A 57,671-nucleotide genomic window follows, 5' to 3' on the forward strand; every position below is an offset into this window, starting at 1 on the left:
TCGTATTCACGAGCTTTAATTGCTTTATTGACAGGTCCAACGATATCAATTTTGTCATATGGTACATTGAATTGTTTAAACCATTCGTAAGTGACATCTGTTGAATTGTCCTCGCGGGCTGTAATGTAATAAAGCTCAACATCTTTTTGCCAAGCAGATAAAATTGCTTGTGCATCTTGTTGAATAGGTGAAGCCATATAAATTTCTGGCTCATTTTCTCTAAACCACTTGAAAAACTCAACACTATCAACAGGGAACGCAGCCGTTAAGTCATATTGCGTTATATCAGTTAAGGCTAAATTGACATTAAAGGCTTTGTTGATATGAGGCAGAAGTGATTCTGGAGTCGTAACAGTACCGTCAATATCGATACCAAAACGGTAGTTTTTCTTCATTTCATTGCCCCCTGTATACTATGCTTTTGCGTTTTCAGCTTTTTCAGCATCTCTTTTTTTATAATATTCTTCAGCTAGTTTATCGATTTCGATTTTCAGCTCTTCAACCATCGTTTCTTCAGGTACTTTACGAACAGTTTTACCTTTCATAAATAGTAAACCTTCTCCGCGAGCACCAGCGATACCGATATCGGCTTCACGAGCTTCACCAGGGCCATTTACAGCGCAGCCTAGAACAGAAACTTTAAGTGGTGCTTTAATTGTTTGAAGATATTCTTCTACTTCGTTAGCAATTGAAATTAAGTCTATTTCAATACGACCACAAGTTGGGCATGAAATAAGTGTCGGAATGTCAGAAGCTAAACCGAATGTTTTTAATAGTTCACGTGCTACTTTTATTTCTTCAACAGGATCAGCGCTTAATGAAATACGCATTGTATTCCCGATACCCATGCTTAATATTGCGCCTAAACCAGCTGCTGATTTAATCGTACCAGAGAATAGTGTACCTGATTCAGTAATACCTAAGTGAAGTGGATAGTCAAATGCACGGGATGCTTTTTCATATGCTTCAATTGCTAGGTTTACATCAGATGCTTTCATAGAAACGATAATATCATGGAAATCTAAGTCTTCTAAGATTTTAATATGGTGTAAGGCACTTTCAACCATACCATCTGCAGTAGGGTAGCCATATTTTTCAAGGATTTTACGCTCTAATGAACCAGCGTTTACACCGATACGAATTGGTACGCCTTTTGCTTTAGCTGCATTTACAACAGCTTCTACTTTTTCTTTACGTCCAATGTTACCCGGGTTAATACGAATTTTATCAACACCAGCGTCGATTGCTTTTAAGGCTAATTTGTAGTCAAAGTGAATATCCGCTACTAATGGGATATGGATACGTTTCTTGATTTCAGCTAATGCATCAGCTGCTCGTTCATCTGGGCAAGCGACACGAACGATTTGACATCCAGCTTCTTCTAAACGAAGAATTTCTGCCACAGTTGCTTCTACATCATGTGTTTTAGTTGTTGTCATACTTTGTATAATTACTTCATTGCTTCCGCCAATTGTTAAGTCACCTACGCGAACTTTACGCGTTTTCGAACGGTGAACGATTTCATTCATGAAAACTCTCTCCTTCATAGGCTCAAAAATAAAGCCTTCACTGTACACTATTTTAGCAGTGTTCCAAAGAAAATGACAAGGAAGAAACATTAATTGTTTAATTTGTACATGAATGAGCGTTTTTTGTGCTGAATGGTAGTTGAATCAACTCACCAGGCTTAAAGGATTGTTTTAGTAAATGTGGATTTAGTTCATAAAAAAGTTCCAAGCGTTCTGAGAAGCTCATCGAACTTTCAGATGGATAAAGCGCAAACAGTGATTGTAGGTTATCACCGGGTATTGTACGAACCGTGATTGTTTTAATATCTGGAACATCAACACATGTTTCTTCAACAACTGGTTCTTTATAAAAAGCTGCTAGTGGAATTGTACCCTCTAGAAGATCGATTTTCAGGATAAAAGCAATAAATAGAATACCAAGTGCAGAAAAGAATATCTTCAAAAAAATCTCCCCCTTCGTTCAATATATGAACAAGAGAGAGATTCATTCGTATCAATTCTATTATTTTTTTATTTTTGGGTATTTCGTTATCGCACTTGCGATATAGGCTACGGTAATCACCAAAGAGATGATGGTCATAAATGTGCCATTTAAAGAAGTGAAAGATAGTATACTTGTTAGTATAGTAGAAAGAGTAGTAGCGAGTGCAGTTGTACGCCAAATATGGCGATATTCACCTCGATGTCCCATCATTTTCAATAATATAAATCCTATAAAGCCATAAATACTTATTCGTAGAAAAGTTAAAAAAGTAGTAATGGTGAATAAGAAGACGAAAGCAAACGGATATATTAACCATTTAATATCATCTAGGTATTCTTTTAGACCTTCAAGCTGCGATGTGTCAACGCTTGAACCCACACCCGTTAGGAACTGGATAAAAGAAATTACAGTGATAAAAGTGATTAATATAAAGACGTATTGAATCAATTTACCAATAGGTAGCATTCGGTATGCAGCTAGTTTTTTGGGATGTAAAATACTGTCTAGAAATAATTGATAATGTTTAATTTTCATAATATGATATGCTCCTTCTATGTTATATTACCATGAGTTAGTAACACTTAGTAATTGTCGGCATTGTGAACAATTACACTTTATTGAAAGTGGCTATATTAAACGATTGTAAATTTTTTATAGAATAACTTACAATTTGATTACATTTTCTTCATAATAAAGCTGAGCTTAATAGTAATGCAGGGAGTTGACAGCAGTTGAGTCTGAATTGGCAAGATATGCTCTTCCAGTTCTTTGGGGGATTAGGACTATTTTTATTTTCTATTAAATATATGGGTGATGGCTTACAAAAATTAACAGGAGATCGCCTTCGTGATATATTAGATCGCTATACAACAAATCCAATGATGGGCGTACTAGTCGGCATATTAGTAACTGTACTTATTCAATCAAGCTCTGGTACAACTGTCATTACAGTTGGACTTGTTAGCGCAGGCTTTATGACGCTACGTCAAGCAATAGGCGTTATTATGGGTGCCAACATAGGAACGACATTTACTGCATTTATCATTGGCTTTGATATTGGTCAATTTGCATATCCAGTCTTAGCTATTGGCGCATTTCTATTATTTTTCTTTAAGAAAAATAGTATTCAAAATATCGGACAAATTGTCTTTGGTCTGGGAGGATTATTTGTTGGCTTGGAACTTATGAGTAAGGGGATGAAACCTTTACAAGAGCTACCATCATTTATCGATATGGCTTTACGTATTAGCGAACATTCTTTACTAGGGGTCATTTTAGGTGCATTGGTAACATTAATCATTCAGAGCTCTAGTGCCACAGTTGGTATTTTGCAAGGGTTGTACGGAGAAGGATTGATGCCGCTTCACGGGGCGTTACCGATTTTGTTTGGTGATAATATCGGAACGACAATAACGGCTGTATTAGCATCTATTGGTGCATCAGTAGCCGCACGTCGAGCAGCAGCGATGCATGTATTATTCAATGTCGTTGGAACGATTATTTTCCTATTAATTTTACCTCAATTTACGCTTTATATAGAATGGTTAGCAGGTGTCGCAGGATTAGAACCAAAAATGCAGATTGCATTTGCACACGGCTCATTTAATGTAGTGAATACAATGATTCAATTACCGTTAATTGGTTTGTGGGCATATGTTGTGACGAAGCTCATACCTGGTGAGGATTCTCCTATTGAATATAAACCAAGAAGTTTAGATCCGCATTTTATTGAAGCATCACCTGCTATTGCTATTGGACAAGCGAAAGAAGAAGTTTTACGCATGGGTGAATATAGTATTCGAGGGTTAGAAGAGACATTCGAATATTTGAAAACAAATGATAAAAAGAATGCTACAAAGGTTTTACATTATGAAGAAGCAATCAATAGCTTAGATCAGAAAATCACTGATTATTTAGTGAAAGTTTCTGTACAACCATTGTCAGATACAGATTCTACTAGACACCATATTTTACTAGAAAATGTCCGCGATATTGAGAGAATTGGAGATCATTTTGAGAATATCGTGGAGTTAATAGACTACAAAGCCGTGAATGGGGTACAGTTGAGTGAACCTGCTATAAACGATTTAAGTGAAATGTTTACATTAACAATTGAAACAGTTCAAAAGGCTATTCTGACATTGGATACAACTGACCATGGAATGGCAATTGAAGTGACAAAAAAGGAAGAGCTTATTGATCAAATGGAGCGAACTTTTAGGAAAAAACATATTCATCGATTAAATCTTGGCCAATGTTCAGCACATTCGGGTATAGTCTTTACAGATATCGTTAGTAACTTAGAACGTATAGGTGATCACGCTGTTAATATCGCAGAAGCTATTTTACAAAAACATTAAGGAGGGATTCTATGGATGTAATCGCATGGATACTAATAATTTTAAGTTTTATTATTGCGTTTGTTGGGCTTGTATATCCTATTATTCCGTCAGTACTATTTATATTGCTAGGGTTTATCCTATATGGAGCATTTTATAGCTTTGGAGATTTACCTTGGTGGTTCTGGGTAATTCAAATTTTATTTGTTGCATTATTATTCGGAGCAGATACATTAGCAAATGCTTTTGGCGTGAAAAAATTTGGTGGTTCAAATGCAGGGATGTGGGGAAGTACAATAGGTTTATTAATCGGACCATTTGTCATTCCTATTGCTGGCATACTGCTCGGACCTTTTTTGGGAGCAGTGCTAGCAGAGTTAATAGTTAATAGAAGTAGTGTAAAACAAGCGATTCGAACTGGAATCGGTTCACTCGTCGGGTTCTTAACTTCTATTATTACGAAGGGAATTATCCAAATAATAATGATTGTTATATTTGTTATTGTGATATAAATTGCTTGATAAATTAATAGATTTTCAGTCAAAAGGCTGAAATCCAGTGATTTAGTTAATAATGTTTGAATGAATGCTGTTATTTTGATAACCTAAGAATGTAATTAATACTTATTAATCCTGAGGAGGAAAATTAATCATGGCTTTTGAATTACCAAAATTACCTTATGCATATGATGCACTAGAACCACATATCGACGCAACTACAATGGAAATTCACCACACTAAACATCACAATACTTATGTTCAAGGCATAAATGCTGCTCTAGAAGGCAAATCAGAATTCGAAGGGAAATCAGTTGAAGAAATTATTGCTAATTTAGATGCTGTTCCTGAAGAAATTCGTACTGCTGTACGCAACCACGGTGGCGGTCACTCTAACCACTCATTATTCTGGGAATCTTTAGCTGCAAATGCAGGTGGAGCTCCAACTGGCGAATTAGCAGCTGCAATTGATGCTAAATTCGGTAGCTTTGACGCTTTCAAAGAACAATTCGATAATGCTGCTAAAACTCGCTTCGGTTCAGGCTGGGCTTGGTTATCAGTTGCTAACGGCGAATTAGAAATCTCTTCAACTCCAAACCAAGATTCACCGATCATGGAAGGTAAAACTCCATTATTAGGTCTAGATGTTTGGGAGCATGCTTACTACTTAAACTACCAAAACCGTCGTCCTGACTACATCGGCGCTTTCTGGAATGTAGTAAACTGGGATAAAGTTGCAGAACGTTTTGCAGCTGCAAAATAATCTATTTTAAATGCAACAAAGCACGTACCTTTGACGTCAAAAAGGTACGTGCTTTTTTTATGGTAAAAGAATACATAAGTTGACCTGTAAAGTTTGTAATTTGTACTTTTATTCTCTTTTTCCAAAAATAGAGCACTTCATTATTTTCGTATAAAATAGAAATCAATTAGACTATTTTTCGACATGACTACGGTGTGTTTTTGTGCTGAAAATGATATACTACTAATTGTGAATAAAGCGGAAGGGGGGACATTGCATGCGCAAAAAAAATCCATCTAAAAAGAAACGTGCAGCTAGTGTCAAAGCAAAACAGCGTGCAAATCTTTCGTTTCGAATGAATATACTTTTCTTTTCAATTTTCCTTTTGTTTTCTCTTTTGATTTTGCGTTTAGGGTATATGCAAATCGTTAAAGGTGAAGAATATGTGAGAGAATTAGCGCGAACTGACGAAGTAACGGTAAATTCTAGCGTTCCTCGTGGCCGTATTTATGATAGACAGGGCCGTGTTTTAGTTGATAATGAACCAAAGAATGCGATTACTTATACAAAACTACAATCGACAACAACGAAAGAGATGTTGGAAACTGCAAATAAACTCGCAAAACTCATTAAAATGGATACGAAACCTATCACGGATCGAGATAAAAGAGACTTTTGGATAACGCTCAACAAAGAAAAGGCTTATGCAAAAGTAAGTGAAAAAGAACAGAAAGACATTAACAATGATTCAGAACTAGAACAGAAAGAAAAGCAGGCAGAGCTAGATAAATTAGTGCGTGACCGAATTACTAATGATGAATTAAGAGAATTAACAAAGAAAGATTTACAAGTGTTAGCTATTTATCGATTAATGGCTGCAGGTTATTATTTATCACCACAAATTATTAAAAGTGATAATGTAACGAATAAAGAATTTGCAATCGTATCAGAGAATTTAACAGAGCTACCTGGTGTAAATACTACTACAGATTGGGCTCGTGTGAAAAAATCTGCATTAAGTATTTTAGGTTCAACGACAACACCAAGGGAAGGAATTCCAAAAAATTTGGTGGACTATTATTTGGCACGTGATTATTCTCGAAATGATCGTGTCGGTAAAAGTTATATTGAACAACAGTATGAAGAGATATTACAAGGCCAAAAAGCCGTTGTCAAAAATGCTACAAACGGCAAAGGGCAAGTTGTAGATACAGTAACTACATCTGAAGGTTCTCCTGGAAAAGAATTAATTCTTACGATTGACAGTGAATTACAAGAAAGCCTTGATAAGATTGTGGAAGAACAATTGCTATTTGCTAAATCACAAGCAGGTTCTTCGTTACTAGATCGAGCTTTTCTTGTTATGATGAATCCAAACACAGGTGAAATTTTATCGATGGTTGGTAAAAAACTCGACACAGATGATAATGGGAAAATGACAATTAATGACTACGCTATTGGTTCATTTACATCTGCTTATGAAGCAGGTTCTGTTATTAAACCAGCAACACTTTTAACGGGTTATTCGTTAAATGCAATTACTCCAAATGAAGTTCTAATAGACGAACCAATCAAAATTTTAGGTACTGAACCCAAAAAATCCATTTTTAATCCAGGTGGTAGAATTTCAATGGATGGTTTAACTGCTTTAGAGAGATCTTCCAACGTATATATGTTTAAAACAGCGATGAAAATTGCAGGTGTAAACTATGTGCCAAATGCGGGATTACGAGTGACATTAGAGGATTTTACAAAAATTCGTAATTCATATGCACAGTTTGGCTTAGGAGTAAAAACAGGTATAGATTTACCTGGAGAATTTGAAGGATTTAAAGGAAATGAAACAATTTCAGGTAAATTACTTGACTTAGTAATTGGTCAGTATGATACTTTTACTCCCCTTCAATTAGCTCAATATGTCTCAACTATTGCTAATGGAGGTAAACGAATTCAACCACATTTGGCGAAAGAAATTCGAGAGCCATCTGTTGATGGTAAAACATTAGGGCCAATCGTAACAGAACTTGGACCTACAATTTTAAATACGATTGACAATACTAAATCAGAAATAGATTATGTTAAGAGCGGAATGCATCGTGTTTATTTTGGAAATCAAGGGACAGGAGCTTCTTACTTCCGGGATGCGAAGTTTAATGCGGCAGGTAAAACAGGTACGGCAGAGGCTGTCTATTATGGGCCAAAGAAAAGTGCATACGGAACACAAACGTTAAGTATCACTCATGTTGGCTTTGCTCCTTATGATAATCCTGAAATTGCATATGCAGTAGTTGTACCGTGGGTTACAACAGGTACAAACTATACAGCTATCAATAACATCATTGCTCGCCAGGCTGTTGACAAATACTTTGAAATCCAAAAGAAAAATACGAAAAAGGCAAAACAAAAAGTAGGAGAAAAAATTAAAAAGCCTATTACAAAAGAGCAGATCGATGAAGAAGATGCGCAAAAAATGGGTACTCAATAAAATGACTTTCTTCTATTAAAATAGTTAAACGCCTCACATTGTACAAAATACAATGTGAGGCGTTTTTTGTATACATTATTACAGAAAACGACAGCGATTTACAAAGCATTTACAATACCTTTATATAACCTTACATTACATTTATATGTCCTCAACATGTCTACTTTATAGTTAACAGTGTAGTAAACAAACACAAAAACCTTAGGGGGAACAAACAGATGAAAAACTGGAAGTACTTCATGATGACATCAATCGTAGGCTCGGCACTTTTGTTAGGAGCATGTGGCAGTGACACAGAAGAAGGTAGCAAAACGTCAAGCAGCGGTGCATCTAGCCAAGAAACAAATGCTGGTGCAAGTGAGCAACTAGAAGGAAAAATCGCAGGAGATGGTTCTTCAACTGTAGCACCAATCATGGAAGCAATTGTAGAGGAATATACAGCTGTTCAACCTAAAGTACAAGTTTCAGTAGGAGTCTCTGGAACTGGTGGCGGATTTGAGAAATTCATAGCAGGTGAGACGGCATTTGCAAACGCATCTCGTGAAATTAAAGAAGAAGAGGCTGCTAAGTTAAAAGAAGCAGGCATTGACTATACAGAAATGAAAATTGGTTATGATGGTTTATCTATCGTAGTAAATAAAGAGAATGATTGGATAGAAGATTTAACAGTAGATCAATTAAAACAAATTTGGACTGAAGATGGTAAAGAAAAGAAATGGTCTGATATCGACCCATCTTGGCCAAAAGAAAAAATTACCTATTACTCTCCTGGTACTGACTCAGGAACATATGACTACTTCGATGAAGTTATTTTAGACGGTAAAGATTTAGCGAAAAAAGCAACTCTATCAGAAGATGATAACGTACTAGTACAAGGTGTTGAAGGCGATAAAAACGCTATCGGATACTTCGGTTACGCATACTACGTAGCAAATAAAGATAATCTTAAAATTGTTAAAGTCGGCGGAATTGAGCCAACAAATGAAACAATTAAATCAGGTGAATATTCACCGCTCTCTAGACCACTATTCATCTACGTGAAGAATAGCGAAGTAAAAGAAAATGCAGCATTCTATAACTTTATGAAATATGCTCTTGAAAATGCAGGCGATATGGCAGAAGCTGTAGGCTATGTTAGAACACCAGATGAAGATTACAAAAAAGACTTAGATGCTTTAGAAGGCTTGAAATAATCACTGGCTAGGGGAGCGAGTAGCAAAACGCTACCTGCTCCCTTTTTACTGAAGGGGGACTTCAACTTGGCTGTAAAAGAATCGACGGATAAGCTGTCTGTTCAAGATTTAATTGCACAATCACGTGGTAAGGGATCTAAAAAGGTAGTAGAAAAAGTAATGCCAATCTTATTGTTTACCACTGCTTTAATCTCGGTATTAACAACGTTTGGAATAGTTTTCACACTTATTTTTGAAACATTTGAATTCTTTAAGGAAGTACCTTTCATTGATTTCTTATTTGGTACCGAATGGCTTCCATTCTCAAGTAAGGAGCCAATGTACGGAATTTTACCACTAATCTTAGGAACGTTAAAGGTAACAGTTATTGCAGTTTTAGTAGCAGTTCCACTCGGTATTGCTGCAGCAATTTACCTTAGTGAATATGCAAGTGATCGTACACGACGTTTGATCAAACCAGTTCTAGAAGTATTAGCAGGTATTCCGACAATTGTTTATGGATTCTTTGCACTGACTTTTGTCACTCCGATGTTACAAGAATTGATTCCAGGGTTGAAAATCTTTAATGCATTGAGTCCGGGGATTGTCGTAGGGATCATGATATTACCGATGATTGCCTCGCTTTCTGAGGATGCAATGACTTCAGTACCAAATGCAATGCGAGAAGGTGCTTTGGCACTTGGTTCAACAAAACTGGAAGTAGCAATCAAAATTGTGTTACCAGCAGCTTTATCAGGGATATTGGCTTCGGTAGTACTTGCGGTGTCTCGTGCAATTGGTGAAACCATGATCGTATCTCTTGCTGGAGGAGCGACACCAACATTTGACTTTAGCGTGACGGATTCAATCCAAACGATGACGGCATATATTGTTCAAGTTTCAACAGGTGATGCAGGCTATGGAACAACCATTTACTACTCAATTTACTCAGTTGGATTTACACTATTCATCTTCACATTGCTGATGAATTTACTTGCACATTTCATTTCAAAACGCTTTAGGGAGGAATATTGATGGTGAAATATGTTGATCATACGCAAGTTGTGAAGCGCATGAATGGACGACTAGTTGTAAATAAGCTGTTGAAAACAGTCTTCCTATTAGTAACACTTTTTGCCTTAGCAATGCTTGGTATATTAGTTTACCGCATGTTTGATCAAGGTTGGGGTTATTTATCGGTAGACTTTTTATCAAACTTTGCTTCTAGGTTCCCAGAAAAAGCAGGGATTAAAGCTGCACTCGTTGGTTCCGTCTTTCTAATGTTAGTTGTGGCACCAGTATCCCTATTTCTGGGGGTAGGAACGGCTATTTATTTAGAAGAGTATGCGAAGCAAAATAAAATAAATGCTTTTATCCGCATGAATATCTCGAATTTAGCAGGTGTTCCTTCTATAGTATTTGGATTACTTGGTTTAACGATATTCGTTCGTTCGCTAGCATTAGGGAAAAGTGTACTAGCAGCAGGACTTACAATGAGTTTGCTGATCTTACCCGTTATTATAGTGGCTGCACAAGAAGCGATTCGTTCTGTACCAAAGGAATTAAGGGAAGCATCATACGGTATGGGTGCGACAAAATGGCAAACTATATTAAAAGTTGTCTTGCCATCAGCGGTACCAGGAATTTTAACAGGAAGTATTTTAGCGCTGTCGCGAGCTATAGGTGAGACTGCACCGCTTGTTGTATTAGGGATTCCGGTGATTGTACATTTCTTACCAGATGGCATTTTGAGCGAATTCACAGCTTTACCAATGCAAATCTTTGACTGGGCAAAACGCCCGCAAGAGGAATTTCAATATGTTGCAGCGGCCGGAATTCTAGTCTTGATGACATTCTTAGTTATCTTAAACTCCATTGCCGTCATAATTCGAAATAAATTTCAGCGTCGTTATTAAAAACTAGGGGGCTTCAATGATGGTTAAACTTCCAGTAAATGAAGTATATGAAACAAAGGGACAAAACTTAAAAGTAATTTCAAACGAAGACAAACGAACAGTGTATCATTCGAAAAACTTGAATTTATGGTACGGGGAACATCATGCCTTAAAAGATATAAATCTAGAAATGAAAGAAAACGAAGTAACGGCAATTATTGGTCCATCTGGTTGTGGTAAATCGACGTATATCAAAACATTAAATCGAATGGTCGAGCTAATACCATCTGTTCGTACAGAAGGTGAAATTTTATACCGTGAGCGTAATATTCTAGATAACAAATACCAAGTTGAAGAATTGCGCACTAAAGTAGGTATGGTATTTCAAAAACCAAATCCATTCCCAAAATCTATTTACGATAACATCGCTTATGGTCCGCGTATACATGGTATTAAAAATAAGAAAATTCTCGATGAAATCGTGGAAAAAAGTTTACGCGGAGCAGCGATATGGGATGAAGTTAAAGATCGACTAAACCAAAATGCATATGGATTATCAGGTGGACAGCAACAACGTATCTGTATTGCTAGATGCCTTGCCATTGAACCAGATGTCATATTAATGGATGAGCCAACTTCAGCATTAGATCCAATTTCTACATTAAAAGTTGAAGAGTTAGTCCAAGAATTAAAAGAAAACTATTCAATTATTATTGTGACACATAATATGCAACAAGCAGCGCGTATTTCTGATAAAACGGCATTCTTCCTAAATGGAGAAGTGATAGAGTATGCGGCAACGAACCATATTTTCTCTACACCAACGGATAAAAGAACAGAAGATTATATTTCCGGTCGATTCGGTTAAGGAGGAATATAGAGATGACGGTTCGTGAAAAATTTGAAAATGATTTAAAGCGAGTGCAAGGGCTAATGTTAGATTTATGTCATATGTCTATTCAGGCATTAGAGAAATCAGTTGAGGCACTTTTCGATCAAGATATTGATGCGGCACTATTATTAATAGATCAAGATCGTTTTATCAACAGGTTAGAAGAGCATTTAAATGATGAGGTCATTTTATTGATCGCCAAACAACAACCTGTTGCGACTGATTTACGTCGCTTAATCGTCATGATTAAAGCTGCCTCAGATATGGAGAGAATTGGGGATTATGCTGTAAACATCGCCAAAGAGACGATTCGTCTTGGTGAAACGAAAGTGGTCTATCCTACGGAGAAAATTGCACAAATGCGAGATCAAGCAATCGCAATGTTAAAAAATATGGTACAGGCATTTATCGAAGAAGATATGAATAAAGCGAAGGAAATTGCGCTCTTAGATGATCAAATTGATACTTTATATGGAGAAGCAATTGTTGAAATATTAAATACACCGACAGAAAATATGAAAGATATTGGCCAAGTGGCGCAATTATCTTTTGTTTGTCGGTATTTAGAGCGTTCGGCGGATCATGCCACAAATTTGGCTGAGCTGTTATTTTACTTAGTGAAGGGTAAGCATTATGAGTTGAATCAATAGCCTTTCTATAGAAGAAAGAAAGCTGACTAATGAGCCAGCTTTCTTTTTGTTGTTCAAATTGGAGAACAGATTTAATAACAGTGATGTGCTTTCAACTTAGCTGAGTTTAACTGAAAAACGTCCAATGAGTATATTAAATACTCATTGGACGTTTAAGTTTTTCAGAACTAAATGCTCTAAATGCATTTCAATTATTTACTACGCGTAATTTTCTTAACAATTTCAGCGGTAGTCATTTTGATATTTAAATCGTATGTGCCAATTTGAAGACTAGAAGCTTTGTCATTTTTGATGACGTAAAGCTCGAAGTCACCAGCATCTTTAATTATACCGGCTTTCTCTAGAGCTAAACTTACTTCTGAAGTACCCATACCCTTTTTAATAACAAGTGTATACGACTTTACAGTTTTTCTAGCTGAGGAATTTACCGATACTGTGTTATTTTTTAATGCGCTGTAGTCTGTTTGAATTTTAGCAAGCTGCTCTTTTGCTTCAGCTGCTTCCGCGTTAATTGCTTCTAGTTCAGTCTTTTTGATAAGGACTGTACCTTTAGGCACATTAATATTTGCTGCTTCAATGTCAGCGTCACTTGTTATGAAATCCACGAATGTGAAGCTAGCACCCGCAAGAAAAAGAGCGATGCCAAATGCTCGGATGGATGATTTTCTCATACGCGGCTGCCTCCACTTTGAAGGACTTCTTGCACCTGCTCTACTGATAGAGAAGATCGCTTACTAATTTCAGGGATAGTATAGCCCTGCTTATGTAGCGTTTGCACTTGACTGATAATAATTTGGTGAACACCTTTAGTGGATGCAGTTACAGGAGAGGCTGCTTTTTTAGGTTTTCCTATCAATTTGGGCTCTAATAATAATTCTTCCTCAATTACTTTTAAGCGACGCTTTAGTTGATGCGTTTCTTGGTAAAAATTAAGAGAAAGTTCTTCAACATCTCCCTCGATTTGTGTCGAATGATCTTTGATGAAAAACGAAGTAATTATTACGATAATCCCAACAATCATTAATATAGATGATAATTCCAAATTCTTTCACCTCAATAGGTTTAAATAGTTGTGATACCATTTTATCATAAAGTAGGACATAATACTCCTGCTCATCAAACAGTATCCCACGTTTAGCCACGTATTAGACGAAATTTCCAGAAGAAATGACAGTAGATTTTTTTCGAAGTTATGATATAATGAGTTAGTCGTATAAATCATGCTCACTAAAGACATTTTATTCTTGATATAGAGTGGGAGGGGTAAAGATGCGCGTTAATATTACATTAGCTTGCACTGAATGTGGCGAACGTAACTACATTTCTAAGAAAAACAAGCGTAACAATCCAGAACGTCTTGAATTGAAAAAATATTGCTCTCGTGATAAGAAGAACACTCTTCACCGTGAAACGAAGTAATAACTGTTGCCAAAACCACGAGTGGTTTTGGCTTTTTCCGTTCTTTGGACTAAAAGGAGTGAACCCCTTGGATAAAAAAACACTACGTCAAGATATGAGAGTAAAGCTTGCTCAAATGTCAGAGGCGCAATATGATGCATACTCATTGCAAATTCATGAACAACTATTAAGAGAATCTTCTATTAAAAAAGCGAATATAATTGGTTTAACCATATCAGCCTTTCCAGAAGTGAATACAATCACTTTAATTGAAAAACTCTGGTCACAAGGCAAACGAGTAGCTGTTCCTAAATGCGAACCTAAAACACGTGCTATGATATTTTATGAAATTACATCATTCGATCAATTAGAAACGGTCTATATGCAACTGAAAGAACCTATTCCTGCATTAACAAAAGAAGTGCCAAAGAAAGAAATCGATTGTTTGATTGTTCCAGGTGTTGTATTTGATCAGTTTGGTTTTCGCGTAGGCTTTGGGGGCGGCTACTATGATCGGTATTTAGCCAGTTACAACGGAGAACGAATCACCTTAGCTTTTGGAGTACAGCTCATACATAAAGTACCGACAGATCAATATGATTTACCGGTTCATAAAATAATTACAGAGACAAGCGTGATTAATTGTCTTGAAAATCGAAAGGAGTCACAATCAGTCGATGAAAACAGTATATGATGTAATGCAATTTTTGAAACGCTTTGGTACATTTATTTATACAAAAGATCGAGTTGCGGATTTAGAACTGATGGAGGATGAGATCCGAGAACTCTACTCTTCACATTTAATAGACATACAAGATTATCAAATGGCTTTGATGATCTTACGCCAAGAAATTTCGAAAGAGAAAAGGAATAGACAACAAATGTAAAGAAGTGGTAGAATTTATTTTCTACTACTTTTTTTAAAGATTAATGAAACTTTTACATGACTCATCCGTCTAATAAAGAGTCTGTAATAAAAACGGAAGATTGAATATATAATATGTGATGTAACATTTTTGTTGCGTTGTTGTAAAAAAAGGATTATGATATATTTTGTTTCTTTCATATATGAAACTAAAATTGTAAAGAACGAAGGAAAGTAGGAGGATGTTAGGAATGAATTTTAAAAAAGCACCTAAACATTCAATTTTGGCTTTAGCAATAATAGCCACTTGGATCAAGACTTATATAACATATCAAACAGCCTTTGATATGAAAATTGAAAATACAATGCAACAATTGATTCTGTTTATCAACCCACTTAGCTTCTTGCTATTTATTTTTGGGTTGTCGTTATTCTTTAAAACTGCAAAAGCGCGTAATCGTTATATAATTATCACAAGTAGTATTCTAGCAATTGTTTTATATGCTAACGTTGCTGTGTATCGCTTCTTCGATGATTTTATAACATTACCGATGTTGTTCCAAACAAGTAACTTCGGTGACCTTGGAAACTCTGCATTATCTTCGATGTACTTTACAGATGTTTTCTACTTTACAGACGTTATTTTGTTAATACTAGCAGTTAAGTTTTTACCTGTTGCAAAAGAAATTTTCGTAGTTAAACCGAAAATGCGTCGTACGTATTTTGTGTTATCATGTGCAATGTTATTCTTGAATCTTGGTTTAGCTGAAACAGAACGTCCACAGTTATTAACTCGTAGCTTTGACCGTGAAATTTTAGTGAAGAACATTGGTACTTACAATTACCATCTATATGATATTTACATTCAATCAAAATCGCATGCTCAGCGTGCATTAGCTGATGGTAGTGCGTTAACAGAGGTTACAAACTACGTAAAATCTAATCCAGCTAAAGCTGATGATAAAATGTTTGGTGTTGCTAAAGACCGCAACGTTATTATTATCTCCCTTGAATCAACTCAAGACTTTGTCATTAATAATGAAGTGAATGGTCAAGAAATCACACCATTCTTAAATTCTTTAACAAAAGATAAAGATACATTCTACTTCGATAATTTCTATCACCAAACTGGTCTTGGAAAAACATCGGATGCTGAATTTATTGTTGAAAACTCATTATTCGGAACAGGACGAGGAGCTGTCTTCTTCACTAACAGTGGGAACACATACAATTCGATGGCTGAACGTTTAAATGGTGAAGGCTACTATACTTCAGTACTACACTCAAATAATAAGAGTTTCTGGAACCGTGATATGATGTATCATGCATTTGATATTAAGAAGTTCTATGATATTGATTCATTTGATGTAAATGAAGAAAACTCAGTTAACTGGGGATTAAAAGATATTCCGTTTATGGAACAATCAGTGGATATTATGAAAACAATGCCACAACCTTTTTACACACGTATGTTATCTTTAACAAACCACTATCCATTCACTTCTGATGAAGAGGATCAATTCATTGAACCTTATACATCTGAAGATGGTACAGTGAACCGTTATTTCCAAACTGTCCGTTATACAGACGAAGCAATTAAAAAACTGTTTGCTGATTTAAAAGAAAAAGGTTTATATGATAATTCGATTATTGTAATGTATGGTGACCACTATGGTATTTCAGAAAACCATAACAAAGCAATGGAACAATATTTGGGTAAAGAAATCACATCACTTGAAACAGCTCAGCTACAACAAGTGCCGTTCTTCGTGCATATTCCTAACTCAGGCGTAGGTAAAGAAATGCATGAAGTATCGGGTCAAATGGATATTCGCCCAACAGTATTGCACTTATTAGGTGTTGATACATCTAATGACTTACAATTAGGTGCAGATTTATTCTCTAAAGACCATGAAGACTTCGTTACATTCCGTGATGGTCGTTTTGTAACTGATAAACTAGTTTATGCTGGTGAAGTTTGTTACGATAAAGAAACAGGTGAGAAAACGGATCAAGCGAAGTGTGAACCGTTTATTGAAAGAGCCAATAAAAAACTAGAATACTCTGACCGTATTATTAACGGTGATTTACTCCGCTTTTATGATGAAAAAACTGGAGCTGTAAAATCAAATTCAGAAGAAACTAAATAAATTCTTTTTGAAAACCTACATGAATCTATTCATGTAGGTTTTTTTATGAAAATCCATAATTTTCTACTTATAACGAAACCTTTTTAGTTTATAATCGTATAATAGATGTAGGTGAAGAGGAGGCACAATATGAAAAAATTTATGATGTATCTAGTCCTCACTTGTGCCATTTTCTTAGTTGGGTGTAATAAAGAATCTTCACAACCAAATTTAGATGCGGATTCAAATAACCCTGAAGCGATTGAACAAAAAAGGGTTGCAACAGAAGTTCTTGATTATTCTATGAAGACAGAAGATTTACATAGTATTGTTGGGTTTCTATCTGAAACAACAATTTTGTATGTTGCTTATGAATCAGACCGCTTCCACCTATTAACTTATAATTTAATTACAGGTGAAAAAGAGACGATTTTTTCAGAAAAGGACCAAATTATTCAAGTGATGATCCATCCTTCTAAAAAGCAAATTATCGTTCAATCTTCCGCAAACTCCTCATCTGCAACGGTTAAGATTATTTCGCTAAAAGGGGAAATTCTTCATAGTGTCGATATTCTATCATCGGAATTATCAATTATGTGGAATCCTAAAAACCCTCAATTAGTTGCCTTCACAGCATTTCAAGGAGATTTTTCATACCAATGTTATGTCTTTGATGGTGAACAAGAAAAATTGCATGAGATTAATCCTAGTAATCCATTTTTAGTTTGGCAATCCGAAGATATTTTACTGTATAACCGTTGGACAGCTCGTCAGCTTAATGGTGGCAAAATAGTAGAATTGAATTGGAAGACTGGTCAGGAACAACTAACTGATTTAAAAAAGGTTGTATATTTGGATACAGAGAAGGATGCTAGATTAACAGTTCAAATTGATTTCGAAACAGAACAGTTTTCTTATTTATTAAAGAACAAAAATAAGGAAATCACTTGGCAAGCACCTGCATTAAGTAATTATTCTCAATGGTTTGTTCCGGATTTAGTTTGGTTAGAGGATCAATCAGTGATCGCTATTGTACCAACTGAAGGTGGTTTGTTGGATGATTATTCAGGTAAATTTAAATTGATGAAAATTTCAGATGAAAAAGTAGAAGAGTTAGTAACGCTAGATGAGTATACAATGATTACTTGCTCTCCAAAAGGCTCACTTTGTTTATATGGCAATGATTTGGAGCAAGTTATGTCATTTGAACCTTACAAAAAGAAAAAATGGTTAACCCTTGAATAGAAGACAAAAAAAAGCTGTGGTATAAAAACCACAGCTTTTATTGTCCCACTTTGTATTAGTGAAGAGATGGTGGGAATCCTTGATTTAAGATAGTCATAAATACGAACCATCCAAACACTGCAAATGTAACAAAGTTAAAAGCCATTCCTAGAATGCTTTTTTCTTTGAGAGACTGTACAGTGCCAATTAGACCTAGAATTGCGACTAGGCCAAAAATAACCATTAATAAGTTCAATATAGACACTCCTTTCGACATCCGAAAATGAATGCCGCAAACGATATTCCTCTTCTATTGTAAAGCTAATTAGTACGTTTGTCGAGATTAAAAAGTGACGGATATTTGAACGAGGGATGTTATCATAGATATATCATTTCTTGACGGAATCTGTATAATATAGTGGAGGTGAAAAGAATGTTAAATATTCGAACATATACATTAGGACCAGTTCAAACAAATTGCTATATTATTTCAAATAAAAAGAAAGAATGTCTTGTAATTGATCCAGGTAGTGAAGGAGAGAGACTTGTACAGCAATTAAGAGCCTTAAATTTGCGTCCGTTAGCTATTTTGTTAACACATGCTCATTTCGATCATATTGGAGCAGTAGATGAAGTGAGAGATGCTTTTAAAGTACCTGTTTATTTACATAAGGCGGAAACGGATTGGTTAATTGATCCAATGAAAAATGGTTCAGGTAAATATGCGGAATTACCAAATATAACAACACAACCAGCAGATCATGTGATTGATCAACCACAAGAATTGACTATAGGACCTTTTGAATTTGAAATTGTACACACTCCAGGTCATTCTCCTGGTAGTATTTCATTTATATTCGAAGATGAAGGATTTGCTGTGGTTGGTGATACTCTATTTCAAGGTAGTGTAGGCCGCACAGATTTAGTAGGTGGCAATGAAAAACTGTTATTAAAATCTATCCATGATAAGCTCTTATCGTTAGATGAGAACCTAATTGTTTACCCAGGTCATGGAGATGCAACTACTATTGGGACGGAAATGGAGCAAAATCCTTTTTTGAACGGATTTTTGTAAGATTTAAGGATAAAAATGAAGAAAAAACCGATAAGTGAGTGAAATCTTACTAGTCGGTTTTTTTTATGTAATTTAACAGAACATATTAACTTAAACCATGTTTCTTTTTATATTTTCTGGAATCATTACAACTTCGGTAGATAGATTAACGGGTTTAAAAGTTGGGTCAATGCATTCATCCCAATAGTCTAAATGCTTTTTATCAATCCAATGTGTTGAGTCCTCTACAGCAATTCCACCTTTTCCTTGTACAGAGTACCAATACAAATACTCCTCATTATTCCAAACTTCACGGAAGATTGTTTCAACGTACATCTTGTCTCCTTCTAATGTAACAAGAACATCCTGCATGTAATCATTTAAAAACTTTAACCATTCCGTAACTTTTTCTGATTTTCCTTGTTGAACTCGAAATCTCGTGCATTCAATTTCTAGCATTTACTATTCCTCCAGCCGGTAATATGACGCCTCGTTGATAAGAGAGAATTCTGATGTTTTTTGAATATAATAAATTGGAAATATAATATTTATTTTAAATATTCAAACAAAAGTAAGATATGTTTTAATATAGATAAACGAAATGGGAATTACAACCATTTATTATTTAGGGTTTTGTAGCGATAGCTTATCTGGATTTAAATTATTGGAAATGGATAGATAGTTGGAAAACACTTTTAGATATAGAGTGTTTTGAAGACAAAGGTAAGGAGGGTGATAGCGTGAATGATACATGACTTTTTAATCCTGATTGGAATGAAGCGGTGAATACTGCAAAAATTATTTTGTAGCATAAAGATCATGTAGGGTCAAAGAAAAAGGTTATTGAAGGCAGGGCTATTTGATTTACGAGTAAGGATTACAAGCCGTGGTTTTTACGAACTATCGCTAGAACGAGTTGAGGATGTAATTTCGAGACTATTTTTATTAATCGAGGGAAATATCGAATATAAAGACGTGAAAATTCTTCTAAATAACAATGGAGCGAGTTAGCGCAACAAACAACCGAATTAGCGCAACAAACAAATTATTACGCAAAAAAAAGAGGCTATGGAGGCCTCTTAAATAGAAGATATTAATCTTCTTCATCTAGGGGATGTTTCTCACCATATAGAATGGAGAGGGTTAAAGTTAAGCTACAATTACAATTATAACAATCATTAATAAGGTGTCAATAGTGGAAAATACACAAAATAAAAAAGACAGCTTTGGACTGTCTTTTTTATTTACTATTAATGTCCTGCGCCTGCAACGTGAATGAATGTAGTATAGTACGTGAAGCCTGCGAAGAAAACTGTTAAGTAAGCACCGAAGATGTACATATACATACGTTCCGTTAGGTTTAAGTATCCTAATAGAAGGAAAAACCCTGTATTAGCTAAGAATAATAGCGAAACTTCTGTCATATCACCTAAATAAAACATAACTGCGAAAATCCCTGTCCAGAAGCCCATTACTTTATACATATTATCCATATATGATTCCCTCCTTTTGCGACGACACAATAATCTCTTATCCATTATAAATGATTTGAAACCAACATGTAAACCGCTACTTAGGTTAACTTTGTGACAAAGCAGTGTAAAAAATTAAATATCAATTCGATAAGTGCAGTATTTACAGCTTTCAACCATGCTATCAATTTGAACAAATTCTTGTACATCAAATAAGTATTCAAATTGGCCTTTTAAGAAAGATTCATGCAAGTCACAAACGAGTGATGCGTGTTTCTCGATTTGACTATGGAAAGGACAATTATAAACAGCAAAGCGGATTGTTTTTCCTTCTGGCTTATCGAGAATTACAGGAACATAACCAATTAATGAGGCTGCTTCTGTAATGATTTCTACACGTTCATCAAATGAAATGAGCGCTTTATCCTTTTGACGTTTAGATAAGATTGATTGAATTTGTGCAACACCTTTTTTGTAACAAATCTTTTTACCGATAGTATTAGCATCTTCACCAAGTTCTATAATGATTTCTAGAACCCAACTTAATAATTCCTCATAATTTCGTTGAGGGAATGTTAGAGCAATGCCATTTGCAACCGCTTTATATTTTCTTCCAGGTCGGCCGCCTTTTCCTGTTTTTTCATATTCAGACGTAATTACATCAATTTCGTTTAATTTAGTTAAATGAAGACGTGCAACGTTTGGATGAATTTGAAACTTATCGGCAATGTTTTGGACTGAGAAAGAATCTTTTTCTTGTAACATATATTGATAAATTGAAAATCTTGTTTCATCTGCTAGAGTACTTGTGATTTTTAATGGATGTAACATGAAAAGGTTCCACCTCCTGTATATTTATCTTTATTATAAAACAATATAAAATATCTATCAGTATAAAAACTGATATATTCAAAAAAAATAAGTAGAATAATGTAAAAAAGTGAAAGATTACTAGTCTTTTTTCGTTGAAAATCTATTTTTACATAGTAGAAAAGCTTTAAAATTATATTATATTCCTTTTCTAAAGCGTATAACATTAATTTGCATTATTGTATGTATTTTCTTGTTTTTGCAGTGTATAATTTCGCTAACGGATAAGGAGCGGTCGTTATTCGTCGTGGTAGAAAGGGGGCAATATGACATTTACTGAGACAGTTGTGGAGCAAAAAAGTGAGCATCTATTGTTGAAGGCAATACATTTTGGCGCATCTGACTTACATTTAATGCCTAGTGAAAACGACTATTTACTATACTTTCGAAAATATGGGCAGCTCGTGTCTGCTGGTCAACTTCCCCTAGAGTTGGGTGATCGTATGATTTCCTACTTTAAATTTCTCTCCTCTTTAGATATTAGTGATAAGCGTAGACCTCAAAGTGGTTCGTTTCAGCAAGTTTTAAATGAACAGCCAATTGCTTTTCGCGTATCCACCTTACCTTCGATTTTCTTAAAGGAAAGCTTGGTCATTCGTATAATGTTGCAGGATCATGCTATGCCAATTTCTTCCCTATGTTTATTCACTGAATCAGCTAAGCATTTATTGCAATTAGTGAAAAAGAGACAAGGCATTTTATTTTTAACCGGTCCAACTGGATGCGGCAAATCTACATCATTATACTCCCTTATACATTATTGCTCTAATGAACTAAAAAAGCACGTCATATCCTTAGAGGATCCAGTGGAAAATAGTCAATCGAATTTATTGCAAATTCAAGTAAATGAAAGAGCCGGTGTTTCATACGCAACCGGATTAAAAGCTATTTTAAGACATTCTCCGGATATTATTATGATTGGAGAAATTCGTGATCAAGAAACGGCTAAGATTGCAATAGAGGCTGCATTAACAGGGCATCTCGTTTTAACTACGATTCATTCAATGGATACAATTGGCTGTTTATTCCGTTTACTAGATTTGGGCGTCTCCTTAGAAGAGTTAAGGCAAACAGTAATTGGAGTGGTTGCACAGCGATTAGTAAAGAAAGTAAATTATCAAGATGAAGAAAGATTATCGGCCATTTATGAGATTTTAGCAGATAGATATCTAGCAGAAGCTATAGAACACGTGAAGAGTGATGAAAAATTCATACTGCCATTAGACCTCTCATTAGAAGGACAGATAGAAAAAGGGGTGAGTTTGGGTGCAATTAAAGCTCAACCTTCACCGATTTAGTAAAAAGATTAAAACTTTACCTAAGATGAGAGATAAGGCGAGCTTTTTGAAAAAGATGAGTGTACTGCTAGAGGAAGGCTATACATTTAGAGATTCATTATCAATGTTACTACCCCATCATGTTGAAGAATTATCAGAAGTGGAATCTTTGGTAGAAGAAAAATTTCGAAGTGGATCTAATATGAGCGAAATTCTGCAATTGCTTGGCTTTCAAAAAAGCTATTTAATGACTATTCATGTGGCAGAGCAACATGGAAGAGTTGTAAGAGCCCTTGATTCTATAGCAAGTCAAATGATAACGAAGGAAGAAACGCAAAAAAGACTACAAAAGCTAATGGCCTATCCTGCGATTTTGTTTGTCTTTTTAGTGCTGCTCTTTTTTGGATTTCGGACCTACTTTTTACCCAATATGTCTTCAATGATGCTTTCTAGAGAAGGTGATGCAAGTGTATCTAAATTAACACTATCCTCTTTTTTCTTGCATATTCCAGATGCCTTGATCATTGCAGCCTGTGGGAGTATCTTATTTGCTTTTGTGGCTTGGAGGATAATAAGCAAGAAAGAGATTGCTCACCAAATGATAGTGTATTTGAAAATTCCAGTTCTCTGTCGATTTTTTCGTCTTCAATTGACACGCCAATTTGCTTATGAGTTAGGTGGGCTTTTAGAAAGTGGTCTTTCAATGCAAGAAAGTTTGATTATTTTACAGCGACAAGAGTTACAACCATTTATGGCGAAAATAGCAGGTGAATTACGTAATCGAGTTATTTTTGGTGATTCACTTTCTACTGCGGTAAATCATATGAAGTTTTTTCAGAAAGGATTTAATGCACATATACTACATGGCGAGGAAGGTGGAAATCTAGGTAGAGAACTTCAAATCTATAGTGATTTTTTGACAGATAAAACAGAAGCGAATATGACTAGAGTGCTAGCTATAATTCAACCATTACTTTTTTGTATTATCGCGGTTTGCATACTCGGAGCCTATTTAGCTATTTTATTACCCATGTACGAAATGATAGAAATGGTTTAAGAAAGGAGAACTAACATGCAATTATTAAAACAACAGAAGGGCTTTACTTTAATTGAAATGCTCATTGTTTTGTTTATCATTACAGTGTTGATTTTGATTGCAATACCAAATGTAACAAAGCACTTTAGTACAGTGGATGATAAAGGATGTAAAGCATATGTCAGCATGGTACAAGGTAATTACAACCAAGCTTAAAATTTTGTATGGGTGGTAAAATTAGTTAAATGTCAGCGATAAGCCTAAATAGTTAACCTAATTTTCTATTTCTTTAAAATTAATCGGCCAAGTTGTCGAAATTTATTTATTTTAACGAAGTAATTCATAATATATAAGTGTATCGATAGGGGTTCATCAAGTTATTTTTGCTAGAACCAATAATCTGAAATTAAATGTTTAGAAAGAAAACTGTATAAAAAGATAAACTCATGTAAAATAGAATATAGATATAATATAAAGTTGAAATGATAAATTATTAATTGAGATGTCCTGAAAGAATAAAAATTATCAGCAGTTGTTTTAGAAAAGAGATTTAATTATTAAGGTAAAAAAACAATGATCCAGGGGAATAGGCTATGAAAAAAAGTATTAAAGAAATTTACGAGAGTTTAAATGATATAGAACTTGTCAATGCATATGGAGTATGGCTCGATGAGCTTAAAAAGAGAGGACTCATACGAACAAATAATGTTGTCGGCGAGCTAGGTGAATCAATTGCAATAAAATATTACTGTGACACGCCTAGATTGCCTCGATTACAAGCTGCTCCAATAGGTACACAAAACATTGATGCGATATCAACAGAAGGAAATAGATATTCTATAAAATCGACCACAGGGAAAGTGACAGGTGTTTTTTATGGATTAAATGAACCTAATGATGAGAGAGAAGAACAAGTTAAGTTCGAGTTCGTGATTCTTGTTGTTTTTAGTAAACAGTATGAATTACAAGCCATATATGAAATAGATTGGAACATGTTCTTAAAACATCGAAAATGGCATAGTCGAATGAGAGCCTGGAATTTATCAATTAATAAACATTTAATAGGAGATGCCAAAGTTGTTTTCATGAAAGTAGATAATGATGATGCATTAGAAATTCCAATTTAAAAAATAATTTTATGACAAATAAGAAATTCGGTTTTTATGGTATGGAGGTTTACATATGGAAGTTAAAACGTACTCATACAGATTTGCGGAAGAAATATTGCAACACCCTCATTTTGTGAAGGCTTATAAAGAGTTATTATTGGTCTGTAGTGATTGCCCTGTACCAATATATAAAGGAAAATCGAAGAATCAGCCAAAACTTGATGTTGTTCAACAAATGATGAACACTTACTTTTTATTACGATTCAAAAGTCTTGATTGGGAATCTGAGCCTTTGGCAACTCCTGACACTTCAACAGACGCACTACGCTCTGATTTTCGAAAATCTTTTTTGGACGATGAAACTGGAGAAATAGTTCTTACAATACAAATTGAGGTTGAATTTGGTAATGTAGCTTCAAGTTATCGCAACTATTTTAAGTTTCAACTTAGCTTCGCCAATGCTCTCACGGATTTATGCGTATTAATTGTGCCCTCTTATGCTCTAAGCAAAAGAATTGATAGTGGTGTTTCAAATTTTGAAAAAACAAAAAGAGAAATACCATCAGCAAAACTCTCTATTACGGTACCAACGCTTGTTATTGGACTTTTTGACGATGGCACTACGTTATGGAATGTTAAAGAAACCGTTACGGAGGATTTAAATATTCTCAAAGGTGATTCCCGAATAAAATACATTCAACATTGTGCCATAATACAAGAATATATAGATAATCTATGAACTAAAAGGAGTAGGCACATTGTCTACTCCTTTTAATAATCGTTTATATTTACTGTCCTTAATAAGTATAGATAAATAAAAGAGAGAACAATCTTGTGAAATGAAAATTTGAAATTTATATTTCTAAAAACGTTACCTTTTCAATTTTTATTCTTATAGTATTAAGTGTAGGGGTATTAGCGCATTAGTATAGCTTGAAAACTTACAAAAGGGAGCACTACGCATAATTTCCCCACATTGTATGCTGCTTCTTATTAAAACAACATTATTTATAGTGTTGTTTTTTTATTTACAAAAATTTATTGAGAAGGATGGATCAGAATGAAAGTAAGTAACAGACGGGCACGAGCAATTAGAATGTATGAAAGATTATTAAGTGAAGGAATTGTAAATGAACAGCAGTATTCGGCAACAATTTTATTAGCTGCTTCATGTTATCAATGTGAAGAAAGGACAAGAAAGACAAAGACACAGAAAACAACATACAAAGATATTCATTTTAATTTTGTTAGTCCATATGAGATGGCATTATATATTATTAGCTTGCCAATGTGGTTTGAATGGCAGGAACAAGCAAAGATATATGACAATATACCAAATACGTTTAATAAAGAGAAGGAAAATTCAAGACCAACCGTTGATAGGATTGAGAGTGAAGAACATTATGAACGAGGTAATATTCGCCATGTTCCAATGGAATTAAATAGAGATTTATCACATGAGAAAAAGAAGAAGCCACAAGCATATTTCTATATGAAAGACGGAAAACTATTTTTTAAGAAGTTTAATTCAATCACAGATATAGAAAGTGAATTGGATATTTCTTCATATTACAGAAAAAGAGCAATTAACATCATGACTATTTTTCAACAGAAACAACGTAATCCGATTGAGGAAATTGCAGAGTTAGAATGGAAGGTTACAGAAAGAAATAAACGAATCGAAATGATGAAGAGAAGAGGGAAGGAATTAAATTATATAGAAGCTTTGAAACAATTAAATAAATTAGATATAGAAACTATTAAATCTTTAAATGCTAATTATAAGTCATAGTATATTTATTCTAAATTGTAATTTATATCATTGTTTCTTTATAAAAACTTTTCAAAAATTGAATCTGAAATTCGAAAGGGATTGAAAATTAATGTCTATAAGAAAACCTATTAAACTTGAAATGAGTAATAAACTAAGAAACTATCTATCTGAACAAAATATATTAGAATCTAATGATTATCGTTGTAATTTTGATACCATTAAATTAAAAGCTAAAATGTCAATTGAAGAAAAAGAAGTAATCTATTCATATTTTGAAAATGGCTATTATACAGATAATGCGTATTGGCAAGTATTAAGATTAAAACAATTCGGTATTACTATCAAATTGAATCCTAGAAATTTAACTTGGCACAGTACATTTAATGCGGCTATTGAGATGTCACCTAAATTTTTTCATTTAAATGATGTGCCTTATAGTATAACTCAAATTTTGACCAATATAGATTGGCGTTGTACAGAAATGCACATAGCGTTTGATTATCGAACGAATTTTTTTGAAAGTGTAACAATAAAACATCATGGCAATCAATCACATAGCGAGTATAGTGGGGAAACAATATATATCGGTAGTCATCAATCTAATCAAACAAAAAATAAAATAGCTAGCTACGATCGAAATGTTAAAGAAGCAAAAAGAAATAATAATATTACTCACAAGTATATGAATCGATTTGAAACGCGTTTAAGATTTAAGATGGATGAGATGCGATTAAATAATATTAATCATAATTTAATCTGTGAACGCCTTAAAAAGTATTTATTTGTATCTAATATTAATGCTATAAATGGTGCGTGGAATAGAAATAGGTTGTTAAAAGTTAGAAAAGATTATTCTTATTATGAGAAGTTAAGAAAATCTAATAAAAAGAAAGACAAAGAAATTGCTGCATCAATTCGTGAAGTTATCAAAGAAAATAGGGAACAACTAGAGAATATATATAAATTGCACTTTGAACGATTATTAAGTTTCTTACAATTTGAGAATTTAGATGTATTGTACAGTGATTTCTATGTTAATAACACTGAAGAAGCATCGTAAATTGAATAGTCCATACTCATAGCATATTTTAAAGAAGTATAGTAGACAAATAAATAATCATAGATTTAATTATAGAAATAATTAACATTTATTGATTATTGTGTTACTTTGAAAATAGGTAATTAATCAGTATATTTCAAATCATGCATTGAGAGGTATAAATATGAAGAATGGCTTTTTCGCATTAATTATTTTATCTGCTTTTTTAGTTGGATGTAATTCTAATGAATCAGCGAGTGATTCTGCTTCAGCAAGTATAATCGATTTAACAACGTATCCTCTAGGCGTTCAAAATGGGACAGTTTCACCAGAGTTTTACAACGAGCTTAATCAATGGATAACCAATTTCTCTCCTAACTTCAAGACTATAACAGATATTATTTTGGAATATAGGAATGATAATAGTTATTTAGAAGATGAAAAAAATAAACAAAATCTTTTAAATGCAATTAATGAGTGTAAAACTTTAATGGATGAATTTGATATGTCAGTAGACACAGAGGCAGATGATGTTTTACGTAAGGCAGTAATAGATTTTTCTGTTTCTCAGGACTTGATTTTTGAATATCTAGATAGTTTTATAACAAAAAATGATTATGACTATATGAAATTGGCTGGAGATGAAAGCAAATCGTTAGGTAATAAATCGCAACACATCGCAGACTTATGTGATAAATATGGATTGTAATAAGTAAATATAAGTAAATGAACAATATGGGCAACCTAATTAACTGTTATTAGTTGAGTGGGTTGCTTTTTGTTTCGAAAGAAAATAAACAATAATTAGGATGGAGTTGGATTAATTGATTATATAATAAATACTCATATATTTTCTTTTTGAACAAAAGAAGTGTTACATATATACATAATTGTTATCTAACGAGTCAAGAGAGCTAAGAAGTGCATTTAGATAATAAATAGTAGTATTTACTCGGTGAATTATACAGTATCATCAGAAATTACATAACCGTTTCAAAAGCTTATAAATTGAGTGTTCACTCGTTAAGTCACGAGAGCGATTACGAGGGCGTAGTAATTATTTTGAATTGGTGATATGTGTAAGAATTCCGAATATAAGGTGTCATAACTTTTAAGTATTGACACCAATAATACGATTGGATATTATCAGTATATAGAGAGGTGTCGTAACTAGGGGTCATAAGTAGAGATATTAAAAGGAGTGATTGAACGTGAAAATTTATGGTTATGCAAGAGTGAGTACGTTTGGACAAGATTTAACGTCGCAAATTGAACAATTAAAAATTGAAGGTTGCACAGAATCAAATATTTATAGTGAATACTTCACAGGTATACAAACTAATAGGCCTCAATTAAATGAATTACTTGATCAATTAGAAGAAGGCGACAAATTATTTGTAACTAAACTTGATAGATTAGCACGTAATACTAAAGAGGGCATTGAGATAATTGAAATGTTATTTGCTAAAGGCATAAAGGTACATGTACTGAACGTTGGTTTATTAGAAAATACAACAATGGGTAACTTTTTCTTACAAACATTATTAGCGGTTGCTTCTATGGAAAGAAATCTAATTGTGGAACGAACACAGGAAGGAAAGGCGATTGCTCGTCAGCGTGAAGGATTTAAAGAAGGTAGACCAAATAAGTACACTAAGAAACAAATGGATCATGCCATAGGATTATTAGAAACTCATTCATATAATCAAGTAACTGATTTAACGGGCATTAGTAAGAGTACATTAATCAGAGAAGTAAGGAGACGTAAATTAAAACATTAATAATAATTCAGAAGCGACTATTCAATAAATGAGAGGTTGTTTTTTCTATGCATATAAAATAGCCATCATATTTAATAGCTCTCTAATTCATATAGTTGTTTTAAAATGTGCCAACATATACTTGGATTATTAAACATGAATTAAATACAGGTATTTGAATGGTGTAGGGGGATATATTCCATAATTTCTGATTATACATATTCATTTAATAGCGTACCTCATACACTTGCACACTCTTTAAGCATGAAGTAAATAATATATTCACGCCAATGTTAATAATGCAAATGTTTAACAATGGCGTTATAGAGGCCTATATTCTCTTTGAGTCAAATAATATATATAAACAAAAAGAGTTGATAGAGAAATGATAACTAATAAGTATTGTTAGTAAGATAGTGATAAAAATACCATTGTACTTAATATTTTCAATATATCTAGTGAACTGAAAAATCTGCATGATTTGAAAATACAAAGCATACTAACAGCGGAAGAATTTGAGCAACAGAAAAATAAAATATTAAACAACTAATATCTATAATAAAGGTTTAAAGGCTATAATTTAAAGCGACTTTCTAACCTTAGAATAGTCGTTTTTCTATGTCTGTTGGAATTTATAAAAAGAATGATTTTACTTAGCTCGCATTAGAAAAATAAACAAAGATTGGTTTTCCATTAACCCTTATACCGTCTTCTCCAAAAACCGACATACATAACTCGTTATCTCTTTCAATAATTTGCCCTACAGCTCCTAAAATCATTGTTTCTCCATGCACAGCACGTTGTTTCAGCCCTTCTAGCATCCTATCTATGTTAAGGGGCGATTGAGCAAAGAAGACAGGATCTAATATGATTTTGAAAGTCATATTCATATTCTGATTAGTTAATGTTATGACAGTTCGCTTTTCATCAGGATTATTGAAGTCATTTTCAACTTCGATAATTATATCCATTAGAGCCAAAGTACTATCTAATTGGTCTCTACTAATGTGAATTATTGAATAACTTCTTGGAACAGGCGGATTTCTATCGCCTTCTAGAAGAACCTCACCCTGATTATCAGTAGTAGGTCTATTAACAATTTCTTCTACAGGTTCTCGACCTGTCTCCACTCTTTTATTTGTACGATTCCTTCTATTTTTCCGCTCCCTTTCTTTTCTAGCCTCCCTTTCCTCTTCATTTTCTATATATTTTTTATACATATCATTCAAAATACTCTTCTTATGGTCACTTCTTAAACGTGAAGAATGAATACCTAATCTTTTTCTCGGTCTGTTACCTGTCTCGGTATCTGTATAGTGAGTGCAATCTAAAGAATGTTGATAATCATTACCACGCCATTTTTTAAAATAAGCTACTTTAATTCCTCGGGGAACATACTCCATCCGACAATCACAACCTGTTGTTGAACAATAAATGTCATACTTCACTTCTTCAAAGTCTACACGATCTTCAATCGAATCTAGTGTGATAAGTTCGTTACCATTAGTACCTCGATAAATCACCTCAAAAACCGCCAAAATTATATACCTCCTATTAGACTATCTTATAATACAGTCTAATAGACACTTGACAAAGATTCAAATATTACGACTATTTTTTATTTAACATTACAAAAAACGATATAAAGATGTAGTATATAACGCATAAATATCGAAGGTTACACTCACTACAACGCTATCTATAGTGCGATAATTTCCATATTATTGTAAATTGCATTATCTGTGATTCCGATTTAATTCAACTTCACTAGGTTGTTCTCGTATCGCTTCATTTTCTATTTGGTGTAGTAGGCAGCTTGTATTCTTGATTCATCATCAAAATATTGGCATACTCATTTCAATTAGATACGCGCTAAATATGAATACGTATGAATAACGTGGGGCTATTTTCAATTATTTCTGCTTGTGTATATTCATTTCAAAGCGTACCTCGTACAATGTCACACTCTTAAAGTTAGGATCATCCAGTTCAAATATGAATTTAATAATCTTTATACTCAATTTTTGATATGTAAAATAATGTTTACAATATAAATAATTAATACTATTATTATATAGGTTTCCATTGCTTTTGGATTAATGAAATATGTAAAAACTAAATGGGTTGTTGATGGGAATAATTAGAAAGGGGTTGATTTTATGGGATGTGCTATAGGGTGTATTTCAATAATTGTCTTGTTTATAATTCTATGGTTATTTACAATATCTCCGGTATTGGGAATATTGAGCGTAGTTGGATGGTTCGGCATGTTGATATGGGGTATTAGGAAAACAGATACAATTGCACAAAAAGGCTTAGATGAAAATAATATTAAGCTAGGTGAAAAGCAGAAAGAATTATCTAAAATAATAGAATCACAATCTTACACCAGTAAAGATAACGATGTTAAATTAATTCTTGATGAGGATAATAAAAAAATCGGAATAATAAATTTACTAAATGATAATGCATTTGAATATGATTATAAAGATATTTTAGAGGTTACAATACTGGAAAATGGTGATACGGTTACAAAAACTTCTCGTTCTAGCCAAGTAGGCGGAGCTTTACTAGGAGCTGTTGTTGCAGGTGGTGTAGGTGCAATAATAGGTGGTTTAACTGGTGAGAGATCATCAACACAGCATATTGAAAATATTGAATTGAAAATTATTGTTAATGATTATAAATACCCAGTCCATATTATTCCGTTTTTTGATACTAAATTTAAAAAAGTAGACGCTTTATATATACCAATGGAAAAGAATGATAGTGTATATAAATTGTTAATGGAAAAAGTAAACCATTGGCATGGAATACTGGGTTTTGCTATTAAAGAAGCAGATGATTTAGATAGCGGTAAAAATAATATTGTACATAATAATCTCAATATATCTAGTGAACTGAAAAATCTACATGATTTGAAAATACAAGGCATACTAACAGCGGAAGAATTTGAGCAACAGAAAAACAAAATATTAAACAGCTAATATCTATAGTAAAGGTTTAAAGGCTATAATTTGAAACGACTTTCTAACCTTAGAATAGTCGTTTTTCTATATCTGTTGGAATTTATTAAAAGAATGATTTTATATACTGTTATTCAATTCATATGTAATCGTACAGACGTTTAAATCAATTACGAGTATTTTACATCATAAATTTTGAAAAAATGTCTGAGAATTGAAAATAGCTAAATAAATTATATAGTCAATCATAGTTGCTGCAATCATTAAATAGCTATCCATTTAATGCAACAGTTATAAAGTTAGCTAACATAATTGTATTCACAAACTTGTTACTATTAGATATGAGCTAAATATGAATCGTATATGTTCAATAAAATAGGAACAGAAAAAGCACAAAGTGATATTGATAAAGTAAACCGAGCGTGTCTAAATGTTCTTGATGGTGGGCAAAGTATTTCACCAATTGATGAATTTCTTAATTTACATCATGCTTCAAGTGAAATCATTTTTTTATTTACCGGTTTATTTAAATATTTGTATGAACAAGAAATAGAGGGTGTTACTCTAGACTATAATAAGTATGAGAAGGAACTGCAGAAGAAACTTGATGTTTTGAAAAATAATCTAGTCAGTAGAAAAATGATTTTGGATTAATCTATAAAATTACGGAAGATGATTCTATGTTTTTTATCAGTTGATTTTTATTAATTGCGAGATATGTCGGTGTATAATCGTTATAAAAATTAAAACGTGAGGAGGGATGGTATGAAATTTTATAAGATATTGAGACAAAGGAAGATAAAGGAAGAAAATTTTTGCAACTTACTTGATATACAAAAGTATGATTATTTTACAGGAAATTATCCAAATTCATTCGCAATAAAATATAATCCTGATACATATAACCAGTTACTTAATAATGATGTGGTATTCAGAGCGTACAAGAGCAGATTTATTCAACAATTATTTGTTACAAATCAAAAATTCCTCGCAATTTTAAACTATAGTAATTTCTTTAACATGGAAATGGCGGCTTGTTTATTTGTTGAAGACGATAATGGTATTTATTTAGAGGAGTATGATGAAATCTCCTTGGAAAGTGTTGAGGATGTAGTCGGTAGATATGGCTTTAATATAAAGGAAGTTACATTTATTACAAATGATAGTAAAAAATCAATAGTACTTCAGAAAAATGGGATAATTGGGATAGACGATGGGCTAACTGATTCTGAGAATTCCAAATTACTAAATTTGATTGATACACTAAATTTTGGACTTGAGGTAATTGACACATGAAGAAAGCTCTCTTAGATTTCGTAAAATCAGTTAGAAAAATCATAGCAACTTTTGTAGTAACATTTTTCACAGCTATTATTGCTTCAAATAATACAAATATATTATATGATTTTCTAAATCGACATGGATATTCTGATTCTACAATACAAAAAGTTATTTTGAGCGGTATAATTGCTGTCGTCGTTGGAGTTTTACAGTTAATACTTGAGTTGCTTTATAAAGTATTATTATGGATTATTAAAAAATATTTTAAGCGTTTGAAAGTAGATATAAATTTTAAAATCAATAATAGAAATAAAGAATTAATAAAATTTAAACCAGTAGGCGGAGAGTACGTAGAAGAACAAGTCGATATAGAGCTAGAAATTGTCCCTGCGGGTAAGATTTCGATGTTTATATTAAAAATTTTAGGATTGCAGATAGAGATCTTCTTTAATCCTCAGATAATTGATGTTACTTTAGTAAATGATCGAGAATGGCTCAATGAAAAAGCGAGTACTAGAGTTAATGAGGAACAGGCAATTTGCATTGGAGTTTTAGAAAACTATCGTTTAGGAGGACTTTCTATGAAACCGTTTATGATGACAGAGAGTATTGTTATTTTGCCCAAACGGGTTAAAAGAGATACTGCATACATAGATTTTAAGCTTACGTCAGTCATAGGAAGTAAAATTAGTAATGCATTATGTGATTCTAATCTTAAAGAGTTAAATATTGAATGTGAAGGAGGTAAATAGATGTCAAAAATATATTCTAATATTTTTTTACTAAATAATATTAATCGTTTATCTTCTTTGGATGAAGTTTTTAGAAGGCAACATAGCGAGATACTACCTCATGTAAAAAAAGATGAAAATCAGGTTGTTAGGATGTTTGATTCAGAAAAATTTTTCATATACTCGTGGAAAGATATATGTCAAGTGGAAGAAATAGAAGTACCCAAAATTAATGATAATTCTGCAGTAGAAATTATTCATTATCAGAAGGCAATTGCTAATTTAGAGTACACAAAGAAAAAGAAAAAAGATAGTAACGGAAATTTTCTACCAAAAGCTGAAAGAGTAAATGATTCTGATGTAGAGGCATTGTTTTTTGAAAAAGAGAATAAAGTATATGTACTTATTATAACTTCAAATGATTACGATATAAGTAGATTTAAAAAACTGATTGGTGAACACAATATTTCCCGCACAAATCCTGAATATTCTCTTGAACCTGATATATTCAACTGGTTATTTTATGTTTATACAGAACGGGATGGGAAATTAAACGAGGACACAAAATTAGAAAATATTAGTGGTTTTGTAGGAAATGTAACTGACGACGCCAATGTTTTTACAGGAGCATCTTATCAGACGACAGAACTAATAGCGACCAAAGCATTTATAAGTAATGGGGGCGAACTAAAAAAGATAACACTTAGAGTTAGAGACACAGATGTAGATATTACTTGTATGATTAATGAAAATTCTACCGTTGTAATAAGTTGTAATGTGTCAGTTAAATTAAGATTAATGGATAATATGGATAAAACGAATTTTCTGTTAATATATTTATATGGATACTTAATCCTTAGGTTGAAAGAATTGTATACGAATGAATCCGATAATTTTATCAGAGAAGATAATCCCAAATTCTCAAAAAAAATTGGAATTGATGTAATTAAATCAATTGTTAAAAAAAATAATATTTTTTTGAAAGATCTTGAATCATTTTTGTTAGAAGCCTCATGTGAACAAGAGCTTAGTTAATAATTATGGAAATTATAGTTATTTAATCAAAATGTAATATTTTTCTTATTTAAAAAGGATGTATATTCAGCAAATATTAGAAAATTATATCCACTTTTATCAATTTTTATAGAATTAATAAACACGAAAACATTGATATAAGAGGATTTTAATGGATGACGTTTCTTTAAAATTCTCTATTATAATTCTAAAAATCGTTACCTTTTGTATTTTTGTTCTTATAGTATATAGTGTAGGGATTTTGGTGTTAAATCAACATACAAACATAGATTACTTACAAATGGGGGCAGTATGCATTTTTTTAGTACTTTGTATACTGTTTCTGTTTTAAAAACGACATTATTTATAGTGTTGTTTTTTTATTTATTAAAAAATACAGAAAGAATGGAGCAGAAGAAAGTAAGTAGTAGACAATTACTAGCAAAAGAACAAGGAACATATTGTTAAGTTAATGAACAGTTAACTTTATATGAGTGTTGTATATGGGTTAATTTTAGTGTATTGAAATTTGAGTGAAATATTAAGAAATTGCCAACTTTGAGTAGAGATGAATATATAGCAAGAGGTTCATTATGTGACATTTTTTCAGATCGGGAACCCAAAGACATTGTAAAGACAGTGGCTTTCTAAATTAGGCATACTTTTTTGATTCTATATATTAGACAGGTTTTAATAAGAACCTAATTTAAGTTGAAGTTACAATAATATATAAAGATATAAAACATTTTAAATACAGTTGTTAAAGGAGGTAGAAAATGAAAAAGAAAAAAGGTGTAATCTATGTCAGAATATCTACTGATAAAGATGAACAAAAGTCGTCACTAGAAATTCAAGAGGAGTCGTTAAAAAATATCTGTGAATCGAAAAATATTGAAATCATAGAAACATACGCAGATAAAGCGAGTGGTACACGAATTAGAAAGCGCAATGGATTTATAGAAATGCTTTATGATGGAGGAATAGATTTTAAAATAAGGAACGATAGATCCGCAGATGATTTTACAATTAACAAAGATAGAAAGCCGAGATTTGATTATATTATTTGTAAAGATATATTTCGTTTTGGTCGTAACTCTAATGAAGCTATGCAAGTTATAAAAGAATTAAAAGATAATGGTGTTATTGTATACTTCATAAATAGTGCTGTGGATACTTCAGCCGATGATTATAAAATGAGACTAGAATTACTATTCACGATTGCTGAAAATGAGTCACATAATACTTCAAGACGGATTAGATTCAGTAAACGGCATTTAGCTCAAAATGGGAAATATTCACCTGCTCGATTACCTTATGGTTACAAAAGAATTATAGACAAAAATGGAGAAAAACAAATTGTGATTGATGAAGAGCAAGCGACGATTGTAAAGTTAATTTTTAATAAATATTATGAAATGGGCGGAAATAAGCTAAGTAATCTTCTTAATAATGAAGGTGTTTTAACACAACAAGGTCATCAGTGGAGTAATGATAAAATTACTAGAATAATCAATAATACTTGTTATTATGGTTCACCTATTGTACAAAAATGGACTAAGGCTGATGTAACAGATATGTATTTTCATAAAGCGGATGTATCACATCATATTCAATTGGATAATGTTATTCCTGCGATTATCACAAAAAATGAATTTGAAGTAATTCAATCTATAAAAAAGAGTCGAACCAATAGCAATTCAAATAAAGGTAAATATAACGGAAAAGACGATATTTTCTATGAGAAAGTTTTTTGTATACAATGTGGATCACGTTTTGTTCGACATATGGGATATAAAAATAAAACAACATATATGTGTCAAAAGAGAAGAAAGTATAGTGTGAAATCATGTGATTGTAAGGGAATAGCTTATAATAATTTGGTGAATTTTGTTAATCAATCTCAAATAAGAATAAATGATTTGAGACATGGCGGACAACTGATGCATCTTAACAAAAATATTAAAAAGGCCATATTAGAAAGAAAATTAGTGATAGAAGATATTCAACAGAAAATTATTCAGATAAAAAATAAAATTGAAGCAATTACAGATAGCTTTATTGATGCTAATTCGACCATGAGAAAAAGTTTAAATAAAAAAATGGAACAATGCGAATCAGAAATAGTTGGATTGTCAAATCAAATAGAGCAATTAAATATAACTGATATCGAACAAATCAAACAAAATGTACAACAAAAAGAAATAGTTATTAATAAACTTCGCAAGAAAAAGGAATATTCATTTGATGAAAAAATTAAATTGTTAAAAAAAATAGAAGTAGGTGCTGATTTTATTGAGGTTATTTTCATTAGCCCAGATTATGATGATGAAATAGAGAGATTTAATCAATTATTTCGTGGTACTGAATTAGAAATAAAACTATGTGAACCAATATTCTTAGGGGAAACAATTATCAGAAACAAACAGTTAATAGAGGAACAACGAGAATCAATTTTAAATTATGAGGAAGCGCCATTTGAAGAAATATTATTTAGAAAAGAAGTTGCTAAACATGAAGAACGAATTAAAGAAAAAAGTTAATAGTTGAAAGAATAAAGTACATTTGTACAATATTTACAACAGTATTACGAAGAATATAAAGAATATAAAGAATGTTTTATTAAAAGCGGTACTGAATTTTACCGCTTTTTTATTATGCATTTTTAACTTTTAATTCAATGCATAAATCAGTATCTAATTGCTAATAAGGTGTTGGGGAAAACGAGGGAATAGATACATTGTACTATTTCTGATATAATATACAGACTTTTAGAATGAGATGTATGGCTTCATCAAATTTGAACAGATAGAAATAAATTGTTGAAAAGAGAGATTCAATTTAAAAGTTAATTTATATATATTTTATATTCATTAAAATCTGCATAGTATTTATAAGGTGGCGTATAGAAATGAAAATTGAATACATAGCTTTCAACAGAGTTAGTCATGAAGAAATGGACAATAGTGTTAATAAAGTAAAAAAATTCATTAAGATTAATTTAAGCCATAAATATAAATATGAATTTGAGTTTGAAAATAAGATAATAAATCAAATTGAAAAAACATTTAATACAGAAGGATTCTTTGGAGAAAATATATGTAGTTTATTAGGGGTTATAGGTGAAAATGGAAGTGGAAAAACTAGATTAATTCATGATTTGATTTCATTGTTAGAAAATCCAAATAATGATTTTTTTAATTATATTATAGTTTTTAATAAAAATGATCAACTATATTATCTTTCTAATATTGAATACATAAAATATAATTTCAAAATCTCAAAATATAGTAAAAAGAAGGTGGATTTACAGTTATTAAAAGCTCTATATTCTAAAGTAGTAGATGCAAACAATAGCCACATAGGAGGCAAGCATACTTTAGATTTAACAAGTAATAGTGAAGTATTTACTGAAGGATTAACTCAAACTGATTTTCAACATAAAAATGCTTTTAATCAGATAAAACTAGTATCAGAATATAATGATCTATTAAATATTAATAATCAAGGGTATGTAAAAATTCCAGATGCTATTAATATATTCTCAAATTTAAAAGTCTTAGAAAATAATGATTATACAAAGTTAGTGGAGTCATCCTTACTGATAGATTCATTATTAACATCTTTACTAATAGATAAGAAATTTAAATATAATAGTTTTGAGGATTTTAAAGATACAAAAATAATAAAAAATAAAGAAATAATAAAAGAAGATGAAAAAACAAAAAAAGATAGAGTTGTTGAAGAATATGAAGAATTTATCAGAATTCCATTTAAAGTGTTAGGTGAATCTTTTTCAAGAACTAAAGTCAAAGAATTTGAAATAAGATACAAAAAAAGTTCTTTAAAAAGTAATTTTAAGCGATTACAGATATTGAAGGATATTTTTGATAGCATATGTGAAAAAATGTTAATGAATATTTTATCGTATTTTCCAAAGAAATATAAAATGGATTCACGTGGATTTAATCCATATACTCTTTATGAAGAGGAAAACCTATTAATAGATATAAACAAATTCGGTGAACAGATAAAAGAGGCATTTGAAGATATGGAATACTTATCATCAAAATTTTATTTTGAAAATGAAGCAAATGTTCAAGATTTTGAATTCGGAGATGAGGAAGAGCAAAGGGAATTAATAGAGAGTATTAAACCTAACCTAAAATCAATTTTTAAAGAATATTATATAAATCAATTAGAGTTTAAACTCGATAAAGATAATTATCCAATAGTTACTTTTAAATGGGAAGAGAATTTAAAGCAATTTTTTAAGCATATTGAATATTTATTTATAAATATATTAAAGAGAAACTTGTATATACTACCTTATGAAACAGAAATATATGAAGAGAATCTATATTTAGATTTTGAAGATAGACTTAAAGAAGAGTTTCCCATTGGTTTTGACGAAATTGAAGAGGTTAATGAAGAGAAAATAAAAAAATATCAAATTAGGAACTTAATTAAAAGATTTAAGAGAGTTTTAAAGGACTATATTAAACAACAATTTTTATTTATAGATATTCAAATGACGACTATTGTTAATTTACTACAAAAATCAAGAGTTTCAAATATAAACTCTTTTGTTAATGTAGAAATTTCAGTTTACTCTAAAGAATTGAAAGAATATTTAGGGTTATTCGGTAATTCTTTTGACAAATCTTTACTGCTATTTTCATGGAGGAATATGAGTAGTGGGGAGATAGCTATATTAAATATGTTGAGTAAAATAAAGGAAATAAAGGATTATATTTTAAGTAGTGAGTTAAAAGTAGAAAAATCTAATAATTATACAAGGGACATAGGGTATAGGAATTTAATGTTGTTTGTTGATGAAGGCGATTTATATTTACATCCTCAATGGCAAAAGAAGTTTTTGAAAATTTTCCTTAAGGCTACAGAAAGAATATTAGGCGATATAAATATACATATCATTTTAACTACCCATTCACCTTTTATTATTTCCGATATTCCCAAGGAAAATGTTTTACTATTAAATCATTCGGCTGAAAATAAAGATTATTTTTCAGAAGGAACTTTTGGAGCAAACATTAACGAACTTTTAGCTAATCAATTTTTCATACAAGATGGATTGGTTGGAGAATTTGCTAAGGCGAAAATTAATGATGTAGTTAATATATTATTAGAAGCCAGGGATGATGAATCATTAGAAAATATATATTTAAATAAGAAATACTACCAGGACTTTATAGATATTATTGCAGAACCGTTAATAAAGCAAAATGTTATGGAGATTTTTAATTCTAAAATTATGGAGTACGAACTAAAACTTGATCCTTTAATTATACAAATCAAAAAAAAGGAAGACGAGTTAAATAAATTGATGTCTATGTGGGAGTTGAAAAAAAATGAAAAGACTAATAATTAATGCTGATTTAAGTTTTAGACATATTCAATTCTTAAAAAAAACATATGTGAAAAGACCTAAACAGAAGTACTATAAATCGTTATATTCTAGGTTGTATCATTATCAAGTTAACCATAATAAGTTTTTAGTAGGTATTAATAAAAAATCCATAGATAAAATGGTTGATTATTTATTGGAATATTACGATAAAATAATTTTATCGAAACCATCAAAACTAATTGAGATTGAAAATGGATTTGAAAATTTAGTTTTTTCTGAAGGTATCACTTCTGCAATTCAATTAAAAAGCATAAATGAATTTTTAACTTATATATTTGATTATGAAGTGTTTTCTAAAACTGAAAATAAGTTTTGGAACCCACTAGAATTTACAAAAAGTTTAAATATATCAGTGTGTCCATTTTGTAATGCCCAGTATACATTCACCCAAGGAGTTATTGAAAAATCTAATAATATAAAATTTAAAATTAGACCAGATTTAGATCACTTCTTTGTGCAAAAAAAACACCCTATGTTAGCCTTATCAATTTATAATTTAGTACCATCATGTAGCATATGCAATTCAAAACTTAAAGGAGAAAAGGATGGTTCTCTTGATAAAACTATTCATCCATATCTAGAAAGTATAGACGAGATTACATATTTTAAAAGAATTATATCAACGAAAAATAGAGATGGTGACCCGTATGCCCAAATCCTTGGTTTTGATAATGGATATAAATTAGAGCTTAAAGAAAAGGATGTTAAGCATAGAGATAAAGTATGCGGATTTGAATCTGTATATAGATTAGGAATGAGATACGAACCATATAAGGAAATAATAAGTCGAAGTATTAAAAAGTCAATGTTATATACAGATACATATATTGTTTCACTAGATAACGCTTATGGTTTTTTTAATAAGAAAAAAATAACTAAAGAATTTTATAATGATGATATAAATAATGATCTCTTATCCAAAGTTAAAAATGATATATTCAAATATGAAATTTTCCCTCTTCTTAATAGTGAATTTAAAAAGAAAGAGGAAGAGAAAAAGAACTAATTATTTTACTAGTAATTGTATGTAGTTTATTAGCGTTTTTTAATAACCCCTTATTCTTTGAATTTGAATGAAACTTTTTTTGTCTAAAAAAATGAAGAGAAATAATATGAAATTTTTCATCATGTTTTTACCACTTCTAATTTTAAAACAACATTATGTATAGTGTTGTTTTTTTATTTTATTAACAATAAGATAGACAATTTGAAGGAAGAATGAACAGCAAGAAACGTATATAAGTTTGAGATTTTAAATTTAATGAAGTTAGAAAAAAAGAATAGATAAATAGGGTGGTTTTTATATTTTTTTGTTTTCTATTAAGTTGTAATTCAATGCAAATGTCAGTATGGTACAAGGACAAGTTGAAGCTTATCGTATTGACGAAAAAAAGTATCCAACAACAATTGAAATGTTGGAGGACGCAAAGTATTTAAAGCAAGATACAAATGCGTGTACCGGAAAAAAGATTCAAATCTCGGATGGAGAAGTTTCTACAATAGATGAATAACAAAGAAGCTGGATTTACGTTCGTCGAATTGTTACTAGTACTTACTGTTACGATGATAATTTGTTCTTTAAGCTTGGTACTAGGCAAAGCAAAGTTGGATGAACGAATGGCTAATCAGTTTTTATATCAATTAATGCTTGATATTGAACAGGTGCAGAGTGAGTCGATTGGTAGCGGGATTATTTCATATCTGGAATTTATAGATGATGGAAAGAAATACAGGGCATATACGTTGGTAGATTCAGAAGGGGGAGGTAATTCCCCCCTTAATACTAGACGATATTATCTTACACGAGAACTACCAGAGGGAGTTACTTATAGTTACAACAGTCCATTACGTCAGATTAAAATTGATTCTCAAGGTACATTCTCAAGTTTTGGTACATTGGTTTTTTTAACACCAACTGGGAATAAATCACTTATTATTAATATCGTTAAAGGGAGGATGAAAATTGTGGAATGACAAAGGGAACTCATTACCAGAAACATTACTAACTCTAGTTATTATTTTGACGATATTCGGAACTCTTTTACCAGCATTGCAAATGATGAAAGTTACTTTAAGTGATAAGAAAATGGCGCTGTACGCAGCTGAAACAGCTTACCAAGCTTCTCAACGTGTCGAGCAGGGGGAGCAGCTCCAAGGTAGTCGAACTGTAGAAAATATTAACTATCGATGGTATTTCACGAATAATGAAGTATGCGTATTTTATGAAAACTTAAAAGGACAACAGCAAAAATGTATTCGGCCATAAAAAGTCTGATAGAAAATCGCTCTGGCTATACATTAGCGGATGCCCTTTTGCAACTGATGGTCCTTATACTTTTTTCGCAGTTATTTATGATCTTCTATCCTTGGTATGAAGAGTCAAATAGATCTTTTCATCAACGTCAGGAAATTGAATGGGAGCTATTTACGTATGATTTGCAATCGTATTTGTTGGATATAAAAACTATTGGCATAGGTGCAAATGCAAACTTACACATTGGAAAGGATAATCGAAGTCTCGCTATTAATAGGTCTAGTGCTGTAGTACGTATGCAAAAGGAAGGGCAAGGAAGTGAGCCTATGCTGATGAATGTTTATGAAATACAGTTTTTTATTGATGTAAATCGTACAACTCTAACAACAAAAGTATTGTTTACTAATGGCTTAAGGAAGGAGAAAGACTTTGTTATTTCGTATGTTAAAGAGTGAAAAAGGAATGCTTCTTCCAATAGCGATGATTCTATTGTTTTTTTGTACGAGTTACCTTTTGAGCACTGTGATGTCTTATGAATCTCATTTTCGAACGTATAATTCATTGGAATCGGCGTATGTTCGTGCTACTATAAATAAAATACAAGAAATTGAAAATAGCACAGAGTAACAGTCGTCGTTGATGAGAAGGTGAAAAAATGAGAAAAGTATATTTAGTAGGGTTTATGGGTTGTGGTAAAAGCGCAATTGGTAGACGTTTAAGCTACTATCTGAAAATGCCCTACTATGATATGGACCAAGAAATTGTAAGAAGAGAGAAAATGACGATTCCTGAAATATTTGAAAAATATGGAGAAGAGCACTTTCGTCAACTGGAGACGGATTTTTTACGGAATTTCCGAGATGAGTTTTGCATCATTTCAACAGGTGGTGGTGTAGCGATGAATCCTCAAAATCGTAGAATAATGCGTCAAACTGGACTAGTCCTTTTTTTAGATGCGACATTTCCAGATATTTGGAAGAGAATCCATAAAGATAAAAACCGTCCAATCGTCCAACGTTCTACAAAACAAGAATTAGAAGATTTATTTTATAAACGCCGAAAATTTTATAGAGAAGCTACACATATCACAATTCGAACAGAAAACCGTTCACTAAAACAGATTGTTGAATATACTGCTTTTCAAATAAAACGTCTGAAAGGCGAATGAAATACGTAATCTTTCTAGTTAATGTTCGTCTATAAAGTATTTTATAAAAGTTATTGCATGATACCCCTATTCAATGTTAGGATATAGACGAGACGTATTGTTATAGAACAATGACATGGAAATACTACCAAGATTCCATCTTGGGCGGATGATTGTACGGGGAGAGAACGTCTGGAGACGTCGCCGAAGGAGCAAATAACAAAAGTTATGAATCTCTCAGGCAAAAAGACTCGTACGGGACGCAACTCTGGAGAGAGCTGTATGGATTACAGCCACCAAAGAGGACAGCCGTAATGGTAAAACTTTCAGGTGCATGGACAGAGAATCCTAATTATAGGATTTCTCTGTCCATTTTTTTATGTCCTGAACAAATGAGGAGGAAGATTAGTGGCTAATGAATTAAAAAGAACGCCGTTATTCGAAGAGTATTCGAAGTATGGTGGGAAAACAATTGATTTTGGTGGTTGGGAATTGCCTGTTCAATTTTCTTCTATTAAAGCCGAGCATGAAGCAGTTCGAACAAAAGCTGGACTATTTGATGTATCTCATATGGGTGAAATCTTCGTTGAAGGTTCAGAAAGTTTAGCTTATTTGCAAAAGCTTGTTACTAATGATGTATCGAAAATTGCCATTAACCAAACGCAGTATACTGCAATGTGCTATGAAAATGGTGGCGTTGTAGATGACTTACTCACTTATAAATTAGCAGAAGATCGTTATTTATTAATCGTTAATGCGTCGAATATTGAAAAAGACTTTGAGTGGATGAAAACGTTAGTGTCAGGTGATGTGAAGTTAACAAATGCATCAGATGAATACGGTCAATTAGCATTACAAGGGCCACTTGCAGAAAAAGTATTACAAACATTAACTGAAACACCGTTACAAGACATTAGACCATTCCGTTTAGAACAAAATGTAACGATTGCGGGTTATGACACACTTATATCACGCACTGGTTACACAGGTGAAGACGGCTTTGAGATTTATGCAGCACCTGAAGCAATCATTGCTTTATGGGGCAAAATCTTAACAGCAGGAGAAGTTGATGGCGTTGTTCCTTGTGGTTTAGGTTCACGTGATACATTACGCTTTGAATCTTGTTTACCGCTATACGGTCAAGAATTATCAAAAGATATTTCACCACTTGAAGCGGGCATTAATTTCGTTGTGAAATTAAATAAAGAAGTAGATTTCGTTGGTAAATCGACATTACAAGCTCAAAAGGAAAATGGCGTACCACGTAAAAGTATCGGTATCGAAATGATTGATAAAGGTATTCCACGTCACGGTTATCCAGTCTTTAAAGGTGATACTCAAATTGGTGAAGTAACAACTGGTACACAATCACCATTAACAAAACGTAATATCGGTTTAGCACTAATCGATAGTGAGTATGCGGAGCTTGGGCAAGAGCTTGAGATTGAAATCCGTAACCGTCGCTTAAAAGTGGTTACTACTGCAACACCATTTTATAAACGCCAAAAATAATTTTCATGAAGAGAGGGTTTTTTCGAATGAAGCATCGGTACTTACCTATGACTGAGCAAGATCAAAAAGAAATGCTAAATGTAATTGGCGTCTCTAATGTTGATGAATTATTCTCAGACATCCCAGAAAAAGTTCGTTTTAAAGGAAACTACAACATTAAACCTGCAAAATCTGAATCAGCATTATTAAAAGAGTTAGCACAACTTTCTAAACAAAATGCAAATAGCGATGAATATGCATCATTCTTAGGTGCTGGAGTTTATGATCACTATAAACCAGTCATTGTTGACCACGTTATTTCACGTTCAGAATTCTATACGGCTTACACACCTTACCAACCAGAAATTTCACAAGGTGAATTACAAGCTATTTTCGAATTTCAAACAATGATTGCAGAACTAACAGGTATGGATTTAGCAAACTCATCTATGTATGATGGTGGGACAGCTCTTGCTGAAGCTGGTATGCTTGCAGCAGCACATACTCGTCGTAAAAAGCTATTAGTTTCTGGTGCGGTTCATCCAGTTTCACATGATGTAGTTAAAACATATGCTCTTGGTCAATCGATTGAAGTAGTAAATGTTCCTTTAAAAGATGGTGTCACTGATCTTGATGCGTTAAAAGAATTAATCGATGCAGATACAGCTGCCGTGATGGTTCAATATCCTAACTTCTACGGTCAAGTAGAGAACGTACAAGCAATTGCAGACTTAATCCACGATGCAAAAGGCTTATGTATCGTATCTTCTAACCCATTAGCACTTGGTATTCTAACACCTCCAGGTAAAATGGGTGCGGATATTACTGTCGGGGATGCTCAACCTTTCGGTATTCCAGAAAGCTTTGGCGGACCACACTGTGGTTACTTCGCTGTTACAAAAAAATTAATGCGAAAAGTACCTGGTCGTTTAATTGGTGAAACAATTGATGACGAAGGTCGTCGCGGTTATGTATTAACTTTACAAGCACGTGAGCAACATATTCGTCGTGAAAAAGCGACTTCTAATATTTGTTCAAACCAAGCTTTAAATGCACTTGCAGCTTCAGTTGCAATGACAGCTCTAGGTAAAAAAGGTGTGCAAGAAATTGCTACTCAAAACATTTTAAAAACACACTATGCTAAAGAAGCTTTTGAAAAAGCAGGTTTCACTGTAGCTTATAAAGGCGCACATTTCAACGAGATCGTTGTGAAGTGTAATACATCTGTTTCTACTATTAATAAGGAACTTTTTGAAAAAGGCATTATTGGCGGCTTTGATTTAGGTAAAGTAGATGCAGCACTTGAAAACCATGCACTAATTGCTGTTACTGAACAACGTACGAAAGAAGAAATCGATGCACTTGTGCAAGAAATGGGGGCTCTCCATGCATAACGACAATCAACCACTTATTTTTGAACTTTCAACAGAAGGTCGCGTAGGATATAGTTTATCAGAGCTTGATGTACCAGCAGTAGATTTAGCTGCTATCTTACCAAACGAATTTATTCGTACAGAAGAAGCGGGACTACCTGAAGTATCAGAACTTGATATTATGCGTCATTATACTGCGCTCTCTCGCCGTAATCACGGTGTAGATTCAGGTTTCTACCCACTTGGTTCTTGTACAATGAAATATAACCCGAAAATTAATGAATCAGTTGCACGTTTTGCAGGATTTGCTAATATTCACCCTTTACAAGATGAGTCCACTGTTCAAGGTGCACTTGAGTTAATGTATGATTTACAAGAGCATTTAATCGAGATTACTGGTATGGATGAAGTAACGCTTCAACCAGCTGCTGGTGCACATGGTGAATGGACTGCATTAATGATGATTCGTGCATTCCACGAAGCAAACGGTGACTTCCAACGTACGAAAGTACTTGTGCCAGACTCTGCTCACGGTACTAACCCAGCATCAGCAACAGTTGCAGGTTTTGATACAGTAACTGTGAAGTCTGATGAAAACGGTCTTGTAGATTTAGAGGATTTACGCCGCCTAGTTGGGGATGATACAGCAGCGCTTATGTTGACTAACCCAAATACATTAGGTCTTTTTGAAGAACATATTCTAGATATCGCTGAAATCGTTCACTCGGTTGGCGGTAAAGTATATTATGATGGTGCAAACTTAAATGCGGTTATGTCTAAAGCACGTCCTGGTGATATGGGCTTTGACTGCGTTCACTTAAACTTACACAAAACTTTCACTGGTCCTCACGGTGGTGGTGGTCCTGGTTCAGGTCCAGTTGGCGTAAAGGCAGACTTGATTCCGTACCTTCCAAAACCTGTTTTAGTGAAAACAGAAGAAGGTTATCATTTCGATTACGACCGTCCACAATCAATTGGTCGCGTGAAGCCATTCTATGGTAACTTTGGTATTAATGTTCGTGCATATACTTATATCCGTTCAATGGGTCCAGATGGTCTTAAAGCAGTAACTGAAAATGCAGTAATTAATGCAAACTATATGATGAGAAGATTAGAGCCATACTTTGATCTACCTTACAACCGTCATTGCAAGCATGAATTTGTATTAAGTGGAAGCCGCCAGAAAAAACTAGGCGCTCGTACACTTGATATGGCAAAACGACTGTTAGACTTTGGCTACCATCCACCAACAACTTACTTCCCATTAAATGTGGAAGAAGGTTTAATGATTGAACCAACTGAAACAGAATCAAAAGAAACATTAGACGCTTTCTGTGACGCAATGATTCAAATTGCTAAAGAAGTAGAAGAAACACCAGAAGTAGTACAAAATGCACCACATACAACTGTTATTGGCCGTCTTGATGAAACAAGAGCAGCACGTAACCCAGTTTTACGATACGAAAGAGAAACAGTAGAAGTATAATATATTCGTATATTGAAAACCTCTAGCACTTTGCTAGAGGTTTTCTCATGATTTGTATATAAATAGCTTAATGAAAAGATCATGTTAGTTATGGAAAAAATCGCTTGGACATAGACAGATGACTTTAAAATTGCTATGCTAACATAAATGCAGTATGAATCAATGTGTGAAAAAAGGGGAGTTTTCATGGCTTACTTTAAAAGTATCAATGATACAACTAATGATCAAAATGACTTACTAAAATCCTTAAAAGAGGATTATCAAGAATATACGGTTGACGAATTAATTTCTGAATTGTACATAAAGCAACAAAAAGAACAAAGTACGTTAATCTATTTCACTCCAGATGCGCATACAAAGGCGCTAATGGAATACGAAAAGAAAATCATTTATGATTTGCTACATAAACATGGTTTAACAAATCTACAAATTTTACAAGAAATCAATAAGCAAAAAACTGTTATAGATTAAAACAGTAAGTATAGAATTCAAACCTGTTTACTGCATATGAAACCTCTTATATTAAGTAATGCAATATAATTATCTCATTACTAATATAGGAGGACTTGACATGAAATAATAGATTAAAAGAATTAGATACTTATGGATTTTGATTGTAAGGGGGAAGCACCTAATGTCAATCAATAAAATAGATGAATATTGGCATACATATGCTAAAGAAAATGAATTAGATATGACGACTCCAGAGTCATGGATGTTTGGAGATGGTTCCAAAGAAATGGCGGATGATTTAGGGAGTTTAGTTGTGAATGGTAGCAAAACAGCAACATGTGCTGCTCATTGTGTATATGAACTTGAAAAAGAAAAAATTCAAAAAGTTGGACAGTACGATATTGTATTAGATGGTAACAATGAACCTCTAGCAATAATAAAATATACAAAAATCGAATTGGTGAAAATGAATGAAGTAACAAGTGATTTTGCAAAGGCTGAAGGTGAAGGAGATTTATCCTATGATTATTGGTATCGGGAGCATGTAAAATTTTTCACTTGGGAGCTCAATCAGTATGATCTTACCTTTAACTCTGACCTATTGCTTGTTTGTCAAACTTTTAAGGTAATGGATGTTTATCAAAATCAGGTATAAATAAGAAAAATTAGAACTATTTTGCGAAGATATTAAATGTTATTTTAAAAAAATACACTCCCAGAGATTGAGTCAACCAATCTCTAGGAGTGTATTTTTTTAGAACCCTATATTTACTTCATTTCTTTCCCATTCATTTCGGAAGGCTTTTTTACGTTGTTTTTGTAAATCTTTAATACATTTCTCGTAATCGAGTTTTTTATCATAATGCCAATTTAGAGCAACTGACATATATAACTCATTAAGTTGTGACATAGAAAGTTCTTTTGAAAGTTTAGCAGCATCTATTAGCTCGTCTTCTGAGAATATATGCTGAATATCTAATTTGCGTAAATATGTAGCACGTATTTCAGTTGTAGGATTCATAATCTCGTATGCTCGATCAAACCTTCCTGCACGGTTGATTAAAGCTGGATCGATGCGGTCAGGATAATTGGTCGTACCAATTAAAAAAATACCTTCACGTGATTGAGCTCCGTCTAGTGTATTTAAAAATAATGAACGTGTATATTCGGGCATAGAATCTATATCTTCAATAACGAGTATTGCTGGAGCTAAACTTGTTACCATACGGAAGACCTCTTCAATGGACTCGCTTGATGTATGCTCAGTAATTTGCCAATACACAACAGGAGCTGTTACAGAACCTGTAATGGACTTTACAAGCGTAGTCTTTCCGTTTCCTGGTGAGCCATATAATAAGATTCCTCTTTTATAAGGAAGGCCGTAATGTTTAAAGAAATTGCCACCCTCCTTGAAAAACTCATCAATCGAACGGAAAATCTCTTGCTTAAGTGAAGGTTCTAAGAAAACATCTTCTCGTGTAATTTGCTTACCTTCGCCGTAACTCCGTCGTTTAATACCATCATGAACATCAACTAAGTAGGTAACAGTTTCCATCAACATTTGACGTAACTGTTCTTGAACAGCTTCGATAAAATTCATCATTTTCTCCGCACTTGTTGTAAAATAGAAAAACTCTGGCCATTCTGAATCGGAGCGGAATACAGGGATTTGTGTAATGGCTACTTCATAATCAGGAAAGTAGATTAAAGAATTACTAAATGTCTTAATTGATTTTAGCTGATTATCTAATTGATCTTCTGAGACAGAATTTAAAACAATGCTAGGTAATGAGGCATATATATAACTCAAATTTTCATAGCGGATTAATTCCTTTTCCATCATTTCTAGTAAATGATGATGAAATTGTGAATTATTTAGTTCGACAGTCACACCACGAAAATTAGCAGGGTGTACTTCATTTAGTTTTTTTGAGATGCGCTCAAAGACCGCTGATACATCTGCATAGTTAGGGATGTCTTGTCGCAAATCTTCGTGAAATGTATATAAGAATTTTGGCATTATATCCTCCTTTATGGACGTTATTAATTTATAGAATATATAATTAAGAAAAAATAGAGTCATTTCTGTTATAAATAGAAATGACTCTTTTTTATTTGCAACGCAATCAAATTATTTCACTTTGATTTTGCCTGTCCAATTTTTGTATCCACCTTGTAATTGGTATACTTGATCGTAGCCTTTTTTCTTTAATAACATAGCAGCACGTGCACTACGTCCAGCATTTTGGCAGTACAAGTAAACAGGTTTGTCTGGGCGAATTTCTTTATAGCGTTGACGAAGTTGTGAGGTTGGGACGTTACGAGCGCCTAGAATATGACCACCATCAAATTCTTTTGGCTCACGCACATCTATTAATTGTGCTTTACGATAACCTTCAATAAATTCTTCTTGTGTTAAAGTTGTAACTGCTTTTTTGAAACGAAGAGCGTTTACTAAAGCGTATACAATCACCACAAATAAAACAATTGCTAATGTATATAACCAACTCAAATCGTCTTACCCCTTTCTATCTACAGTAATATTATAAAAGAACATGTAGCGATAGTCCAATGAGTTTGTTAAAATAGATAAGTTGATTATAAGGAGGAGACCAAATGAAAACAACATGGTATTTTATTAATTCAGGTCCTTGTAGCCCTGCATTCAATATGGCATTAGATGAAGCGCTCCTACATTGGCATAGTAAAGGTTTAATTCCACCAGTAATACGATTTTACGAATGGAATCCAGCAACACTTTCTATTGGATATTTTCAACGTGCTGAAAAAGATATTGATTTTGAACAATTACATAAATTAAATTTAGGATTTGTACGCCGTCCTACTGGCGGTCGTGCAGTCTTACATGAACATGAACTAACATATAGCATCATTGTTAATGAAGACTACCCAGACATGCCTAAAACGGTGACTGAAGCTTATAGAGTATTAAGCGAAGGCTTATTACTAGGTTTCCGAAACTTAGGGTTAGATGCTTATTTTTCAGTTCCTGATTCAGAAGAAAAACGAGCAGATTTGAAAACTCCGAAGAGCGCGGTATGTTTTGATGCGCCAAGTTGGTATGAATTAGTAGTAGAAGGTAAAAAGGTAGCAGGTAGTGCACAAACGCGACAAGAAGGTGTCATTTTACAACATGGAGCGATATTAATCGATCTCGATGATGAAAAATTGATTTCTCTTTTTAAATTTCCATCGGAAGCTTCAAGAGAGCGTATGCGCAAACATTTACCACAAAAAGCGGTAGCTATTAATCAGTTAGCACAAAAACCTGTCGATGTTGAGACATGTATATCTGCTTTCCGCAAAGGATTTGAGGACGGGTTAGACATTGAACTTGTACCGTACACGTTAACGAAGGAACAAATGGATTTTGTTAATAATTTAGCAAAAACTCGTTATGAAAGTGATGAATGGAATTTTAGAAAATAGTAGTCTTTTTGACTTATTTTAGCTTTGCAAAAATCGAAAAATCGCTTCCAATGTTGTTAAATCAACATTTTGCTCAAAATCACCCTATTTGCTTTTCTTATCAATATATAGTATCGTAATGTCTTGAACAAACACTATATATAGTGTTTAAAGCGCGATCTAAATAGGGAGGCGAATGATAATGGTACTTGCTTCACAGCATCATAATCAGACGATTAATGTACAACAATTAAATAATGATATTCAACAATTTCCACAAGTTCATGCCATCACAGAGGACATGCATATAACACATAAAGGTGTGTCTCGCTTAGTCATGATCGACCGTTATTCTTTTAAAGATACGGAAAAGAAAACGCTAAAAGCAGGGGATTTTGTTGTTTTAACGGTCAAAGCTGACCCTAAATTCCCAGCACGTGGTCTTGGTTATATCGTTTCAATTAATGCAGAAAAGAAAACAGCAGAAGTGCTGATTGAAGCAGATTATAGAAGTGCTATTGATGATGATTCTGAACAACAAACAGGAATTGTCACACGTTCTTTAGACGTTATTGAGAAGCCTCTTGAAGTCTTTTACGAACAAATTGCAAAACGTAATGCAACTGGCCTAGCAGCCGTTGAAAAAACAGAAGAAAAACGCCAAGAATGGTATGAAAAATTCTACGAACAATTAGTGAAGTTAAACTTTATTCCAGCGGGACGTGTTATTTACGGAGCAGGCGCAGGAACAGATGTTACTTACTTTAACTGTTACGTAATGCCATTTGTTGCAGACTCTCGTGAAGGCATTAGTGATCACCGTAAACAAGTAATGGAAATTATGAGTCGCGGTGGTGGTGTAGGTACTAATGGTTCTACATTACGTCCACGAAACACACTTGCTCGTGGTGTCAATGGTAAATCATCAGGATCTGTTTCATGGTTAGATGATATTGCTAAGCTGACTCATCTTGTTGAACAAGGTGGATCACGTCGTGGTGCACAAATGATTATGTTGGCAGATTGGCATCCGGATATTATTGAATTTATTATTTCAAAAATGCAAAACCCTCGTATTTTACGTTTCTTAATCGAAAATACAACGGATGAAACAATCCAACGTCTAGCAAAAGAAAAACTAAAATTCAAACCTTTAACGCAACAAGAAGAAGCGATGTATCAAGGTATTATTAATTATAAAACTATCCCTGGTGTCGGTGGTTTTAATGAAGCCATTATTCGTGATGCTGAGACGAAATTACGTGACGGTGGAACATACAGCGTGCATAACGCTGAATTCCTAACTGGTGCGAATATTTCTGTTACAATCACAAATGAATTCATGGAAGCTGTAGAAGCTGATGCTGAATTTGATTTACGATTCCCAGCTGTCGAATCATATAATGCTGAAGAAATGAAAATCTATAACGATACATGGCATGAAGTTGGCGATGTTCGTGAATGGGCTGAAATGGGCCATGCTGTACGTACTTACCGTAAAGTAAAAGCACGTGAACTTTGGAACTTAATCAATATCTGTGCAACTTACTCAGCAGAACCAGGTATTTTCTTCATCGACAACGCAAACGATATGACAAATGCAAAAGCATACGGTCAAAAAGTTGTAGCAACAAACCCATGTGGAGAACAACCACTTGCGCCGTATTCAGTTTGTAACTTAGCAGCTGTAAACTTAGCGCAATTTGCTCAAAAAGATACGAAAACAGTGGACTTTGAAGCGTTGAAAGAAACAGTTCGTGTCGGAGTACGTATGCAAGATAACGTAATCGATGCTACTCCTTATTTCCTTGAAGACAACAAAGTACAAGCATTAGGCGAACGCCGTGTTGGACTAGGTGTTATGGGAATGGCTGATTTACTTATCTACTGTGAAAAAGAATATGGCTCTGAAGAAGGTAACATCCTTGTTGATGAAATCTTTAAGACGATTGCGACAACAGCATACGAAGCATCTACTGAACTTGCAAAAGAACGAGGTAGTTTCCCATTCCTAACAGGAGAAACAGAATCTGAAACATTAGCACTTCGCAAACGCTTTACAGAAACAGGCTTCATGCAAAAAATGCCTGAACATATCCGTGAAGCAGTACTTGAAGGCGGTATTCGTAACTCGCACCTACTAACTGTAGCTCCTACAGGTTCAACAGGAACAATGGTTGGGGTTTCTACTGGATTAGAACCATACTTCTCATTTACTTACTACCGTAGTGGTCGTCTTGGTAAATTCATTGAAGTAAAAGCTGATATTGTACAAGAATATTTAGCTGCTAACCCAGGTGCAGATGAAGCAAATCTTCCTGAATGGTTTGTAACTGCTATGGAATTAGCTCCAGAAGCACACGCAGATGTACAATGTATTATCCAACGCTGGATTGATAGCTCAATCTCTAAAACAGTAAATGCACCACGTGGTTACACTGTAGATCAAGTACAAAAAGTGTACGAACGCTTATACAATGGTGGCGCTAAAGGCGGTACAGTTTATGTTGATGGTAGCCGTGATTCACAAGTATTAACTCTAAAAGCAGAAGAAAACGTTATGGACGAGGACACTCTACAAGAAGAACAAGTAGCAGAAAAACGTCCAGTTGTTTTAATCGATACTATTCAAGACTTACGCTCAACAAACGTAACAATCGGCTCTGAAGTCGGTAACACATGCCCAGTATGTCGCAAAGGAACAGTTGAAGAACTAGGTGGCTGTAACACATGCACAAATTGCGGTGCACAACTTAAATGTGGTCTTTAATATACTGACTTCTAGCTACTAACGAGCGCAAAGATGGTTATCTAAAATAAAACCATAACAACCATTAAGGACTCCCCTTTCATTAATAGATGAAGAGGGAGTCCTTTCCTTTTGAATGAGGTTTAGTTTTATGAATAGTTCTAGTAATACTTTGACAATAAACTACCTAATGTAAACTTGAAAGAAAGTCGTACCGTTTTAAAGAAAGATATACTGTTTTGAAGAAAGTTATACTGTTTAAAAAAAAGTTGAACCGAAATGTAATTATTTCGGCTTTCCTTATTGAACTAACGGGGCAGAATAGTTGAACAAGGAGGTAATACTTTTTCTGTTTTGAACATCTCTTAATATGGGGGCATATTTAAAAGATGGAGGTTGTTGTGATTTTGAAACTGTTTCAATATAACTGGCAAGTTCGTAATGATTGGTTTACATGGTGCGAAGGCATACCTGATGAAGAACTATTAAAGAAACGGATCGGTGGGTTCGGCAGTATCCTACATACCCTGTTTCACATTGTAGATGTGGAATATATGTGGATCTTAGGTTTGCGAGGTGAACCAGTACCTGAGGAGCCATTGTTTGAGGATTATGCTAGCTTACAAAAAGTGAAAAATCTTTCAGCTCAATACCATGAGAAAGTGAAGCCATTTGTGACATCTTGGACAAATGAAATGGATTCTCGGAAACTTTCAGAAACTGATTTCAATGAAGAACCGATTAGCTCTAGAGACACACCAATCAGGAGCAGAGTCATTGAATGTACACACGGAGAGATCATACGTCATGTCATTGTTCACGAAATCCACCATATCGGCCAGTTATCTATATGGGCACGTGAAATAGGAAAGGAGCCTGTTTCCGCAAACCTGAGAGGAAGGGGGCTATTCGACAATTAGACTACCTTTTCACAAACGGGGGTGATAATTCAATTGTTACTGCAGGTTCTGTTGGTATGAAAATGTTTCTGCTAATACAATAGTGGCGGGAAATCCAGCAAAAGTTCTAAAAAGTATTTAATTCGAGATTTGTTTCTTCTTTAACTAAAGGGTGCTTTAGTAGAAGATCATTGAGCTGTCCATACAGCTCTTTTTTATTCAACTAACGGGGCAGGTTAACGAAAGAAGGAAATTTAAAAAAAGTAAAGAATTTTTATAAAAGGGGTGAAATTATATGGATATACTACTTCAAAAATTACAAAGATTTGGCGTGCATTACATAAAAGGTGATAATGTAATCATTTTAGAAATTTTAGAGAATAGACATAATCAAGCTACTGAAATAGATACGCTTATAAACGAGCTTTTAACTCAACTAAAAAGCAGTAAACTGAAAAAAGTAAAGTTTGAGTGTCCTAAAACTTTTTTGGATAGCTTAAATTGTACTAGAACTAAAATGGGGATTATTGGTGAAAGGGTTATGTATACGAGATCTTTTACAACACCATTAGATGTATCGATACCAAATTATGAGGTATGGTCAATTTCTGAGAATAATTCTATTTCTTTTTTATCTGAAGTAATGGGTAAAAATTATATTGATACAGAGAAGTTTTTAACCGGAATGAGGATTGAGCTTCCATCACAAGTAGAGAAAATGTATACAGTGTATTTAGTTAATAATGAACCAGTTGGTGTAGTTTTTCCTCATATAGAGCCAAATACAGAAAAAGAAGGTCGCATTTTTTGGATAGGCATTCATCCTGATTTTCTAGGGAAAAGGCTGGGCAAAAACTTACACTTAATAGGATTACACAGATTGAAAGATGAATTTAAGGCAAAGACTTATCTAGGGATGACTCAAGTTGATAATACTCAAATGAGAAATATAATGGTTTCAAACGGTTGCATTCAAAATAAAAATTCAGTAATTTCATTACAACATTCTATTAAAGAATAGATAAGTAGTAATAAGTATGGAGCAGAATTAAAATGAAATTTGTGGAAAAATGCACTTAAACTAACGAACGCTTTTGTAAGAAAATCTCTGAGCTGTTCTGATAGCTCTTTTTCTTATTCAACTAAAGGGGCAGTTAGAAAGGTCCTGGAGGATAAAAATTAGGTAGATTAAGTTTAGAAAAAAGAAGAAAGTAAATACTATTTCTATAGTATTAGAAGAAATTTATACATGAATATTTCCGTGGTAAAATAAAGGCG

Annotated in this window: 59 protein-coding genes, 1 pseudogene and 2 riboswitches (1 of these 62 cut by a window edge); of the genes and pseudogenes, 47 read left to right on the top strand and 13 right to left on the bottom strand. The window is 33.2% G+C overall.

The window, feature by feature from the left end:
• From BK137_RS06105 to BK137_RS06120, 4 genes are all read right to left on the bottom strand, one after another.
• Positions 1-395: the 5' portion of a 5' nucleotidase, NT5C type gene (locus BK137_RS06105; protein ID WP_038186864.1), read on the bottom strand. The gene continues 178 nt to the left of window position 1, outside the view; only the first 395 of its 573 coding nucleotides appear in the window; its start codon is at positions 393-395; its stop codon lies off the left edge, out of view.
• Between the two features lie 18 nt (positions 396-413).
• Positions 414-1,529 carry a flavodoxin-dependent (E)-4-hydroxy-3-methylbut-2-enyl-diphosphate synthase gene (ispG, locus tag BK137_RS06110; RefSeq protein WP_038186861.1) on the bottom strand — a complete coding sequence of 372 codons (1,116 nt, stop codon included), beginning with the start codon at positions 1,527-1,529 and terminating at the stop codon, positions 414-416.
• Positions 1,530-1,626: 97 nt separating this feature from the next.
• Positions 1,627-1,971 (bottom strand): hypothetical protein, encoded by a 345-nt coding sequence (locus BK137_RS06115; protein ID WP_038186858.1) that lies wholly within the window; start codon positions 1,969-1,971, stop codon positions 1,627-1,629.
• 60 nt (positions 1,972-2,031) lie between these two features.
• Positions 2,032-2,547, bottom strand: coding sequence for a DUF1189 family protein (locus BK137_RS06120; RefSeq protein WP_038186855.1), 516 nt, complete (start codon positions 2,545-2,547; stop codon positions 2,032-2,034).
• 218 nt (positions 2,548-2,765) lie between these two features.
• Between BK137_RS06120 and BK137_RS06125 the strand changes: the two genes are divergently transcribed.
• From BK137_RS06125 to phoU, 9 genes are all read left to right on the top strand, one after another.
• The gene (locus BK137_RS06125; RefSeq protein ID WP_179078250.1) at positions 2,766-4,373 is read left to right on the top strand and encodes a Na/Pi cotransporter family protein; all 1,608 of its coding nucleotides are present in this window, start codon (positions 2,766-2,768) and stop codon (positions 4,371-4,373) included.
• Positions 4,374-4,384: 11 nt separating this feature from the next.
• Positions 4,385-4,864, top strand: coding sequence for a DUF456 domain-containing protein (locus tag BK137_RS06130; protein WP_038186850.1), 480 nt, complete (start codon positions 4,385-4,387; stop codon positions 4,862-4,864).
• Between the two features lie 139 nt (positions 4,865-5,003).
• The gene (locus BK137_RS06135) at positions 5,004-5,612 is read left to right on the top strand and encodes a superoxide dismutase (protein WP_038186848.1); all 609 of its coding nucleotides are present in this window, start codon (positions 5,004-5,006) and stop codon (positions 5,610-5,612) included.
• Between the two features lie 256 nt (positions 5,613-5,868).
• Positions 5,869-8,076 carry a peptidoglycan D,D-transpeptidase FtsI family protein gene (locus BK137_RS06140; protein WP_038186846.1) on the top strand — a complete coding sequence of 736 codons (2,208 nt, stop codon included), beginning with the start codon at positions 5,869-5,871 and terminating at the stop codon, positions 8,074-8,076.
• Positions 8,077-8,294: 218 nt separating this feature from the next.
• Positions 8,295-9,269 (top strand): PstS family phosphate ABC transporter substrate-binding protein, encoded by a 975-nt coding sequence (locus BK137_RS06145; protein ID WP_038186843.1) that lies wholly within the window; start codon positions 8,295-8,297, stop codon positions 9,267-9,269.
• Between the two features lie 66 nt (positions 9,270-9,335).
• Positions 9,336-10,283 (top strand): phosphate ABC transporter permease subunit PstC, encoded by a 948-nt coding sequence (pstC, locus tag BK137_RS06150; protein WP_038186840.1) that lies wholly within the window; start codon positions 9,336-9,338, stop codon positions 10,281-10,283.
• A 2-nt stretch (positions 10,284-10,285) separates the two neighbouring features.
• On the top strand, positions 10,286-11,164 hold the full coding sequence (pstA, locus tag BK137_RS06155; RefSeq protein ID WP_038188225.1) for a phosphate ABC transporter permease PstA: 879 nt from the start codon (positions 10,286-10,288) through the stop codon (positions 11,162-11,164).
• A gap of 19 nt (positions 11,165-11,183) precedes the next feature.
• Entirely contained in the window at positions 11,184-12,011 is an 828-nt protein-coding gene (gene pstB, locus BK137_RS06160) for a phosphate ABC transporter ATP-binding protein PstB (protein WP_038186836.1), read from the top strand.
• Between the two features lie 14 nt (positions 12,012-12,025).
• On the top strand, positions 12,026-12,685 hold the full coding sequence (phoU, locus tag BK137_RS06165; protein ID WP_038186833.1) for a phosphate signaling complex protein PhoU: 660 nt from the start codon (positions 12,026-12,028) through the stop codon (positions 12,683-12,685).
• A 191-nt stretch (positions 12,686-12,876) separates the two neighbouring features.
• On the opposite strand, the gene BK137_RS06170 is transcribed toward phoU, so the two are convergent.
• Together BK137_RS06170 and BK137_RS06175 are read right to left on the bottom strand one after the other, a co-directional pair.
• On the bottom strand, positions 12,877-13,356 hold the full coding sequence (locus BK137_RS06170; RefSeq protein ID WP_051448763.1) for an endolytic transglycosylase MltG: 480 nt from the start codon (positions 13,354-13,356) through the stop codon (positions 12,877-12,879).
• Positions 13,353-13,727 (bottom strand): hypothetical protein, encoded by a 375-nt coding sequence (locus tag BK137_RS06175; RefSeq protein ID WP_038186831.1) that lies wholly within the window; start codon positions 13,725-13,727, stop codon positions 13,353-13,355. The genes BK137_RS06170 and BK137_RS06175 overlap by 4 nt, the downstream gene beginning before the upstream one ends.
• A 227-nt stretch (positions 13,728-13,954) precedes the next feature.
• Between BK137_RS06175 and rpmG the strand changes: the two genes are divergently transcribed.
• The 5 genes from rpmG (at position 13,955) to BK137_RS06200 (ending at position 18,322) form a co-directional block, all read left to right on the top strand.
• The gene (gene rpmG / locus BK137_RS06180) at positions 13,955-14,104 is read left to right on the top strand and encodes a 50S ribosomal protein L33 (protein WP_038186828.1); all 150 of its coding nucleotides are present in this window, start codon (positions 13,955-13,957) and stop codon (positions 14,102-14,104) included.
• Between the two features lie 67 nt (positions 14,105-14,171).
• Entirely contained in the window at positions 14,172-14,777 is a 606-nt protein-coding gene (locus BK137_RS06185) for a 5-formyltetrahydrofolate cyclo-ligase (RefSeq protein WP_038186824.1), read from the top strand.
• Positions 14,761-14,970 carry a YqgQ family protein gene (locus BK137_RS06190; RefSeq protein WP_038186823.1) on the top strand — a complete coding sequence of 70 codons (210 nt, stop codon included), beginning with the start codon at positions 14,761-14,763 and terminating at the stop codon, positions 14,968-14,970. The genes BK137_RS06185 and BK137_RS06190 overlap by 17 nt, the downstream gene beginning before the upstream one ends.
• Before the next feature lie 229 nt (positions 14,971-15,199).
• Complete coding sequence (locus tag BK137_RS06195) at positions 15,200-17,098, top strand: LTA synthase family protein (RefSeq protein ID WP_038186820.1); 1,899 nt, start codon at positions 15,200-15,202, stop codon at positions 17,096-17,098.
• A 129-nt stretch (positions 17,099-17,227) separates the two neighbouring features.
• Complete coding sequence (locus BK137_RS06200; protein WP_038186816.1) at positions 17,228-18,322, top strand: YqgU-like beta propeller domain-containing protein; 1,095 nt, start codon at positions 17,228-17,230, stop codon at positions 18,320-18,322.
• Positions 18,323-18,377: 55 nt separating this feature from the next.
• Here BK137_RS06200 and BK137_RS06205 read toward each other — a convergent pair whose 3' ends face one another.
• Positions 18,378-18,557, bottom strand: a complete 180-nt coding sequence (locus tag BK137_RS06205; protein WP_038186813.1) for a DUF2759 domain-containing protein — start codon at positions 18,555-18,557, stop codon at positions 18,378-18,380.
• A gap of 177 nt (positions 18,558-18,734) precedes the next feature.
• On the opposite strand from BK137_RS06205, the gene BK137_RS06210 reads away from it, so the two are divergent.
• Positions 18,735-19,376: an MBL fold metallo-hydrolase gene (locus tag BK137_RS06210; protein ID WP_038186810.1), complete on the top strand. Its 642-nt coding sequence runs from the start codon at positions 18,735-18,737 to the stop codon at positions 19,374-19,376.
• A 90-nt stretch (positions 19,377-19,466) separates the two neighbouring features.
• Here BK137_RS06210 and BK137_RS06215 read toward each other — a convergent pair whose 3' ends face one another.
• The 3 genes from BK137_RS06215 to BK137_RS06225 form a co-directional block, all read right to left on the bottom strand.
• Positions 19,467-19,814 carry a DUF6176 family protein gene (locus BK137_RS06215; RefSeq protein ID WP_038186808.1) on the bottom strand — a complete coding sequence of 116 codons (348 nt, stop codon included), beginning with the start codon at positions 19,812-19,814 and terminating at the stop codon, positions 19,467-19,469.
• A gap of 791 nt (positions 19,815-20,605) precedes the next feature.
• Positions 20,606-20,848, bottom strand: coding sequence for a DUF2626 domain-containing protein (locus tag BK137_RS06220; protein ID WP_038186806.1), 243 nt, complete (start codon positions 20,846-20,848; stop codon positions 20,606-20,608).
• A gap of 114 nt (positions 20,849-20,962) precedes the next feature.
• The gene (locus tag BK137_RS06225; protein WP_038186805.1) at positions 20,963-21,658 is read right to left on the bottom strand and encodes a helix-turn-helix transcriptional regulator; all 696 of its coding nucleotides are present in this window, start codon (positions 21,656-21,658) and stop codon (positions 20,963-20,965) included.
• Positions 21,659-21,963: 305 nt separating this feature from the next.
• Between BK137_RS06225 and comGA the strand changes: the two genes are divergently transcribed.
• From comGA to BK137_RS06270, 9 genes and pseudogenes are all read left to right on the top strand, one after another.
• Entirely contained in the window at positions 21,964-22,995 is a 1,032-nt protein-coding gene (gene comGA, locus BK137_RS06230) for a competence type IV pilus ATPase ComGA (protein ID WP_038186802.1), read from the top strand.
• Entirely contained in the window at positions 22,964-24,031 is a 1,068-nt protein-coding gene (gene comGB, locus BK137_RS06235; RefSeq protein WP_076064880.1) for a competence type IV pilus assembly protein ComGB, read from the top strand. The genes comGA and comGB overlap by 32 nt, the downstream gene beginning before the upstream one ends.
• A gap of 15 nt (positions 24,032-24,046) precedes the next feature.
• A pseudogene (gene comGC / locus BK137_RS06240) lies at positions 24,047-24,208 on the top strand (competence type IV pilus major pilin ComGC); the annotation flags it as partial.
• 395 nt (positions 24,209-24,603) lie between these two features.
• Positions 24,604-25,137 carry a hypothetical protein gene (locus BK137_RS06245; RefSeq protein ID WP_051448762.1) on the top strand — a complete coding sequence of 178 codons (534 nt, stop codon included), beginning with the start codon at positions 24,604-24,606 and terminating at the stop codon, positions 25,135-25,137.
• 55 nt (positions 25,138-25,192) lie between these two features.
• Entirely contained in the window at positions 25,193-25,858 is a 666-nt protein-coding gene (locus tag BK137_RS06250) for a BglII/BstYI family type II restriction endonuclease (protein WP_038186801.1), read from the top strand.
• Between the two features lie 321 nt (positions 25,859-26,179).
• Entirely contained in the window at positions 26,180-26,911 is a 732-nt protein-coding gene (locus BK137_RS06255; RefSeq protein WP_038186797.1) for a hypothetical protein, read from the top strand.
• A 91-nt stretch (positions 26,912-27,002) separates the two neighbouring features.
• On the top strand, positions 27,003-27,953 hold the full coding sequence (locus BK137_RS06260) for a hypothetical protein (protein ID WP_038186796.1): 951 nt from the start codon (positions 27,003-27,005) through the stop codon (positions 27,951-27,953).
• A gap of 163 nt (positions 27,954-28,116) precedes the next feature.
• Positions 28,117-28,641 carry a hypothetical protein gene (locus tag BK137_RS06265; RefSeq protein WP_038186795.1) on the top strand — a complete coding sequence of 175 codons (525 nt, stop codon included), beginning with the start codon at positions 28,117-28,119 and terminating at the stop codon, positions 28,639-28,641.
• 502 nt (positions 28,642-29,143) lie between these two features.
• Positions 29,144-29,713, top strand: a complete 570-nt coding sequence (locus tag BK137_RS06270; protein ID WP_235175754.1) for a recombinase family protein — start codon at positions 29,144-29,146, stop codon at positions 29,711-29,713.
• Positions 29,714-30,345: 632 nt separating this feature from the next.
• On the opposite strand, the gene BK137_RS06275 is transcribed toward BK137_RS06270, so the two are convergent.
• Positions 30,346-31,230 carry a hypothetical protein gene (locus BK137_RS06275; RefSeq protein ID WP_038186793.1) on the bottom strand — a complete coding sequence of 295 codons (885 nt, stop codon included), beginning with the start codon at positions 31,228-31,230 and terminating at the stop codon, positions 30,346-30,348.
• 621 nt (positions 31,231-31,851) lie between these two features.
• Between BK137_RS06275 and BK137_RS06280 the strand changes: the two genes are divergently transcribed.
• The 19 genes from BK137_RS06280 to BK137_RS06365 all read left to right on the top strand — a co-directional run bounded on the left by BK137_RS06280 (position 31,852) and on the right by BK137_RS06365 (position 49,971).
• On the top strand, positions 31,852-32,679 hold the full coding sequence (locus tag BK137_RS06280; RefSeq protein WP_038186791.1) for an SHOCT domain-containing protein: 828 nt from the start codon (positions 31,852-31,854) through the stop codon (positions 32,677-32,679).
• A 342-nt stretch (positions 32,680-33,021) separates the two neighbouring features.
• Positions 33,022-33,312: a hypothetical protein gene (locus BK137_RS06285; RefSeq protein ID WP_038186788.1), complete on the top strand. Its 291-nt coding sequence runs from the start codon at positions 33,022-33,024 to the stop codon at positions 33,310-33,312.
• 111 nt (positions 33,313-33,423) lie between these two features.
• On the top strand, positions 33,424-33,954 hold the full coding sequence (locus tag BK137_RS06290; RefSeq protein ID WP_038186785.1) for a hypothetical protein: 531 nt from the start codon (positions 33,424-33,426) through the stop codon (positions 33,952-33,954).
• Complete coding sequence (locus BK137_RS06295; protein WP_038186782.1) at positions 33,951-34,691, top strand: hypothetical protein; 741 nt, start codon at positions 33,951-33,953, stop codon at positions 34,689-34,691. The genes BK137_RS06290 and BK137_RS06295 overlap by 4 nt, the downstream gene beginning before the upstream one ends.
• On the top strand, positions 34,692-35,705 hold the full coding sequence (locus BK137_RS06300) for a hypothetical protein (RefSeq protein ID WP_038186779.1): 1,014 nt from the start codon (positions 34,692-34,694) through the stop codon (positions 35,703-35,705). It abuts the gene before it with no gap.
• 291 nt (positions 35,706-35,996) lie between these two features.
• Positions 35,997-36,152 carry a hypothetical protein gene (locus BK137_RS22510; RefSeq protein ID WP_162148717.1) on the top strand — a complete coding sequence of 52 codons (156 nt, stop codon included), beginning with the start codon at positions 35,997-35,999 and terminating at the stop codon, positions 36,150-36,152.
• Positions 36,153-36,460: 308 nt separating this feature from the next.
• Positions 36,461-38,224, top strand: coding sequence for a recombinase family protein (locus tag BK137_RS06305; protein ID WP_038186775.1), 1,764 nt, complete (start codon positions 36,461-36,463; stop codon positions 38,222-38,224).
• 368 nt (positions 38,225-38,592) lie between these two features.
• Complete coding sequence (locus BK137_RS06310; protein WP_038186773.1) at positions 38,593-41,073, top strand: AAA family ATPase; 2,481 nt, start codon at positions 38,593-38,595, stop codon at positions 41,071-41,073.
• A complete protein-coding gene (locus BK137_RS06315) occupies positions 41,054-42,118 on the top strand; it encodes a hypothetical protein (RefSeq protein WP_038186771.1) in 1,065 nt (354 codons plus the stop codon). The genes BK137_RS06310 and BK137_RS06315 overlap by 20 nt, the downstream gene beginning before the upstream one ends.
• Positions 42,119-42,461: 343 nt before the next feature.
• Positions 42,462-42,623, top strand: coding sequence for a hypothetical protein (locus BK137_RS22220; protein ID WP_155981196.1), 162 nt, complete (start codon positions 42,462-42,464; stop codon positions 42,621-42,623).
• Positions 42,616-43,086 (top strand): prepilin-type N-terminal cleavage/methylation domain-containing protein, encoded by a 471-nt coding sequence (locus tag BK137_RS06320; RefSeq protein WP_038186769.1) that lies wholly within the window; start codon positions 42,616-42,618, stop codon positions 43,084-43,086. Before BK137_RS22220 ends, BK137_RS06320 begins: the two co-directional genes overlap by 8 nt.
• Positions 43,076-43,378, top strand: coding sequence for a hypothetical protein (locus BK137_RS06325; RefSeq protein WP_038186766.1), 303 nt, complete (start codon positions 43,076-43,078; stop codon positions 43,376-43,378). The genes BK137_RS06320 and BK137_RS06325 overlap by 11 nt, the downstream gene beginning before the upstream one ends.
• Positions 43,363-43,821 carry a competence type IV pilus minor pilin ComGF gene (gene comGF, locus BK137_RS06330; RefSeq protein ID WP_038186764.1) on the top strand — a complete coding sequence of 153 codons (459 nt, stop codon included), beginning with the start codon at positions 43,363-43,365 and terminating at the stop codon, positions 43,819-43,821. The genes BK137_RS06325 and comGF overlap by 16 nt, the downstream gene beginning before the upstream one ends.
• A 200-nt stretch (positions 43,822-44,021) precedes the next feature.
• Positions 44,022-44,534 (top strand): shikimate kinase, encoded by a 513-nt coding sequence (locus BK137_RS06340; protein ID WP_038186762.1) that lies wholly within the window; start codon positions 44,022-44,024, stop codon positions 44,532-44,534.
• 148 nt (positions 44,535-44,682) lie between these two features.
• Positions 44,683-44,776: riboswitch (glycine riboswitch) on the top strand.
• Between the two features lie 3 nt (positions 44,777-44,779).
• Positions 44,780-44,857, top strand: a riboswitch (glycine riboswitch).
• 64 nt (positions 44,858-44,921) lie between these two features.
• A complete protein-coding gene (gcvT, locus tag BK137_RS06345; RefSeq protein ID WP_038186756.1) occupies positions 44,922-46,025 on the top strand; it encodes a glycine cleavage system aminomethyltransferase GcvT in 1,104 nt (367 codons plus the stop codon).
• A gap of 26 nt (positions 46,026-46,051) precedes the next feature.
• The gene (gene gcvPA / locus BK137_RS06350) at positions 46,052-47,398 is read left to right on the top strand and encodes an aminomethyl-transferring glycine dehydrogenase subunit GcvPA (RefSeq protein ID WP_038186743.1); all 1,347 of its coding nucleotides are present in this window, start codon (positions 46,052-46,054) and stop codon (positions 47,396-47,398) included.
• Positions 47,391-48,863 carry an aminomethyl-transferring glycine dehydrogenase subunit GcvPB gene (gcvPB, locus tag BK137_RS06355; protein ID WP_038186740.1) on the top strand — a complete coding sequence of 491 codons (1,473 nt, stop codon included), beginning with the start codon at positions 47,391-47,393 and terminating at the stop codon, positions 48,861-48,863. The genes gcvPA and gcvPB overlap by 8 nt, the downstream gene beginning before the upstream one ends.
• Positions 48,864-49,049: 186 nt before the next feature.
• Positions 49,050-49,334, top strand: coding sequence for a hypothetical protein (locus BK137_RS06360; protein WP_038186737.1), 285 nt, complete (start codon positions 49,050-49,052; stop codon positions 49,332-49,334).
• 163 nt (positions 49,335-49,497) lie between these two features.
• Positions 49,498-49,971, top strand: coding sequence for an ASCH domain-containing protein (locus tag BK137_RS06365; protein ID WP_081730116.1), 474 nt, complete (start codon positions 49,498-49,500; stop codon positions 49,969-49,971).
• 99 nt (positions 49,972-50,070) lie between these two features.
• Here the strand turns inward: BK137_RS06365 and BK137_RS06370 are convergent, their stop codons facing one another.
• A complete protein-coding gene (locus BK137_RS06370; RefSeq protein WP_038186735.1) occupies positions 50,071-51,336 on the bottom strand; it encodes an ATP-binding protein in 1,266 nt (421 codons plus the stop codon).
• A 111-nt stretch (positions 51,337-51,447) separates the two neighbouring features.
• Entirely contained in the window at positions 51,448-51,828 is a 381-nt protein-coding gene (locus tag BK137_RS06375; protein ID WP_038186732.1) for a rhodanese-like domain-containing protein, read from the bottom strand.
• A gap of 104 nt (positions 51,829-51,932) precedes the next feature.
• On the opposite strand from BK137_RS06375, the gene BK137_RS06380 reads away from it, so the two are divergent.
• The 4 genes from BK137_RS06380 (at position 51,933) to BK137_RS06395 (ending at position 57,414) form a co-directional block, all read left to right on the top strand.
• Complete coding sequence (locus BK137_RS06380) at positions 51,933-52,766, top strand: lipoate--protein ligase family protein (RefSeq protein ID WP_038186729.1); 834 nt, start codon at positions 51,933-51,935, stop codon at positions 52,764-52,766.
• Positions 52,767-52,941: 175 nt separating this feature from the next.
• Positions 52,942-55,515, top strand: coding sequence for a vitamin B12-dependent ribonucleotide reductase (locus BK137_RS06385; RefSeq protein ID WP_143690999.1), 2,574 nt, complete (start codon positions 52,942-52,944; stop codon positions 55,513-55,515).
• A gap of 383 nt (positions 55,516-55,898) precedes the next feature.
• Positions 55,899-56,414 carry a DinB family protein gene (locus BK137_RS06390; RefSeq protein ID WP_038188196.1) on the top strand — a complete coding sequence of 172 codons (516 nt, stop codon included), beginning with the start codon at positions 55,899-55,901 and terminating at the stop codon, positions 56,412-56,414.
• Between the two features lie 274 nt (positions 56,415-56,688).
• The gene (locus tag BK137_RS06395) at positions 56,689-57,414 is read left to right on the top strand and encodes a GNAT family N-acetyltransferase (RefSeq protein WP_038186722.1); all 726 of its coding nucleotides are present in this window, start codon (positions 56,689-56,691) and stop codon (positions 57,412-57,414) included.
• The last annotated feature ends 257 nt before the right edge of the window (positions 57,415-57,671 follow it).

Source organism: Viridibacillus arenosi, assembly GCF_001955655.1.
Classification (GTDB): domain Bacteria; phylum Bacillota; class Bacilli; order Bacillales_A; family Planococcaceae; genus Viridibacillus; species Viridibacillus arenosi.

Coding starts and splice junctions, on each gene's coding strand:
- ispG (WP_038186861.1), bottom strand. CDS start 1,529: ATGAATGAAATCGTTCACCGTTCGAAAACGCGTAAAGTTCGCGTAGGT.
- BK137_RS06120 (WP_038186855.1), bottom strand. CDS start 2,547: ATGAAAATTAAACATTATCAATTATTTCTAGACAGTATTTTACATCCC.
- BK137_RS06125 (WP_179078250.1), top strand. CDS start 2,766: ATGCTCTTCCAGTTCTTTGGGGGATTAGGACTATTTTTATTTTCTATT.
- BK137_RS06130 (WP_038186850.1), top strand. CDS start 4,385: ATGGATGTAATCGCATGGATACTAATAATTTTAAGTTTTATTATTGCG.
- BK137_RS06135 (WP_038186848.1), top strand. CDS start 5,004: ATGGCTTTTGAATTACCAAAATTACCTTATGCATATGATGCACTAGAA.
- BK137_RS06140 (WP_038186846.1), top strand. CDS start 5,869: ATGCGCAAAAAAAATCCATCTAAAAAGAAACGTGCAGCTAGTGTCAAA.
- BK137_RS06145 (WP_038186843.1), top strand. CDS start 8,295: ATGAAAAACTGGAAGTACTTCATGATGACATCAATCGTAGGCTCGGCA.
- pstB (WP_038186836.1), top strand. CDS start 11,184: ATGGTTAAACTTCCAGTAAATGAAGTATATGAAACAAAGGGACAAAAC.
- phoU (WP_038186833.1), top strand. CDS start 12,026: ATGACGGTTCGTGAAAAATTTGAAAATGATTTAAAGCGAGTGCAAGGG.
- BK137_RS06170 (WP_051448763.1), bottom strand. CDS start 13,356: ATGAGAAAATCATCCATCCGAGCATTTGGCATCGCTCTTTTTCTTGCG.
- rpmG (WP_038186828.1), top strand. CDS start 13,955: ATGCGCGTTAATATTACATTAGCTTGCACTGAATGTGGCGAACGTAAC.
- BK137_RS06190 (WP_038186823.1), top strand. CDS start 14,761: ATGAAAACAGTATATGATGTAATGCAATTTTTGAAACGCTTTGGTACA.
- BK137_RS06195 (WP_038186820.1), top strand. CDS start 15,200: ATGAATTTTAAAAAAGCACCTAAACATTCAATTTTGGCTTTAGCAATA.
- BK137_RS06200 (WP_038186816.1), top strand. CDS start 17,228: ATGAAAAAATTTATGATGTATCTAGTCCTCACTTGTGCCATTTTCTTA.
- BK137_RS06210 (WP_038186810.1), top strand. CDS start 18,735: ATGTTAAATATTCGAACATATACATTAGGACCAGTTCAAACAAATTGC.
- BK137_RS06215 (WP_038186808.1), bottom strand. CDS start 19,814: ATGCTAGAAATTGAATGCACGAGATTTCGAGTTCAACAAGGAAAATCA.
- BK137_RS06220 (WP_038186806.1), bottom strand. CDS start 20,848: ATGGATAATATGTATAAAGTAATGGGCTTCTGGACAGGGATTTTCGCA.
- BK137_RS06225 (WP_038186805.1), bottom strand. CDS start 21,658: ATGTTACATCCATTAAAAATCACAAGTACTCTAGCAGATGAAACAAGA.
- comGA (WP_038186802.1), top strand. CDS start 21,964: ATGACATTTACTGAGACAGTTGTGGAGCAAAAAAGTGAGCATCTATTG.
- BK137_RS06245 (WP_051448762.1), top strand. CDS start 24,604: ATGAAAAAAAGTATTAAAGAAATTTACGAGAGTTTAAATGATATAGAA.
- BK137_RS06250 (WP_038186801.1), top strand. CDS start 25,193: ATGGAAGTTAAAACGTACTCATACAGATTTGCGGAAGAAATATTGCAA.
- BK137_RS06255 (WP_038186797.1), top strand. CDS start 26,180: ATGAAAGTAAGTAACAGACGGGCACGAGCAATTAGAATGTATGAAAGA.
- BK137_RS06260 (WP_038186796.1), top strand. CDS start 27,003: ATGTCTATAAGAAAACCTATTAAACTTGAAATGAGTAATAAACTAAGA.
- BK137_RS06265 (WP_038186795.1), top strand. CDS start 28,117: ATGAAGAATGGCTTTTTCGCATTAATTATTTTATCTGCTTTTTTAGTT.
- BK137_RS06280 (WP_038186791.1), top strand. CDS start 31,852: ATGGGATGTGCTATAGGGTGTATTTCAATAATTGTCTTGTTTATAATT.
- BK137_RS06285 (WP_038186788.1), top strand. CDS start 33,022: ATGTTCAATAAAATAGGAACAGAAAAAGCACAAAGTGATATTGATAAA.
- BK137_RS06290 (WP_038186785.1), top strand. CDS start 33,424: ATGAAATTTTATAAGATATTGAGACAAAGGAAGATAAAGGAAGAAAAT.
- BK137_RS06295 (WP_038186782.1), top strand. CDS start 33,951: ATGAAGAAAGCTCTCTTAGATTTCGTAAAATCAGTTAGAAAAATCATA.
- BK137_RS06300 (WP_038186779.1), top strand. CDS start 34,692: ATGTCAAAAATATATTCTAATATTTTTTTACTAAATAATATTAATCGT.
- BK137_RS22510 (WP_162148717.1), top strand. CDS start 35,997: ATGCATTTTTTTAGTACTTTGTATACTGTTTCTGTTTTAAAAACGACA.
- BK137_RS06305 (WP_038186775.1), top strand. CDS start 36,461: ATGAAAAAGAAAAAAGGTGTAATCTATGTCAGAATATCTACTGATAAA.
- BK137_RS06310 (WP_038186773.1), top strand. CDS start 38,593: ATGAAAATTGAATACATAGCTTTCAACAGAGTTAGTCATGAAGAAATG.
- BK137_RS06315 (WP_038186771.1), top strand. CDS start 41,054: ATGAAAAGACTAATAATTAATGCTGATTTAAGTTTTAGACATATTCAA.
- BK137_RS22220 (WP_155981196.1), top strand. CDS start 42,462: ATGGTACAAGGACAAGTTGAAGCTTATCGTATTGACGAAAAAAAGTAT.
- BK137_RS06320 (WP_038186769.1), top strand. CDS start 42,616: ATGAATAACAAAGAAGCTGGATTTACGTTCGTCGAATTGTTACTAGTA.
- comGF (WP_038186764.1), top strand. CDS start 43,363: ATGTATTCGGCCATAAAAAGTCTGATAGAAAATCGCTCTGGCTATACA.
- BK137_RS06340 (WP_038186762.1), top strand. CDS start 44,022: ATGAGAAAAGTATATTTAGTAGGGTTTATGGGTTGTGGTAAAAGCGCA.
- gcvPA (WP_038186743.1), top strand. CDS start 46,052: ATGAAGCATCGGTACTTACCTATGACTGAGCAAGATCAAAAAGAAATG.
- gcvPB (WP_038186740.1), top strand. CDS start 47,391: ATGCATAACGACAATCAACCACTTATTTTTGAACTTTCAACAGAAGGT.
- BK137_RS06360 (WP_038186737.1), top strand. CDS start 49,050: ATGGCTTACTTTAAAAGTATCAATGATACAACTAATGATCAAAATGAC.
- BK137_RS06365 (WP_081730116.1), top strand. CDS start 49,498: ATGTCAATCAATAAAATAGATGAATATTGGCATACATATGCTAAAGAA.
- BK137_RS06370 (WP_038186735.1), bottom strand. CDS start 51,336: ATGCCAAAATTCTTATATACATTTCACGAAGATTTGCGACAAGACATC.
- BK137_RS06380 (WP_038186729.1), top strand. CDS start 51,933: ATGAAAACAACATGGTATTTTATTAATTCAGGTCCTTGTAGCCCTGCA.
- BK137_RS06385 (WP_143690999.1), top strand. CDS start 52,942: ATGATAATGGTACTTGCTTCACAGCATCATAATCAGACGATTAATGTA.
- BK137_RS06395 (WP_038186722.1), top strand. CDS start 56,689: ATGGATATACTACTTCAAAAATTACAAAGATTTGGCGTGCATTACATA.